Genomic DNA, 56,042 nt, shown 5'->3' with positions numbered 1-56,042 from the left:
ATCCCACCGTGCTCCTGGTCCACGCCCGGCAGGAAGCCGGGGACGTCCAGCAGGGTGACGATCGGGATGTTGAACGCGTCGCACATCTGCACGAAGCGGGCGGCCTTCTCCGACGCCTCGATGTCCAGCACACCGGCCAGGGACTGCGGCTGGTTGGCCACGATCCCCACGACCTGCCCGTCGAGGCGGGCCAGCGCGCAGATGATGTTCCGCGCCCAGCGCTCGTGGACCTCCAGGTAGTCCCCGTCGTCGACGAGCTCCTCGATCACCTTGTGCATGTCGTACGGACGATTGCCGTCCACCGGCACCAGGTCGAGCAGTTCCTCGCAGGTCCGGTCCGCCGGGTCCTGGGTCGGGATCCGGGGCGGGTTCTCGCGGTTGTTGGCGGGCAGCAGGGAGAGCAGGTACCGCACCTCGGCGATGCAGGTCTCCTCGTCGTCGTACGCGAAGTGCGCGACGCCGGAGGTCTCCGCGTGGACATCGGCGCCGCCGAGCCCGTTCTGGGTGATCTCCTCACCGGTGACGGCCTTGACCACGTCCGGACCCGTGATGAACATCTGCGAGGTCTCACGGACCATGAACACGAAGTCCGTCAGCGCCGGACTGTAGGCGGCGCCGCCGGCGCACGGCCCGAGCATCACCGAGATCTGCGGGATCACACCCGACGCCCTGGTGTTGCGCTGGAAGATCCCGCCGTACCCGGCCAGCGCCGAGACGCCCTCCTGGATACGCGCACCCGCACCGTCGTTCAGCGACACCAGCGGCGCACCCGCCGCGATCGCCATGTCCATGATCTTGTGGATCTTCGTGGCATGGGCCTCGCCCAGCGCACCACCGAAGATCCGGAAGTCATGCGCGTACACGAAGACCGTCCGGCCCTCCACCGTCCCCCACCCGGTGATCACACCATCGGTGTACGGCTTCTTCGCCTCCAGGCCGAACCCCTGCGCACGATGCCGCCGCAGCTGCTCCACCTCATTGAACGAACCCGCATCGAGCAGGAGCTCGATGCGCTCCCGGGCCGTCAGCTTCCCCTTGGCGTGCTGCGCCTCGGTCGCCTTCTCACTCGGCCCACTGCGCGCCAGCTCCCGCAACGCGTGCAGCTCGGCGGCGCGTCCACGAGCGTCCGTCGGCGCTACGACGCCTTCCGGCGGTTCCAACATGATCGCCACGGCAGATCCCTTCATCCGTCAGCGCTGAGCGCAGCCGGCCGCGGCGCGCACCTCCACATTAACAAACCGCTTAAGCGGTTTGTAAGTAGGGTGCATCGTTCTCCTCAGCGCCAACTGTGGGGGGACCGGTACTCCGACTCCCGCTCCCACCGGCGCCACCGGGCGACGGAGCGTCCCTGCTCCGACTCCTCCTGGGCCTCGCGCCGGGCGAGAAGCGACAGCAACATGAGCGCGAGGGCGGCCAGTTCCTCCTCCGTGGCCTCGCCCCGCTCCACCCGCAACACGGCCCCGACGTCCACCGAACCGCTCACAGCGTCCTCCTTGCGTTACGGCTACGGTCGGCCGCGACGCTCGTACGCCGCTCGAAGGCCGCTGGAGGTCCCCTTCCGCCGGGGTCCAGGGGCGCCGGGAGCACGAAAGCCGGGAGCCCCACGGCGCGTCGGACCGTGGGACTCCCGGCTGGTACGGCCACTGCGAGATCGGCGAACGGGTGGTGCCGTGCGCCCGGTGGGTGCTGCAAGCCGCTAAGTGGATCACGAGGCAGGGGGTCCCAGGAGTACGGGGATGGCGTTGTTGCCGTTCACCATGAACGACGCGACGGGCTCCAGCTCGTGCGGGGCCACGGCCAGCGTCATGCCGGGGAACCGCTCGAAGAGCGCCTTGAGCGCGATGGTGGTCTCCAGCCGGGCCAGCGGGGCACCGAGGCAGTAGTGGGGACCGTGCCCGAAGCCCATGTTGTCGCGCTCCCCCGCGCGCAGCACGTCGAACTCGGTGGCGTCCTCCCCGTAGGCCTCGGGGTCGGCGACGGCCGCGGAGAAGGAGAGGATGATCGGGTCGCCCTGTGCGATGCGCACCCCGTCCAGGTCGATGTCCTCGACCGCGTAGCGCAGCGGCATGAAGGCGGCGGGAGGGCGGGAGCCGAGCGTCTCGTTGACCACGTCGTCCCAGCTGACCCGGCCCGAGAGCACCATCTCCAGCTGGTCCGGGTGGTTCAGCAGGTTGACGATGCAGTTGCCGATGAAGGTCATCATCGTCTCCTGGCCCGCGGCCAGCAGCAGTTGCAGGGTGTCCCGCAGCTCGTCCTCGGTCAGCTCGTCGTCCTGCTCGTGCACGGCGAGCAGCGCGGAGGTGAGGTCGTCGCCGGGCTCGGCCCGCTTCTCCGCCACCAGCCGGGTCAGCACCCCCACGATGTCGGAGACGGCCTCGGCCATCTGCTCGGCGGTGGAGCTGGTGCTGAAGCCGACGTCCATCGCGTGCACGAGCATCTTCTCGGACTGCTCGGTCACGCCTATCAGCCCGCAGATCACCCGGATCGGCAGCAGCTGGGAGAAGACGGGCCGCAGGTCGACGGGCTGCCCGGCGGGCACCAGGGCGAGCTCGTCGACCAGTTGCCCGGTGATCCGCTCGACCTGGGGGCGCAGCGACTCTATGCGCCGCGCGGTGAAGGCCCCGGTGACCAGGCGCCGCAGCCGCGCCCGGCGCTTTCCGTACGCGGTGAGCATGTTGTCCAGGGCGACCCAGGCGATGAGCGGCCACTCCTGGGTGATCCTGCCCTCGCGGAACGCGGGCCAGTGCAGCCGGGCGTCCTTGGAGACCCGGGGGTCCGACAGCAGTTGCTTGACGTACTTCTGGCGGACGACGGCCCACGCCTGGATACCGCCGGGCAGTTCCACCCGGGCCGCCGGACCCTGCCGGCGGAGCATCGCGGCCTCACCCAGCTGGTCACGTCCTCTGACATCGAGGGCGTACGGGCATCCAGTCATTTCCATCGGTGCACTCCTTCAGTTGGCTGAGCATCACTGGTGGTGCGGTGCTTCGCGTGTCCAACTCAGGTGAGTGCAGGGGAAGCGGTACGCGTGCTTCCCCTACCCCCCGGTGATGGGGCACCTCTCGGTGCCCCGGACAGGTGTGTCGGATCGGTGTCGGATCGATGTCGCGGACCGGTGTCCCGGGTCAGACCGAGACGGCCTGGTCCGCGCCTTCCCGTTCTTCCCGGTACGCCTTGACGATCTCGTACGTCTGCTTCCCCCGCTGGGGGGAGAAGTCCAGCCGCACGAGGACCGCGGGCGTGGCGACCGCGGTGATCAGGTACTCGTAGAGCTCGGCGACGCGCTCCATCATGTCCGCCCGCTCCGTCATGATGTTCGACAACATCTGCGTCCCGGTGAACGCTCCGACGAACGCCTTGGAAAGACTCTCCAGGTCGACGTGCGGAAGGATCTCCCCGCCGGCCTGGGCGGCCCGGAACAGCTCGTAGCTCTGGTCCATCCAGGCCTTCATGGGGATGCGCCGGTCGAGGCCGTCCTTGGACGCCCCCTGGTCGACCGTGAGGCGCACGCTCCCCTGGACCAGCGGGTCGCCCGTGTCCCTCTGCAGCAGGCAGGCGAGGAGCAGCGCCTGGTCGATCGCCTGCTGGAGCTTCAGGTCCTGCTCGGGGAGCGGCGGGAAGACGTTGGCCTGTTCGGCCAGCACCCCCTGGGCGAGCTCCTCCTTCGACGCGAAGTGGAAGTAGAGCGCGCCCTTGGTCAGGCCGGACCTCTTGAGGATCTCCGAGATGGTCGCCGCGTCGTACCCGACCTCGGCGAAGACCTCGGCCGCGGCCACGAGGATGGCCCGTCGGGTTCGGATGGCTCTCTCCTGCCGTGCCACGACTCACCACCTCCCACGGCTGTTGTCGATGAGCCGCTCGTCAGATGAAAGAAAACCGGAGGGTTCGTATCTTACCAGCACGTCGTTTCCTCACTCAGCCCCCGATCTCGATGGATCTGCTGGGTGACAGGGCCGTCACACGCCGGTCCTTCACCTCGACTTCGTCAAGAATAAAACCTCCTAGCCGGTTTTTCAATGTCTCCTCGCGGTCTTTAAGTGAAGGTCTTTCGCAGCCCTGAGCAGCAGCACATCCTGCGGGAAGCCTTGTTTGTCCGTTTCGTGCCCGCCGATCCCTAGTGATCAACTTCCGTCCGGTCTTGAAAATCAAACCGGTGGGTACGTATCTTTAGGGCCCAGCGCTTCCCAGCCAACCGGACCAGCGTTCATGCGGAGAGACCATGACCCTGCTGACGTTCCAGAAGGAAGCCCCGAGCACCGATGGGGCCAGCGACATACCCGAAAGATCCGGTGCAGCCAGTACGAACCTGACGGCACTGCCCCCGCTGGTGGTCACCACGAGTGACCAGTCGGGCCAGACCACCGGCGAACTGACCCAACTGCTTTTCGGGCACGACGACCGTGCACGCGTCCACGGGGACTGGCGGTCGCTGCTGTCGACCGAGGCTTTCCAGTACCGGGCGAACCTCGCCCCCGCGGCACGTACCGCCCTCTCCTACAACCGGCTCAGCCAGGTGAACGCGTTCGTGAGCGACCCGCTCGCCCTCGCGGACGACCCCCACCGGCTGGCCAGCCTCCACGAGTGGACCGGCGTCGTCGACGGAGCGCTCGGCACCCTGGCGGGCATCCACTACAACCTCTTCCTGGGCAGCATCGTCGACCACGACCTCGGCGAGGGGCGCGACCTTTCCGAGTTCACCTCGATGCGGCGTACAGGAACGTTTCTCTGCACGGAGCTGGCCCACGGCAACGACGCCGTCGCCCTGCGCACCACCGCCGAACTGGACCGGGAGACGAACGAGTTCGTCCTCAACACCCCCAGCGTCGGCGCCCAGAAGTTCATGCCCAACACCAGCCTCACGGGCGGCCCCAAGACCGCACTCGTGGCGGCCCGCCTGCTGATCGACGGCCAGGACGAGGGAGTCTTCCTCTTCCTCACCCCGCTCAGCGACGAATCCGGGCTCCGCCCCGGCATCCGGGTCCGCCGGCTCCCCGAGCGCACCGGCAGCCCGGTGGACCACTGCCTGACCTCCTTCGACCACGTCCGGCTGCCGCGCGAGGCGATGCTGGAGGGCGACCACGGCCGCCTGGACGCCGAAGGCGTGTTGACCAGCACGCTCGGCAACCGGCGCAAGCGGTTCCTGCGCTCCATCAGCCGCGTCACCACCGGCAAGCTGTGCATGAGCGCGGCGGGCACCGGCGTCACCCGCGCCGCCCTCGCCCTCTCGGTGCGCTACGCGCACCACCGCCACATCAGCGGCACCAAGGCCGACCAGCGCGTCCCGCTCTCCGCGCACCGCAGCCACCACGGCCGCCTGCTCAGCGCCACCGCCACCGCGTACGCCATGACCTTCCTGCACCGCGCCGTCACCGACCGCTGGGTCGACGTCATCCGGGACCCCTCCGTGACCAAGGAGGACCTGCAGGACGCCGAGCGCATGGTCGCCGTCGCCAAGGGCTGGATCACCTGGCAGGCCCGGAACATCACCATCGAGTGCCGCGAACGCTGCGGCGCCCACGGCCTGTTCGGCGCCAACGGCCTGGCCGACTTCCCGCTCAACCTCGAAGGCGCCATCACCGCGGAGGGCGACAACCAGGTCATCTGGCTCAAGGCCGCCAGCGAGATGCTCTTCCAGCACACCGTCGAACGCTCCGGACGCCCCGCGCTGCCCCTCGACGACGAGTCACTGACCGACGTGCGGTTCCTGCGCGAACTCCTCGCCGAAGCCCAGTCCATCTGGCAGAACCGCGCCCGCACCGCCCTGCGCAACGGACCGGCCGGAGACCCGCTCGCCCGGTGGAACGCCGCCTCCTCCTCCGCCCTGCGCATGGTCGGCGCCTACGCGCCCCTGAAGGCCGCCGACGCCTTCCTGGACGCCATCGACCGGGCCGCCGACCCGCGCACCCGCGCCCGGCTCACCCAGCTGTGCCGACTGTTCCTCCTGGAGCAACTGGCCGACCACACCGGCGACCTGCTGGCCGCCGGGCACCTCACGGCCCGTCACGTCGTGGAGCTCCCGCAGGCGGTCGACACCGTCACCGCCGAACTGGCCCCGCACATGCTGGACCTGGTCGAGGCGTTCGACCTGCCCGAGGAGTTCCTCGCCTCGGTCCCGCTCGCCAACAGTACGCACCTCGACGACTTCCTGCGCATGGTCGAGGACAGCGAGGGCGACCACCTCTCGTCCGCCTGCTGAGCCGCCCGGCACCACCGGGTCACCGGTCACGACCAGGATCGATGGGGACCGCTCCCCCGTCGCTCCACCCGGCGCCCCGTGCACGCCCCGGAGTCGCACCCGGCCCGCCCGGCCGCTCGACTCCAGCCGGCCCCGACGGCTCCGGTGCTCACCCGGCACCCGGCCGACGGCACCGCTCACGTACGCACGGCACCTCCGTACACGCCCGCGTGTGCGCGCGACACGCACGAGCCCGTGACGGCACAGGCCGGTGAAGGCCCGGGGTGACCCCCCGGTCTTCACCGCGCTCCCGTCCCGCACCTGCCGCGAGGGGATCCGCCCGCCCACCGTCCCAGCCAGGTCCGGACCGGACGATCTCCCTCTGTCTCGGCGTCTGCCCCAGAAGTCACGGGCGAAACGGTGGCCCCGTTCAACTCGTACGAATTTCTTTTCGCGGGCTGCTCCGTACGGGACGAACGCCCCGGCCGGCACCCCGCACCCGGCTCCGCTCACCGGCCCACGCACATCTCCTCCGGCAGCGCCCGGGCCGCCAGGACCGCCAGCCGCTCCGTACGCGCCTCGCGTACGCGCGCGGAGGAAGCGGTCCCGGAAGGGGCCTCCCGCAGCAGCCGCAGCCCGGCGAGCCGCTCCGTCAGGAGCTGCTCCGCCGCACGCACGCGCGCCTGCTCGGCCACCTCGTCCGCCCGGTCCTCGCCGGAGCGCCGCATCCGCCCGCGCACCGTCTCGATCCGGTGCGCCCGGCGGGCCTCCTCCTCGGCCTCGGGACCCGCGCCCAGCACGGCCAGGGCCTCCCGGCGCGCGTTCCCCACGGCCTCCTCGGCCGTCCAGCGCAGCAGCAGCGACAGCGTGTGCGCGCTCGCGCCCGCCTCCCGCGCGTCCGTACCGACCCGCTCCAGCTCGGCCCTCAGCTCCGCCTCGGCGCCGCGCACCAGCTCCACCGCGCGCGCGCCCGCGACGCCGCCCACCGCGCCGCGTACCACGGCCGTCAGCTCCGCGGCCCGTACGACCGCGTGCTCACGCGCGCGCAGGGAGGCGCAGGGCTCGCACACCCCGCCCGGGCGGGGCTCCCCGCACTCCCCGCACGGTGCCACCGAAGGGGCGGCGACGACGAGGGGCGTACGGGCCACGGGAACGGCCTTCTCCCGCGCCAGGGCCTGCCGGGCGCCCCGCTCGCTCACCCGCTCCCGCAGCCGCCGCTCGACCTCACCGCGGCGCTCCTCGGGCGCGGCGGACGGCAGTTCGGCGGCGACCTGGGAAGCCACCGCGGCGCGCTCGGCGCGCCGGTCACCGACCAGCACCGAGCAGGCGTCGCAGGCCGCGCCGGTGTCCATCCGCACGCCGCCGTCGCACCGGACGTCGTAGCACCCGGCGCGCCGGGGAAGCGCCTTGCCGATCAGCCAGCCGACGGGGTCGAGCACCACGGCGGGGCCCTGTTCGGCCACCCGGGTCTCCAGCCGTGCCCGCAGGGCCTGCTCGGCCCCCGACTCGCCCAGGACGCCCGCCAGGGCGGCCAGTTCGTCCCGTACGGCCTTCGAGACCCGGGCCCTGGCGCCGGAGCGGGAGACCCGGCCCCAGACGTCGGAGACCGGGGCCAGCAGCCGCCCCAGGGCGGAGGACATCACGGCGGCGGGAGGAGTTGGGCTGTTCCGCTCGCGCTCCTCACGGGCCTGCCCGCACTTCGGCCGACGGCGGTCACCCACCACGGCTTCGCCGGAAACCCCCAAGAGAGCAGCGGATTCTGAGGCGGGATCAGCAACCGAAGAGTGGAGGGCGTGGAGGGATGCAGAAGCGGGGTGTTCTGCGATCCCGCCGGTCGGACCGGCCCCGCCACGGGATTCCCCCGTGGTCGCGGGCTTGATCAGCCGGATCCTGGGCACGCTCTCCCCGAGTGCACTTGCGTGGCGCTGGTTCTCCCCTGTGCCGGACCCCCGGTGAGCTGCGGCGACGGCCGGAATCATGAGCTTGGCCTTGCCGAAGAGACCCGATCCGGTCTTCTTCCGCGGGGCCTCGATGACCCCCCACTCGGCGAGACGGGAGACCACCTTGGTGCCGCCGGAGGTCGTGCAGCCCAGCATCCGCGCCACGGTCGCCCCGGCACGTCCCCTGCGGTCCGCGACGGAGCCGCCGACCAGGCGGACCCGGCCGTCGGCGCGGGCCTCCAGGGTCAGCAGCAGCAGCGCGAGGCGGTCGGTGGCCGCGCCCCGGCCCTGGCGGTCCGCGAGCATCCCCGGGGCGGTGGTGGCCCAGCCGGGACCGAACAGCGCCTCCACGAGGCGCAGCAGGGTCGCCAGCTCCTTGCGGGTGAGGGCGAGCGGGTTGGCCGGGTCGCGACGGGCGCGCCAGAGCGGCAGCACTACGCAGTCCAGACCGGTGACCTTCCCGTCCTTGCCGGTCACGGCACGGGACTTGACCGCTCCGGCGTCGCGCAGCCGGGGCAGCACCACATGGGCGACGGTGGACTCCGAGAGGCCCAGCCAGCGGCCCAGCTCGGCGGCCCAGATCGCGGTGCGGCGGGTGGCCGCCTGCGCCTTGGCCATCAGGACGAGCGCGCCCAGGCGGGCGGAGTCCGGCAGCGCGGCGAGGCTCTTGTGGTCGAGCAGGGCGCGGACGGCGGCGGCGAGCCGACGGCGCATGGCGCGCCCGAGGCGCAGGGGATGGTCTGCTGCGCCTGACGTATTGACGGTACGTACGGATCCGGACAGATCCAGTGACGTTTGGACGCTGTTCTGGGCGATTTCGTGGGGTACGGGTGATCGTTTGATGCCACTTTGCGGCAGCACGAAATCAGCCCCTGTGGTACCGGCTATGATCTGCTCCTACTGGTTGAGCGTTCCGCTTGCGCTCCTACGGAGAAGGCGCCCCGCTTACTGCTCCTGCTGGGCGGCGATCTCTACGGCGCGGGTTGGGCGTTCGGCCTGTGAGGATGGAAGGCCTGATCAGTTCTGCTCGTCTCCTGCTGGTTACAGGAGGCAAGGCCGGGGTTGGCCTTGGACAGCAGCTCTGTACAGGGCGTGTGGTATCGCAGCTTGAGGTTGCCGGGCGTGGCTGAGTTCTCAAGCTCGATGGGTATTCAGTTGGGGGTTATCTCCGACTACCGCTCCTTCCTTTGAGTGGCGCCCCTACGGGGGCGCCACTGGTCTTGGCACCGGTCCGGGGCAGTGGATGCTCCGGACCGGAGCCCACTCCCCCCAGAACCGCCTCCAGGTGGCGTCACGCCGCCGGCTTGGGAGCCGTGGGACGCCGCCGGCGGCGGTTGGGTGTCCCCGCTATGGCGTCCGGCAGCTCGGCGACCCACAGCCCCACGGGGATGCGGATGGCGACGCGGCTGTTGAGGTGCTCGAGGTCGAACGCTGCACGCTCCGCCGGAGTCGTCACGAGGTGCACGGAGTCCTCGAGGACCCACAGGGCCGTGTCCGGCGTCGTGTTGGGGTCGTAGACGGCCTGGCGGGCCGCTTCCACGGCCGTTGACTGCCAGAGCTCCAGATCCTGCCGCGCACTGCGCGGACGCCGGTTACCCGGCCACACGATCTGCGAGACGAACGCGTACACGCGCAGGGCGACCACGGCGTCCTCGAAATGGGGTTCGTAGAGGATGCCCTGGTCCCGGGCCTTCCACGCCCACGACTCACTCAGGCCCGCCGCCATCGCGACGGCATTGGCGCTGAGCTGCTTGCTCATCCCTGACATCGGCCATCTCCAAGACACGTGTGTTGATCCTGTGGCACACGGTAGCGCATCCAGCCCGGCTCGCACCGCCTGACACTAGATAACGGGTGTGTCGTCTTGGAGGTTACGGCGGCCCAATTCAGGGCTTTTTGAGGCCCCGTCAGGCTTTGTGAGCCGAATCGTTCCGCCAATCGTCCTAGTGACACAGAGATAGACGGTCAGTTCGTAAGTGAGTTAGCAAGCTAGTAAGCAAGCTAGACAGCTAGTTACAGCGCAACACTCATCGTTAGATCCATGCGTATAACCCCAGGTACGCACAAGGGTGGGGCCGACGCGCACCGCGTCGGCCCCACCCTTGTGAACGTTCGTGAACCCTTGTGACCGTGAAGTGGAGGCTCAGATTCCTCCGCCGGAGACGTCTTAACTCGTTCTGCGGCGTCTCTGCGGACGCTGCAGGGGACCCTCTTCGTCGAGCGCCTGGAGGAACCGCTCCAGCGCCGCGGAGATGACATAAAGCCCACGACGGCCGTAATCGGCCTCCTGGAGCGCCTGGTTGAGGCTCGACATCAGGATGTGCGCCTGCTCCCCCACCCGGTACGTCGACTGCTTGCCGGGCTCGACGAAACCCATCCGTTCGTCGAGGAAGCCTTGAGCGAGGGCGATCTGCTCGTCCACCTCGCGCGGCACGTAGCGCAACGCGGCGTCGAGGTAGTGGCCCTGACCCAGCATCGCGTTGCCCGACGAGCGCCGGTCGTTCTTGAGCCGCTCCTTGAGGACCGAGAGGACCTCCGGGTCGATCCGGAAGCCGTGGCTGCGCCACTTCTCCGAGTGGATCTTGGCGTCGGCGAAGCTCTCGTGCAGCGCGTAGTGCGACCAGGGGCTGGCCCCGGCCGGCGGGTGCAGCAGCACCTCGCCCGCGTCGCGCGGCGGCGGGGCCTGCTCCTCGGGGGCGTTCGGATAGGAGATGCGTACGGGAGCGGACCGGGCCGGAGCCTTCGGCGCGGCGGGCGCCACGGGCGCGGCCGGAGCGACCGGGCGCGGTTCGACGGGCGCGGGCGCCGGGGCGGCGGGGGCGACCGGAGCCGCGACGGCCGCCGGGGCGGGTGCCGGGGCGGGCTTCGCCTCGCGCGTCTGGGGCGGAACGGCGGGTTCCGTCACAGGAGCCGCTTCGCTCTCGTTGGCTCCTGGAGAAGCGAATGGCGCAGAAGGCACGAAGGCCTCGGGCGTCACGATGGCCGCGGGCGCGACGAAGGCCCCCCGGGCCTCTCCCCTCTCCGTGGTCCCCCTGGACTCAGCGCTGTCGTAGTTCTCCTTGCTCCCCTTCTGTTCCTTGGCGTCCCTGGCGGGAGCCTGCGGAGCCTGCTGGGGAGCGGAGGCGCTGTCGGGCGACGCCCCGCCACCGAGGAAGGAGCGCCCCGCCACCGTGTCGGCGCCTTCGAGGAGTCCCTTGACGAGTGCGGAGCCGCCCGCTTTGAAGTGGTTGGGTGCCTTCTTCTTGGGCTTCCCCCCGTTGCCGTTAGTCAACGGAGGCCTCCAGGTCGATCAGCTCCGGCGTCTGCCACTTCTCGACCGGCTGCTGCATGCGCTCGATGATCTGCACCATCAGCTGGCCGTAGGCCTTGCCGGGCGCGTGACTCGCGTAGCGCACGGCGGCGGGCACGCCGTAGGCGAAGGAGTCCGAGATCCGGTTGTCGATCCGGATGTCGGTGGTGAAGGGGTGGAGGTCCGCCTCGAGCATGCCGTTGCGGATGTTGATCTCCTGGCCCTTCCACTTGGAGGGCGGGTTGGAACGGTTGAGCACGGCGCCCAGGTACTGGGGGTCGCACTCGCCGCCGGTGCGGTCCTTGACGTACCGGACCGTCCCCCGGGTGGCCGCGGCTCCCTTGAGGGCCGGGTACTCCGGGATGCACACGGTCACGACGTAGTCCGCCGCGGCCAGCGCGGTGGCGGAGAGGGAGGAGACGGCCGGAGGGGTGTCGATGACGACGAAGTCGAAGTCGTCCGCCATCTCCAGGAGCATGCGCCGCAGGACGGGCGTCGACTGGTAGCCCTTCTTGTGGATCAGGTCCTGGGCCGCGGTCATCGTCGACTCCTCGCACGCGAGGAGGTGGATGGAGCCGGCGTCCTCCCACTCGGACAGGAGTTCGCTGCGGTCGTACCAGACGTGGGAGAGGTCCATCCGCATGCCCTGCAGCCGGGCCTGGAGCACCCAGCCGAGAGAACGGGCGAGCTGGTCCTCCCCCGCGAGGTTGACCCCGAGCGCGGTACCAGCCTGTGCCTGCGGATCGAGATCGACGACGAGGACGCGCGCCCCGGCCAGGGCGAATCCCGCGCCGAGATTGACGGTGGTGCTGGTCTTGCCGACCCCTCCCTTCTGGGTCGCGACGGCGATGACCTTCATCGCTTCCTCCGCCTCTCTGGGGCTCTCACGCGTGCGTGCGCTGGTACGTACATGGAGATTTGGCCGCGTGACACCAGTGGGCGATGTCGTCGCGAGAGGAAGAAGTACCAGGTGGGAGGCCACTTTTCGGTGTCCTGGGCCCTGCCTGGTCGCTCTCCTTGCTGACATCGGGTCTAGTGACACGCGATCTGTCGCGCCTGACGATAACAGGAATGAGATCTGCGCAGGGGGAGACGCGCCGGGCTCGTCATCACGTCTGCTGGATCGTACGGCAGATTGATCGACAGCCAGTCAGCGCGTCAGTACGTCCGTACGTCAGCGTGTACGTCAGCGTGTACGTCAGCGCGTCAGCGGGTCAGTTCGTCAGCGGGTTCGTCAGTCCGTTCGTACGTCAGCTCGTCCGTCGGTACGTCCGTCAGCGGGATCGTCAGCGAGTTCGTCAGCGGGTTCGTCGGTCCGTACGTCAGTAAGTCAGTCAGTACGCAAGCGGGTCAGTACGTCAGCGGGTTCGTCAGCTCGTTCGTCGGTCCGTACGTAAGCGAGATCGTCAGCGGGATGGCTCGTCAGGTAGCTCGTAAGCAAGCGCGTAAGGCAGTTAGCTAGAGGGATGGTTCGTCACCTAGCTAGTAAGAGAGCTAGATAGATGAATAGCTAGTTAGCTCGCAACAGCGCTGCAAGCAACCACACAGAGAAACATGCAGTGAACGTGAGAGACATCGTTATATCCATCAGGATTTAAAGGCCACTAGTCATCGTCATGGAGGTCTAAAGTCCCAACGTTGCAGTCATCGTTATATCGAAGACCCGACTGACGCGCCTCCGAGCCCGCGAACATCGGTACACACAAACCACTATCCATCGTTATATCCGTGGACCGTGGCTCCTGGTGGGGCTTCCTGGGGGTGCGGAGGGGGCTATCACGCCGTGATAACCCCCTCCGCGTCAAGAAAACGAGATAGCTAACGTGTTGGTGCATCAAGTGAGCCTGGACGTTAGTAGAGTGACGCACTATGACTTCCCCTACTTCCAAGAGCGCCGACCGCGAGAAGGTCGTCTCCAAGCTCCCGTCCTGGCTCCGCCAAGAGCTCAAGGTGCGCGCCGCTCAGCACGGCGTGGACATCCAGGACGCCGTGGAGAGCGGCATCAACTCCTGGCGCGGCCTCGGCTCCAACCTCTCCCCCGTGGACACCTCCGGCGCCGAGTCGTTCGCGACGTTCCTTCCGGCCGCCCAGTGGACCGAGTTCCGCGGGGACTGCAAGGACCGGGGCGTCTCCCTCATCCAGGGCCTCGCCCAGTCCGTCCAGCTCTGGCTCGACAGCCACCCGGCTCCCTCGGTGAAGCGTCCGGCGACCGTCCGACGCATCGTCGTGTGCAATCAGAAGGGCGGCGTCGGCAAGACCGCCATCACCGCCGGCACCGGAGAAGCCCTCGCTGAGAACCCTTCCAAGCTCGTACCCGTCCGCGTCTCCAAGCACTTCGCCGCTCTCCTGGACTCTGACGGAAGCGACCCGCTGACCCTGGAGGACCTGCCCGGTCTGGGACAGCGCGTCCTGCTCGTCGACTTCGACCCCCAGGGCCACCTGACGAAGCAGCTCGGCCACCAGCCGCTCCCCATGGACGGCGACTCCCTGACGAGCCACATGGCCGGAGACGGCAAGGGCGACCTCCGCGAGCTCATCGTCTCCATCGAGGAGGAGAGCTTCGGCGGCCGCCTCCACCTCCTCCCCTCCTGCACCGACGCGTTCCTCCTCGACGTGCGCCTCGCCTCGGTGCGCGCGCGTGAGGCCGCCCTGGAGCGCGCGCTCGCCCCGATCGAGAGCGACTACGACGTCATCCTGATCGACTGCCCGCCCAGCCTCGGCCTCAGCATGGACGCCGCCGTCTACTACGGCCGCCGTCGCCCCGACGAGATCCCCGGCAACTCCGGTGTCCTCATCGTCGTCCAGGCCGAGGACAGCAGCGCGGACGCGTACGACCTCCTCACCACCCAGATCGAGGACATGCGCGGAGACCTCAGCCTGGAGCTCGACTACCTCGGCATCGTCGTCAACCACTACGACGCGCGCCGCGGCTTCATCGCCACCTCCTCGCTGCAGTCCTGGGTCGACATAAAGGATCCGCGGGTCGTCGGCGTCATCGGAGACCTCAAGGAGCAGAAGGAAGCCGTCCGCATGAAGCGGCCGCTCCTTTCGTACGCACCGCGCTGCGACCAGTCCGTCGGCATGCGCGCCCTGGCTCGGGAGATCAGCAAGTGAGCAGCAAGGCCAAGAACCTCGGCACCGGCTCCTTCGGCCAGGCCCGAGCAGTCAGCGCGCGGCGGGCCGCGATCGGCGCGGCCACGAGCGCGCCGACCGTCGGCGTACCCGACCCCACCGAACTGACGCTGGACCAGATCAGCCAGAACCCCGACAACCCGCGGCAGGAGCTGCGCGAGCTGGAGGGCCTGGCCGCCAGCATCAGCGAGATCGGTCTGGTCAACGCGATCACCGTGGCGACCATGGACGCCTATCTCGCGGAGCGCCCCGACCGCGCCGACGAGGTCGACGAGGGCGCCCGCTACATCGTGATCGACGGCCACCGCCGCCTGGAGGCGGCCCGCCGAGCCGGTGTGGAGAGCGTCCGGGTCAGCCTGGACAACCGTCTGGTCGCCTCGGACGAGTCGCTCCTGGAGGCGGCGTTCGTCGCGAACGTCCACCGCGACGACATGAACCCGCTGGAGGAGGCCCAGGCGCTGCGGAAGCTCGTCGAGTTCTACGGCTCGCAGAACAAGGCGGCCAAGCGCCTGGGCATGGCCCAGTCCACGATCTCGTCGAAGCTCTCGGTCCTGGACCTGGACCCGCAGCTCCAGTCCGACCTCCTGGACGGCAGCCGCAAGGTCGAGCACGTACGCAACCTCGCCAAGTACGACGCCGAGCAGCAGCGCGAACTGGCGGACCAGCGGGCGGCGGCAGCGGAGGAGCGGCGCCGGGTGCGCAAGGACGTGGAGGCGGAGCTATCACGCCGTGATAACCCCGAGCCCGCGGCCGTGGCCGACCCGGACCTATCACGGCGTGATACCCCGGAGCCCGGGGCGGACCTATCACGGCGTGATAACCCCACCGAGGCGGCCGACCTATCACGCCGTGATAACCCCGCAGACGCGGGCGACCTATCACGCCGTGATAACCCGGCGGCGGACGAAGGGGTATCACGCCGTGATAACCCCGCCCCGGCCCGCAAGCCGGCTGCGGCCGCAGCTCCGGTAGCCGCCCCCGCGTCCGCTCCCGTACCGGTCGAGGACGTTCCGCGTCCCCGACCTGAGGCCGCGGTCGTGTCGACGGCCGGCGGTGAGATGCCGTGGGGGAGCGGTGACGCCCTGGCTCAGCTCATCATCGACCGGATGACGCAGGCGGAGATCCGTCGTCTGACGGTCCGGCTCATCGAGCACAACACCGAACTGCAGGAAGCCCGGGAGAAGCCCGGCGCTTCCCTCGGGTGATCTCCCTGGAGGTGCGGGCGGCGCCTTGAGGAATCGCCCGCACCTCCGAGCCCATTGCGAGCAGGGCTCATCTCCATCTCAAGCGGTCGTCGAGCGCGATCCCCCAGTGTGGCCGAACGGACCTGTGGACACGGCCATGTGTCCGTCCCGTCAACGGTGACCCCTGGGGGAGACCCATGACCGCCCGCAGCTGCTTCTCCGTACCGGAACTCATCCGCGCCCAAGTCGAGGACCGTCCGACGGGTCCGGCCCTTCGCACCGCCCAGGGCGTCGTCGTGACGTACGCCGAGCTGTGGGAGCGCGCCGAGGACATCGCCCGGGAACTCGGCGCCATGGAAGTGCGTCCCGGTGACACCGTCGCCGTTCGGATGCCCATCGGCCCGGATGCCGTCGTGGCCCTTCTGGGCAGCTGGCTCGCCGGAGCGGCCTTCCTCCCGCTGGACCTGGACACGACGACGGACCGCACCCGACGGTTCCTGGATCACGCTCGGGCGATCGCCCTCATCGACGTCGATGCCGGCCTGATTCCCCTGGAGCCCAGCGAGTGGACGGAGTCGGGGGCCTACCCCGCCTGCGTTCTCCCGGGCGGCGTCCTGATCGGGCACGCGGCCCTGGCCGAACACATCGATGCCATCGTGGATCTCCTCGCCCTGACCGACCGTGATACGGCCCTTCAGCTCGCCCCGTTGAGCGAGGGGGTTGCGCAGGAGGAGATCTGGCCGGTGCTCGCAGCAGGCGGAACGCTCACCTTCGCCGACACCGTCACGCCGGAGGGCGCTGAGTTGGCAGACCTGATCCAGAAGCGCGGGGTGACGGTCCTCCAGCTCCCAGCCACGGAGTGGCAGAAGCTGAGCGCTGGGGGACCGGGTGAAGCGGGTGACCTATCACGCCGTGATAACTCGGTGGCCGGGGTGGACCTATCACGGCGTGATACCCCCGGGCTCGATGCGGACCTATCACGGCGTGATAACCCCACCGGGGCGGTAGACCTATCACGGCGTGATACCCCTGCCGTCGCGGCGGACCTATCACGGCGTGATACCCCTCCCGACCCGGGCGACCTATCACGCCGTGATAACTCGACGGCGGACGACGGGGTATCACGCCGTGATAACCCCGTCCGGCCCCCAGACCCATCACGCCGTGATACCCCGGAGCCAGCGGATGACCTATCACGCCGTGATAACCCTGACCCCGGCTCTGACCTATCACGCCGTGATAGCTCCCCCCTCGCCGAAGTCGGCCCCTCCGACGCCCTAGACGCTCTCGACCTCCTCGTCGTCCGAGGCGGCGCCCTCACCCCGGACGACGTCCGCGCCCATCGGTCCGGGCCCCTCCGACACGTCACCCTCGTCCACGCGCACGGCAGCCCCGAGACGCTGTTCACCTCGGCCGCCCTGCTGCTGCCGCCCCGGGCGCCGTTGCCCGAGGGCGAGGTGCTGCCTCTCGGTGGTGCTGTCGGCGCGCGGCGGCTGTACGTGCTCGACGAGCAGCGCCGACCCGTGCTGCCCGGGGAGCCGGGGGAGGTCTGGGTCGCCGGTCCTGTGCTGGCTGAGGGGTATCTGCATGACCGGACCCGTACCGACGAGCGTTTCGTGCCCGAGCCGTTCGGCGCTCAGACGCTGACCTATCACGGCGTGATAACCCAGGACCGGATGTACCGCACCGGAGACCGTGCCCGACAGCGGCCCGATGGGCTCCTGGAGCTCCTGGAGACCGCGCCGGTCTCGGACTCCGTATCCATCACCGTCCCCACGGTGCCCCTCCTGCCGGGGCAGGCGCGCTGGATGTACGACGTCGAGGTGCCCGAGCCCGACCACTCCTGCCGCAATGCGCTCTTCACCACGGCCGACGGGATCGGTGTCGAGCGACTGGAACGGGTCGCTGACGTCCTGCTGCGGCGACACCCCGCCCTCGGCAGTCGGCTCAGGAGTGACCGCTCTCTGGAGTTCATCGAGCCGGACTCCAGCGACGCCGTGCGCGTCCTCGACTTCTCCGGCGTCGCGCCGGACGAGCGGGTGTGGCAGCTGGAGGAGGCCCTGGCCGCGGCCCAGCGTTCCTTGTCCCTCTCTCAAGGGCACGTCTTCCGGATCACGTACGTCGAGCTGGGCGACGGGACCGCGCGTCTGCTCCTCACCGTGCATGAGCTCGTCATCGACCAGATCTCGTTGTCGCTGCTCGTCGAAGAGCTGGAGGTCCTGCTCGACGAGGGAACTGAGGAGACCGCGAAGCCCCCGGCGCCGGCACCGGCCACGCCCGTCGACCTCTCCGGCGCGTTGCGCGACTGGCTCGCCACCGCCGATGCCCGGGCCGACGCGGTCCGTTGGGCCGCGGCCGTCAGGGGCTTCGCGGAGATCCGTCCGGCGGCGGAGGGGGACGACCGGATCCTCAGCCTGCGTACGCATCGCTTCCGGCTGCCCGCCGAGGAGACCCGGCTCGTCGTCGACGACCTCGGCGCCCGGGGGATCACCCCGCAGGACTTCGTCCTCGGCTCCCTGGTCGGCGGGCTCGCCGCCTGGACGGGGGAGAGTACGCACGGCGTTGACGTCGTCGTCGATGGGCGGGACGTCAGGGTCGGCGGCCTCGACCTGTCCCTGAGCGTGGGGCATGTCCAGTCCACCTTCCCCGCCGTACTGAGCTGGGTGGGGGAGGGGCTGCTCGCCTTGCGTGGAGTCCTCGACGAGTTGGCCGGGCTACCGGCCCAGCGCTTCGGGTTCGACGCGCTGCGCTTCTCGTCCCCGTACGAGAACGAGCGCACCGCTCTCACCGTCTGCCCGCGGCCGGCCGTACGCCTTGGGTTTCACGATGAGTTCCGCGATGAGTTCGTGGCGCGTTCTGCCCGGTCCGACAGGCTGCTGCGTCCCGCGGCCGAGAGCCTTGGAGCGCAGCGTTCGCCCGCCCAGCGCGAGCGGCATCTGCTCCTGGCGGAGGGCGCGCTCGTGGACGGGGAGCTGCAGTTCGGCATCACGTACTCCCAGGGCCATTGGTCCTACGCGCACATCACCGCGCTCGTCGCGCATGTCGAGCGGGTGATGGGTGAGGTGCTGAGCCCGGCACCTGCGGCCGTGGGCGCCTCTGGAACGGGGGCGACAGGAGTGGGGTTCGGTCCCTATAGATAGTCCTATACATAGAGGGTTGGACTGCCCATCCCTCTGTCGACGAGGACGGAACCCATGACCGAACACAGCCCCGAGCACAGCTCCGCACCCACTTCAGACGACTTCGCCTTCGGCGGTCTGCACCACGTTCAGCTGGCGATCCCGCCGGGCGCGGAGGAGTTGTGCCGTCAGTTCTGGGGCGGGGTGCTCGGCATGGCCGAACTGGAGAAGCCACCCGTCCTCGCCGCGCGGGGCGGCTGCTGGTTCCGTGGTGGCGGACTCGAAGTACACCTCGGTGTGGAGGAGGACTTCGCCCCGGCACGCAAAGCGCATCCGGGCATTCTTGTCCGTTCCCTTCCGATGTTGGCCGCGCGCTTGGAGGCGGGTGGTCATGAAGTGACGTGGGATGACAACTTCCCGGGGATGCACCGCATCTACGCCTTCGACAAGCTCGGCAACCGACTGGAGTTCCTGGAGCCGAAGGAGAGCACTCCAAACCCCTGAATCGGACTTTTCGCAAGAAAAGCGACCCACAGAATGGGGCCTCTGGCGGCCGATCTTCGGGGCCCCGGTATGACCTGATGGTCGATCACCTGGGAGGCCGTCAGAGGGCCGTACACGGCTTTTTGGCTCCTCGTGAAGGGCTGTCAATAGCCTGAAGGGGTGGTCCGGCACCTCGGCGGGGTGGCTGCTCGTGTTACCCCGCAGACGCGATCCGCCAGGTGCCGTGTCGTACGTCGAGCGTCACGGTGAGGTCGGCCTGCCGCGGGAACGAGACGCCCAGGTGCCAGGGGTCCGGCAGGACGGCCAGCGCGATGGTGACCAGATCCTGGGTGACGTTGCCCAGGGCTCCGATCCAGTGGGGTGCGGTGGCGATCAACTGCTCGGGCAGCCAAGGCCCGGGTTCGGGAACGCGTGAGAGCGGTTCCTCGGTGATTCCGGCGAGGGCGGAGCCGGCCAGCAGGCTCAGCAGCCGCGCGAGGAGCGCGGTCGGCAGGGCGGGGTCCTGGGTCTCCAGGAACACGTAGCAGTCGTCATGGCCCGAGAACCAGACCCGGGAGTCTCCCAGGTGGCTCAGGACCGGCTGATCGACGTCGGCCGTGCCGAGCACGAGGGCGAGCTCGTCGAGCTGATCCGGGGTCACGTCGGCGGGAACGTCGATCAGCGTCAGTTCGTACGGCGACCAGGTGCCGTCGAGGAGACGGGGCAGCAGGTCGCGGTCCAGGACCAGGAGCTCCTCCGCGAGTCCGTGCGTGCCGGACGCCCAGGATCCGAGGGTGTGGACCCTGCACGGCACGCCGAGGTCGGCGGCGATCAGCGCGGGACGCAGCGTGTGCCAGTCCTCGTCCAGGTACGAGTTGGTCTCCAGCGACACCACGGCGACCGCTTCGTTCGCCACGGCCACGAACAGGTCGACCAGCTCGCCCGCCTGCGCCGCGCCGGCGCTGACCCGCCACAGCCCCTCGGCCTCGCGGACGCTGAAGCTCAGGGGGAACGGCAGGCCCTCCGGACCGACACTGTTCACGCTGAAGGCGCCCTGCTGCCCGACCTCGATCACTGCCCCACCCCGGAGAACCCGCCGGACGCCACTGCCCGGCCCGCGACCACCCATCATCGCCGGTCAACGGGGTGGTCCTGCCACGGTCGGCCACTGCAAGGCTCGGCCGCCCTCAGCCCGAGTAGTGCGAGGTCTTCGTTGCCCAGTCCACCAGGTGGCGGCTCAGGGCGTCCACCGTGGGGTGGTCCCAGGCCGCCGTCTGTTCCAGGGCGACCCCGTAGCGGTCCTCCACGTCACCGCACAGCTCGATCGCCGCCAGTGAGTCGAGGCCCTGTTCGGAGAACGGCAGGGCGGGGTCGAGGTCGCGGGCGGGGCGGCCCAGGCGGGCGGCGAGACGGGAGACGAGCCAGAGCCTGACCTCCGCCTCGTCGGGCAGGGGGGTGGACGTCGTCATGAGCGCCTCCTCGGGCGGCGGGGGTCGGGGGAGGGGCCGGTGGGCTCAGCCCGCCAGCGGGGTGTCGTACACGTCGAAGGTGCGGTTGGCCTCGAAGCGGGTGCGCAGCTCGGCGACGATCTCCCCCTCGGCGGTGCGCGGCAGCAGCGGGACCTCGCGGCCGAGCCGGGTCACGATCCGGCGCAACGCGGCGGTCAGCCAGGCCGGTTGCGCCAGGAAGCCGCGGCCGTGCGCGCGGGTCTGCTGCCACACGCCCAGGCAGGCCGCGCCCGCCAGGAGCAGGGAGTAGCGGGTGGCCACCGCGTACGCGTCGGGGTGCGGCGGCGTCCCGGGGCCGGCCGGCAGCCGGGCGCCGACCCGGGTCAGGCTGTGCAGTTCCTCGACGAGCGCGCCGGCCAGCGCGGCCAGCGGGCGGCCGTACGGTTCCAGGCCGGTCAGGCGCAGCGTGGCGTCCGCCGAGGCGACCAGGTGCGCGGCGAGCGGGTCGCCCGCGTCCGCCTCCCCCCGGACGGGCCTCCAGTCGAACGGCCCCAGCCCTGTGTACGGGTTGAACAGGTGCTCCGGAGCCGGTGCCCCGTCGTGCCCGAGCCGTCCGAACGGGAACGCCTGGCGCAACGGGGGTACGGTGACGAGCCCCAGGTCGCGCAGCTGCTTGCCGAACATCCCGTACCGCCCCGCGCGCACATCGGCCGCCGGGCCGAACAGCGTGGCGAGTTCCCCGGTCGCCTCGGACAGCAGCCGGGGCACGGTCGTGCGGGCCGCCGCCAGGAGCGGGCCGCAGTGCGCGGGCAGCACGTGCAGGGCCCGGGTCGCCGCCAGGCTCAGGCAGTCGGCGACGAGCAGGTCCAGGAAGGCGGCGGCGAACAGGCCCCGGTGGTGCGGCACGTCGAGCAGCGAACGCCCCAGCAACTGGTGGTCGCGCGCGAAGCCGACGGCGGTCCGCAGCGCCCCGTCCGCACTGCCCACGGCCATCGACGGCAGCACGGCGGACGCCAGCCGCAGGGTGTGTGCCGCCAGGTCGTCGCCCACGTACGCCGACGCCTCGACCTCGTGGGCGTCGAGGACCAGGGAGCCGTCGGCCGCCAGGGCCGGCAGCTCCGCCGCACGCAGCAGGAACACACCGGGCCGCGCGAACACCACCAGCGCGTCCGCGTCCGCCGCCCCCGGACCCACCCGCGCCGGGCCGTCCAGGACGTGACCGCCGCGGTGGGCGCGGGACACCGGCGCGTCGACCGCGAGGCCCGCGCCGTCGGCCCGTACCCCGGTGGCCGCCGCACGGCCGCCCGCGAGCAGCACCCAGGCGAGCAGGCTGCGCTGCTCCTCGCCGCCCGCGGCCCACACCGGCGCCGTCGCGAACAGGTGCGAGGCGCCCTGGACCAGGCCGAGCGCACCGTCCCGCCGCACCACGGTGCGCAGCACCCGGGCCAGCGAGTCGGCCTGCACGAAGCGCCCGCCCAGGTCGGCGGGGACGAACTCGGCGCCCAGGCGGTAGTCGGAGAGCACCTGTCGTGCCGCCGTCGGCACCCCGCCCTCCTCGGCGGCCTGGAGCAGCTTGGTGTCGCCCACCGGGTTGGCCGGATCGAAGCGGTCGCCGAAGCGCGTCTCGAGGTCGGCGACGCGGGCGCGCACGGCACGCTCCTCCGACACCGGTTCGGAGCGGGTCATCGGGCGGCTCCTTCCGTCGCGGCCGATGGCAGGAGGGTGGCGGGCGATCCCAGGTCGGCCAGGGTGCGCACGCGGTCGGCCAGCGCGTCGTGCGCCGGGCCCCCGGGGTCGTGGGAGAGCGGTTCCCGACCGGTACCGTCCAGCCGGAGCCAGAGCCGGCGGAGGGCGGGTTCCAGCCACTGGGCGCCCGGCCAGCGCGCGTCGAGTCCGGGCGCGTGGCGCCACACGCCCAGGCACGCGGCGGCGGCCAGGCAGACGGCGAGGCGCCGGGCGGGGGCCGCGGTGGTGGCGGACAGCAGGGCGAGGGTCTGCACGGTGGGCGGCAGCGCGGCCCGCACCTGTTCGGAGCGCTCCGCGAAGGAGCGCGCGATCCGCGCGGCCCCGGCCAGGGCCGGATCGGTGGCGGTCGCCGCCGCGAGGTCCGCGGCCAGTCCCGGCAGGTCGGCGAGGAGCGAACTGCCCTGCCGCGACTGGAGCGTGAGCCGGTCGAGCCGGGCCCCGGGGAGCGGGGTGCCGGCCGCGTACACGGCGGGGTCGGGGGCGCCCGCGCCAGTGGCCAGGTGGCGGAACTGGGCGGCGAGCGCGTGCAGATGGGCCGCGGAGCCGCCCCCGAGGAGGCGCACGGCCGCGTGGTCGCGGGCGGCCTTGCGGAAGAGGAAGTGGTCGGTGGGGTTGCTGAGGTCGGTGGGGTCGGTGGGGTCGGTGGCGGCCGTGGCCTCAGGCACGGCCGCGCCCGTGGCTCCGGGCGGTGCCGTGTCGCCGGCCTCGGCGGCCGTGGCGCCCGGTGCCGACGTGCGACCCGCACCGCCGGGCCCCGAGTCGCCTGCTCCGCCGTGCCCTACGTCACCCGCCCCGCCGTGCCCCGCCTCCCCGAACACCGCGTCGAGCCGGGCGAACACGTCCGCGACCAGCTCCGGCACCAGCAGGGAGGCCGCCGCCGACATCACGCTCAGCTCCTCCGGCAGGACGTGGACGCCGCGGGCCGTGACCGTGGCCAGTGCGTCGGCGGCCAGCAGGTCGGCCGCCGCCTCGCCCAGCACCCGTCGCGCCAGCGGGTTCCCGGGGGCGTGCGCCAGAGCGAGGGACACCGCCTGGGTGCCCGCGCCCAGGGAGAGGGCGGGGGCGACGGCGCGGGCGAGCTGGAGGGCCTTGAGGACGATCTCGCCGCCCTGGCCCTCCGTACCGACCGTGCTGTCGTCGGGGCAGACCGCGTCGGTGAAGGCGACGCCGCTCAGGTCGGCGCCGCGCAGGCCCTGGGTGTGGATCTTGGGGAGCGGCTCGCAGGTGCCGTCGCTGAGCGCGTGCCGGTCCACGACCAGGACGCTGTGGGCGCGCGGGCCGTTGTCGACGCCGGTGCGGGCGAGCAGGCAGACGAGGCGTGCCCGGGTGGCGCCGAGCAGGGGCGCCTTCTCGCCGTTGAGGAGCAGTCCTCCGGTGACCGGCCAGGCGGTGATCTCGGTGGCCAGGTCGTCGCCGTCGTGGAAGCGCTCGGTCAGGCCCAGGCTGACGGCGTGCCCGGCCCCGATGTGCGCGGCCGTCCGACGGGCCGCCGCGTCGTCGCCGCCGACCCAGACCGCGGTGGTGCCGAGGAAGGTGCCGAAGTGGGCGGCGGCCGTGGTCAGGTCGCGGGCGGCCACGGCGCGCACCAGGGCGCCGAGCGTCGCGTGGTCGTCCAGCCGGCCGCCGTACGCCACGGGCACGTAGTGGTGGGCGAGTCCCCACTGGTCGAGGGCCTCGACGGCCTCCGCGGGGTAGGACTCCGCCGCGTCGGCGGCGGCCACTCGGGCGCGGGAGAACGGCGATGAGGCGTCGAAGGGGTCGCCGAGCAGCCTCTCCAGGCGCGCGACCGGGTCGCCGGGCGGCTCGGGCCCCGTCGCGCCCGGCGTCCGCCGCCCGCTCGTCGTGTCCGGCATGACTACCCCCTCGGGTGTTGGGCACCGGTTCCGGGGCACGGCGACCGGAGCCGGTGACCGCGGTCGGTCGGGTGGCCGTCCACAGCGGCCGCAGCGGTGTGTACGGCGGTCCCTCTCCGGGAGGTCGCACCAACGCCGACGGTAGCCCGCACGCGTGCGCGAACGATCGAGGACCGCTCGAATCCCGGTGGAGCGCAAGGGAGTTGGGCCGCGGGCCGACCCGCTCCCCACCGCGCGACGACCGCCCCACCACCGCGACTCCACCACCACGACTCCACCGGCGCGGGCACCCGGCGCCGGTCCCGGGAGTTCATGCGCGGTACGTTGCGCGCGACGGGCCGGCCACGGGTGGACGGCCCTGGGGGAGGGGGACTTCATGGGCGTACGGGGACGAGGGGCGTGGGGGAGCGGCGCGGCGGCGGTCGCCCTGCTCGCGGCCGGGTGCGCGGCGGGCGGGCCCGCGTTCGACGAGGACGGCTTCGACCGGCCGCGGCCCACCGTCGTCGCGTCGTCCGCGGGGCAGGACCAGGAGGAGTCCCTGGACGTCGCGCCCCGGATCCCCGAGGGCGAGACCGTGCTGGCCATCGAGAACGTACAGGGCGGACGGGAGCTGGAGTTCCTGGGCGGCGTGCGCGAGGGCGCGCTCGGCTTCGCCGTCTCGTGCCGGGGCACGGGTACCGTGACGGTCTCGTACGACCCCGCCGGGCTGTCCTTCCCGCTCACCTGCGAACAGGCGCGCACCAACTCGGTCTACAACCGCTTCGAGACGGTACGCGCGCGCAAGGAGGCGTCCGTCAGGGTCGACGCACCCTCGACGCTGCGCTGGTCCATGAGCGTCGGGCAGTAGCCCCGGGCCCTGGAAGGCGCGGACCCACGAGAACGGCCGCGTGACGGGCCCTGGAGCCCCGTCACGCGGCCGTTCTCCGCAGACCGGTGAGGTCAGCAGTTGATCGTGCCCCTGCGCAGGGCGTGGCCACCGGTGTTGGAGTCGTCCGACCAGTACACGGGCTTGGTGCCCGACACGCACTCAGAGGCACCCGCGAGCGAGAAGCCCTCGTTGTTGATGTCCGGCATCCCCGAGGGGCGGTTGTACGAGGCGGCGGGCGCGAACACGCCGTTCGCACCGACCTTCAGGGTCAGGTGACGGCCCCCGCAGGTGTCGTCGCACACCGCCCACAGGCGCGAGGCCTGCGGCTCCCACTGGACCTCCATCACCCCGGCGAGACCGGTGTCGACCGAGGCCACCCGGGTCGCCGTGCCGGAGTCCTGGAGCACGTAGCCGTACACCTTGCCGGTGCCCTCCACGCCCACGAAGAAGACGCCGCCCGCGTGCGCGCCGTACCGGCTCGGGTCGTACACCGCGCCCGTCGACTCGTCCTTGAAGGCCGCGCCCGTCAGCGACGCGTCCGGCACCCAGGTGACGCCCTCGAAGCCCGCGTTGGAGCCCACCGACGGCAGGCCCGGGGTCAGGTTCCACTCACGGGTGGCCGTCAGGCTGCTGCCCGTACCGCCCACGTCGTAGCGCAGGATGGACAGGCGGCTGGTGCCGGAGGCGTCGCCGTTGCGCTCGCTGGCCACGAACACGCCGCCGGACGCGCCGGCCGAGGTGAGCGTGACGCCCTCGCTGTCCGGGGCGCCGGAACCGCCGGGGAAGCGCAGGGTCTTGCCCTTGGTCCAGCCGTTGGCGGTGTCCGGGGTCCAGCCGCCCGAGCCGTTGGGGACCAGGCGCCACAGCTTGCCGCTGTTCTGCGCGCCCCAGAGCACCGAGGTGCCCTCCTGGTACAGGCCGCTGAGGTCGGAGCCGAAGACGTTGGAGGCGTCGGCCGTGGCGACCGAGCTGCCGCCGGGCCAGGCGACGGGGCCGGTGCCGCCGCCCGGGGTGCCCCCGCCGCAGGAGTTGGCCGCGCCGAGGGTGAGCGCGGCCTTGCCGAAGGAGCCCGTGCCGTCGGGGCAGCGCGACCAGGACGGGTCCGAGTGGCTGCTCCAGCTGTAGCTGTCGACCAGGGTGGAGCCGTCGGCCAGGTATAGGCGGGCCTTGTCCGAGGAGCCGAGGCCGAACGAGCCGTGCACGTCGAAGGCGCGGAAGCCGCCCGCGGCCAGCGTGGTGCCGGACGGGATCTTGAACTTGGAGCCGTTGTCGTCGTCCTTGAGGATCCAGCCGGAGACGTCGACGGAGGACGAACCGGTGTTGTAGAGCTCGATCGAGTCCTCGACGCTGCCGGTGGTCACCACCTCGTTGATGCGGACGTCGCTGTTCGCCGCGTAGGCGGGCGCCGCGGCGAGCGGAGCGCCCGCGGCCAGGGCGGCGCCGGCTGTGGCGGCGGCCAGGACGCGCAGGCGGGAGCGCCAACGGGGGGTGCGGGATGCGGTCACGTGGGTCCGTCCTCGGGGTCTGGGAGTGGGGGGAGGCGGCAGCGGGACGAGGTTCGCGACACGGGCCGAACGAGTCTCCTCCGGGAGGTGAGTGGGCTGTGAACGGTGGACGAACGCGCGGCTCGGGGGAGAGAGCGGGTCGAGGCGGTGGCGGACCCCCCGCCACTGCGGCGGCCAAAAACAGTTGCCCGGCGCACCACGCCGTCCCCACAATCGGCGCATGACCTCGCACAAGCTCATCGCCCCGCTGCCCCTGGCCCCCGCCGTCCGACCGGCGCGCGGCCAGCAGCAGCCCGGCGACCGACGGAGGCCGATCCTCGCTCACGCGTGAGCGCCGCCGTCGTCGCGGGGCTCCTCGCGGGGTACGGCATCGCCGTCCCCGTCGGAGCGGTCGCGGCCTACCTGGTGGCCCTCACGGCCCGTACGGGCCTGCGCGTCGGAGCCGGAGCGGCCCTTGGGGTCGCCACCGCCGACGGTCTCTACGCCCTGCTCGCCGTCCTCGGCGGCACGGGCCTCGCCGGACTCATCGCCCCCTACTCCACGCCCCTGCGCTGGGTGTCCGCCGTCGTGCTCGTCGCCCTGGCGGTGCGCGGTGCCACCAGCGCCGTACGCCAGTACCGCGCGCACGGGGCGGGCGGCCCCCCGCCCCGTACCACCGACCCCACCCACCCCGGGCGGGCCTTCACGACCCTGCTCGGCATCACCCTGCTCAACCCCATGACCGTCGTGTACTTCGCGGCACTGGTCCTGGGCGGCCAGGACTCGGTCACCCCCGACACCTCCTCCCGCGCCGTCTTCGTGGCCGCCGCGTTCGCGGCGTCCGCGAGCTGGCAGCTGCTCATCGCGGGCGGCGGTGCCCTGCTCGGGCGCGCCCTGACGGGCCCCCGGGCCCGGCTGGCCACGGCCCTGGCGGCCAGCGCGCTGATCACGTTCCTCGCCGCACGGCTGCTGGCCACGGGCTCTTGAGGAGGGAGCCCTCTTGAGGGGGGAGCCTTCCTGAGGAGGGGGCGGACGCGCGGGTGCTCAGCGGTCCCTGAGGAGATGGATGCGCAGCTGCTCAGCGGTCCCTGAGCACCCGTACGTACGACGTGGCGGGCTCCCCGGCCAGCTCCGTCTCGCTCACCGGTACGAACCCGGTGCGGGTCAGGACGGTGCGCGACCCGATGTTGCGCACCGTCGCCGCGGCGGTCAGCCGGGTCAGTCCGTACTCCTCCGTGGCGCGTACGCATATCTCGTGCACCGCGGCCGTGGCCACGCCCCTGCCCGCGGCCTTCTCGGCGACCCGGAAGCCCAGTTCGGCCGTGCCGTCCTCCACGTCCACCAGGTTGAACCGCCCCAGGACCTGCCCGTCGCCTTCCACCAGGACGTGGAACAGGCAGGTCCCCGCTTCCTGTTCGGCCAGCAGCGCGGCGTGGCGCGCGTCGAAGCCGGTGAAGTAGTCGTCACCCCGGTCGGAGATCGTCCGGGCGAAGTACGCGCGGTTCTCGGCCTCGAAGGCGAGCAGGGCGTCGGCGTGGTCGGCGCGCAGGAGCTGGAGCTCAGTCATGGCCCCACGCTATCGCCCCTGGTCAAGACCCCAATCGGGGTGCCCGGAGGGGCGCTTGACGGACGCTCCGGCCGACCGGGTCCGGCGGCCGGCAGCGGAATCCGGACCTCCGGCGGCCGGGCGCGCGACGGCGGCGGCGCGGAGCACGGCCGCGTACGAGCGCCCCTCGGGAACCCCCGTGCGCGGCGACGCGGTCACGCCACATCCGCCACAGCACGGACGGGTGTGACTGGTGCTTGGCCCGATCGGGTGGCACTCTGGCCTTCACCCCCCACACGACACGAGGTAAGGACGGCATGAACCATCGCGTCCGCGACCCGGAAGCCGAGCGCTCCGCCGTGCGCGCCGCAGCCGCACGGCTGCTGGCGGGCACCCCCGAGCGCGCCACCCCCGGCCGCCTCAACGCCAGCGCGCTCATCATCGAGTCGGGCGTCCGCCGGGACGTCGTCTACGCGTTCCACCGCGACCTGGTGGAGGAGTTCAGGGCGGACGCGCAGAGGTTGCGGCAGACCGCCTGACCGTCCGCTCCCCCTCGGTCCGCCGCGTGGCGCGCATGGGTGAGTGTTGTCGCCCCTGAGCGGGAAACGCGGCGGCGGCCGGGTGAGGCGCCACGCTGCCGCGTGTCCCTTTCGGCAGGTCACGGCGTTGGTCAGGGCGTGAGCAAGAACAGCACCAGCCCGATACTGTCCGCCCCCGCCGCGCCCCCCAAGAACGACGGCATCCGCTGGGTCACCACCCGCGGCACCATCCTCGCCCTCGGTCTCGAGGGCGCCATCACGCGCGCCACCGCCGGGCCCCTGCGGGCCCTGGTCGCCGCCGCGGCCGACCATGGGTACAAGACGCTGATCGTCGACCTGTCCGCGGTCACCGCGGAGGACGGCGCGCTGAACCGGATCATCGAGTTCTGGCGACGGCGGGGCCGCATCCGGCTGACCGGGCGCCCGGAGGTGGTGTGCGGCTGACCCCGGGACGCCACTGACGGCCTCGGCCCGGGAACCGGGCGAGGAGCCGGGCTCCGGGCCCGCCCGCCCCGGCTCCGTCAGGCGAGGCGCTCCTAGCAGTCGTACATAAGGCCAACACGCCAACACGCCAACACGCCAACACGCCAAAAATAAACCTCGATGAAATGGGCCGTGGGGTCGCGAGTGTCGAATTCTCCTTGCCGCGCGACGCCTTGGTGTCCCGTGTGAATTCGAGGACCGAGGGGGTCGAGGGGATATGCTGAGCCCGCAGCATCCCGAAAAAGAAGCGGGTCCGACGCGCCATTGCGTCGGACCCGCTTCTTTTTCGACCCGTCACCGGCCCCGCTGCCGCATCGCCACGGGACCGTCACCGGACCGCCTCGAACCGCCCCTGACCACGCTCGGGCCGGGGCGCCGGGAGGTGTCAGCCGCCGAGCGGCAGACCGCCCATCATCGGGCCCGCGGCCGTCTTGGCGCCCTGGCCGACGTTGGTGTTGGTCACCGAGTCGTTGGTGGCCTTGACCTTGTCCGCGGCCCGGGAGACGGCGCCGACGACGGCGTCGACGTTGATGTTCGGCTTCTTCACGACGTTCTTGGTGACGGTGTCGCTGTTCACCAGGTTGTCGGAGGCGGCGCGGGCGTCACCCTTGTTGGTGGCCGGGGCGTTGTCGACGTCGTCGGCGAAGGCGGGGGAAGCCACACCCATGGCCATGACGGTACCGGCGACGACAGCGGCGGCCTTCGTGTACTTCATCTCAGCATCCCTTTCCGGAGACGGCGCGGAGACGGTCACGACCTTCGTGCCGCCCGAGCGTCTTGCTGGCCGCTCGGAGCGCCGCTCTCGGTACTCGTAACGAAACCGCACCAATTCCGGAACTGGGAATTGGAAGGCTTTCCTGTGCAATCACTCAATTGCCGCAGTGGTGGGCTGAATTGCCGTGATGACCGTGGGACACGTCTGATGATTCGCCGGGTGATTAGTCATCAGGAATGCCTGGGCGGTGGGGCGTGGGGAGGGCATTGCGGGGGCGGGTGGGGCGCGTCGGGCGGGGGTGGTCGCGGGCCCGGTCGTGCGTCCGGGGAAGTGGGAGTGGCCGTTCCGGCGGCGAGTGCGTCCGGGGCGGTGCTTGTGCGCCTGTTCTGCGGGTACGTTCGCGGCATGCGCCTGCGCACGCGTGCGCGCATGAGGCCGTACATCCTCCATCCTCCAGCAACTTCTACAGTGTTGTAGATTTCAAGTCCCCGGGAACACCGGCACTCCGACTCCGAGGAAAGGGCAGAGAAGATGGGCGTGAGCCTCGCCAAGGGCGGCAACGTATCGCTCAGCAAGGAGGCCCCGGGGCTGACCGCCGTCGCGGTCGGCCTGGGCTGGGACGTACGGACCACGACCGGCTCCGACTACGACCTGGACGCGTCGGCCCTGCTGCTGAACGACTCCGGCAAGGTCGCCTCCGACCAGCACTTCGTCTTCTACAACAACCTCACGAGCCCGGACCGTTCGGTCGAGCACACCGGTGACAACCTCACCGGCGAGGGCGACGGCGACGACGAGGTCATCAACGTCAACCTGTCCGGCGTGCCGGCGGAGATCGCGAAGATCGTCTTCCCGGTGTCCATCCACGACGCCCAGGCCCGCGGCCAGAGCTTCGGCCAGGTGCGCAACGCGTACATCCGCGTCGTCAACCAGGCCGACCAGCGTGAACTCGCGCGCTACGACCTGTCCGAGGACGCCGCCACCGAGACCGCGATGGTCTTCGGCGAGCTGTACCGGCACGGTGCCGAGTGGAAGTTCCGCGCGGTGGGGCAGGGGTACGCGTCGGGGCTCGCCGGGATCGCGGCGGACTTCGGCGTCAACGTCTGAGCGCCCGGCGCCCGGGGGCCCGGCCCCAGTCCCGGTCCTGGCCCCGGTCCCGGCCTCACCCCCAGTCCAGTCGCAGTCGCAGCCGAACTCGAAAGAGGCAGACGCACACATGTCCGTGAACCTGGCCAAGGGCCAGCAGATCAGCCTGAGCAAGTCGGACGGCGGCGCCCTGAGCGTCGTACGCATGGGACTCGGCTGGAAGGCCGCCGCCCGCAAGGGCTTCTTCGCGCGGATGACGGCCCGCGAGATCGACCTCGACGCCTCGGCGGTGCTCTTCGCGTCGAAGCAGCCCGTGGACGTCGTCTTCTTCCAGCACCTGGTCAGCGACGACGGGTCCGTCCGGCACACCGGCGACAACCTGGTCGGCGGCGCGGGCCAGGGCGGGGACGACGAGTCGATCCTGGTCGACCTGCAGCGCGTCCCGGTCCACGTCGACCAGATCGTCTTCACGGTGAACTCCTTCACCGGACAGACCTTCGCCGAGGTCGAGAACGCCTTCTGCCGCCTGGTGGAGGAGACCACCGGGCAGGAGCTGGCGCGCTACACCCTGACGGGCGGCGGACAGCACACCGCGCAGATCATGGCCAAGGTCTACCGCAGCGGTGGCGGGTGGCAGATGGCCGCCATCGGCGACCCGGTCAGCGGCCGCACGTTCCAGGACCTCATGCCGGCGATCACCCGCCACCTGTAGGCCTTGCCCGGAGGCCATACCTGGAGGCGTGGCGGTACGGGCGTCACCTGGAGGTCCGGCGGTACGGGAAGAGGCCGTCGGGCCCCGGGCGGGGGCGGGCCGGAGCGTCGTGCACGGGGCTCCGCGCCGTCCCCCGGTTCCGGGGCCCGCGCGGTCGAAATCCGCCCGCCGCTTCGTGCGGGCGGCCCCGGCGGGCCATAATCGACCCATGGCCTCCTCCACCGTCGCATCCGCGCCGTCGTCCCTCGACGTGCTGCGGGCCCGCTACGCCCGGCGGCTGCCCGGGCGGCTGGACGACCTCGCCGGACCCGTCCGGGGCAGTGTGGAGCTGCCGCTGCACGTGGTGTGGTCCGGGCGGCGTGCGTACGAGCTGGAGGGTGCCCGCTCCAGGATGAGCCTGTACCGCACCGTGCTCGCCGAGGGGCAGCGCGAGGACCTGGAGGCCTTCCTGAACCGGGAGCTCCTGGTCAGCCAGTGGCCCGTGCTCCGCACCCTGGTGAGCCGCCCGCTGCGCGAGGCCTGGGAAGAGGCGTTCCCGCAGCTCGGGCCGCGGTCCGGCGGCGCCCGGGGCGCCTGAGCCGGGTGAACCTCAACGACCTCCACCGCCGGCTCCTCGCCGACGTCCTCGCCATCGGGTCCCCGTACCCGCTGGTCATCACCGGCGGCTACGCCGTCCAGGCGCACGGCCTGGTCAACCGGCTCAGCCAGGACCTCGACGTGGCCACGGAGAACCCCGCCCCCATGCGCGAGATCGTCGGCAGCGTCGGCGACGGCCTGGTGCGGCGCGGCTGGGAGGTCCGGCAGATCGAGGCCGACCACCTCTCCGCACGGCTCGTGGTGACGGACCCCGCCACCGGGGACGAGTGCGAGGTGGACATCCTCAAGGAGGTCTTCTGCGCCTCTCCCACGCCCACCCCGGACGGCTGGCCGGTCCTGTCGCTCGACGACGTGATCGGGACCAAGGTCCGCGCGCTGTCCGACCGGGGCGCGGTCCGCGACCTGATCGACGTCCACGCGGCCTCCCGGCAGCGCGGCACCGCCGAGCTGGAAGCCCTCGGCAGGCGCCACGCGCGCTTCGAGTTCAGCCTGGCCGACCTGCGCGACCGGCTCGCGGGCGCCGAGTGGTGGGACGAGCAGGACTACCTCGACTACGGCCTGACCACGGAGCAGACCGAGGCGCTGCGCGCCTGGGCGCTGGCCTGGGCCACCGACATCGACGCCCGGCTCGCGGCGGAGGACGTCCCCGGGGACGACTAGGACCCGGAGAGCGTGGGAAAAACGGCTGGGCCCGGGGCTTGTCGCCCCGGGCCCACCCGCTGTCAGCCGGCCGTACCGCTTCCCGTACTCCTCGCCCGTACCGCTTCCCGTACCGTCAGGCCGTCGTCACCAGCGTCGGTGCCGTCGCACCCGCCACCGGCTCCGGGGTCGGCTCCGCCTCGGTGGCGCTGCTCGAAGCCAGCTCGTGGGCGACCATGCCGACCATCGGCCCGGCCGCCAGCGCGCCGGCGATCCAGATGGCGGCCGCGATCGTCACGGCCATGATCACGGAGCCGAGGGCGACCATCGTGTCCACCGGGAGCGTGTACGCGCCGACGACCCGCACCACGCACTCGATGAACAGGGCCGCGCCCCACACCAGCGAGAAGCGGCGCTCGGCGCGCCGGAAGCGCTCGTCACCGGCCAGCAGGCGGTCCCAGGCCGCCGTCCGCGCGGCCGAGCCCCTGGTGATCCAGGGCTTGAGCGCGGTGGTCATCAGGGGGCGGCCCGAGAGCGTCGAGAGGATGATGCCGAGGCCGACGACACTGCTGATCCCGCTGTCCTTGGCGAGCATCAGCCGCGGGTCACCGCTCACGGCCGAGAGCGCGATGCTGACGACGTTGACGATCAGGATGAGCGCGGCGAACCGGTTCAGCCTGCGGTCCCGCACGACGCTCCACAGCGTGCGCAGGGCGGGGATGACGCTGCTCAGCGCCAGGGCGCCGAACGTTTCCATGCCCGCTGCCTTGAGCAGGTAGTACGCCGCCATCGGGACACCGGCGTCCAGGATGAGGGGCATGAGGCTCTGGAGCAGGGGGTTGCGGGTGCGGCTGCTGCTGTTCATGGGACGCTCCTCCGTTGCTCTTCCGTCGCTGTGCTCGCCGTTCGGCTGACGTGAAGAGCTTCTCGGAGAAGGGCAGTTGAGCTGCAGGGCCGCGCGTCCTGAGTACGCCGTGACATTTGTCAGGGCGGGCGCGTGACAGCGGCCCGGGGGAGCGGACCGCCGGTCGCGTTCAGGAGGCCGTTCCCGGCTCCCGCACCCTCCTGCGCCTGTTCAGGAGCACCGCCGTGCCCGCGCCCGCCAGCAGGACCACGCCGCCGCCCACCGCCAGTGGCCAGAGCGCCGTGCCGGCGTCCGCCGTCGCCGAGGCGCGGGAGGCGTCCGGACCCGCGGCGCCGTCGCGGGACGCCTCGCCCTCGCGCGGGGGCAGCTTGCCGACCGGGGCGGCCTTCGCCGCGCTCGCCGCGAAGCCCCAGTCCAGGAGCGACGCCGCCTCCGTGTAGACCTCGTTGCGCTGGCCGTTCTGCGGGTTCATCACCGCCACCACCAGCGTGCGGTCGCCCTTGCGGGCCGCCACGGCGAGCGTGTTGCCCGCGTTCGTCGTGTAGCCGTTCTTGCCGCCCAGCAGTCCGGGGTAGCGCGGCACCCCCTGCGTACCCGCCAGCATCCGGTTCGTGTTCTGCACGGCGAATGGCTTCGACGGCTTCCCCTTCGTGGCCGGTGCGCCCGGGAACTGCGTCGTCGCCGTGGCCGTGTAGCCCGCGAACGCCGCGTCCTTCAGGCCCGAGCGCAGGAAGACCGCCAGGTCGTGCGCCGACGACACCTGGCCCGGCGCGTCGTACCCGTCAGGGCTGACCACCTTCGTGTCCTTCGCCCCCAGCCGCGCCGCCTTCGCCTGCATGTCGGTGACCGTCTTCGCCCAGCCGCCGTTCATGCCGCACAGCACGTGCACCGCGTCGTTGCCCGACGCCAGGAACACGCCGCGCCACAGGTCCGCGACCGTGTACGTCTGGCCCGGCACGATGCCCACCAGACTGCTCCCCGCGCCGACTTGGGCCAGTTCGGCGTCGCTGACCTTGTGCGCCGCCGTCGCGGGCAGCGCCGGGAGCACGGCGTCGGCGAACAGCATCTTGAGCGTGCTCGCGGGCGGCAGCGGCCGGTGCGCGTCGTGCGCCGCGAGCACCTCCCCGCTGTCCGCGTCCGCCACGATCCAGGCCCGCGCCGAGAGCGTGGCGGGCAGCGCGGGCCCGCCCGCCGCCGCGTGCGTGCCCGGCCGCGCGAGCACGTCCCCGCCGGTGGTACCGGTCGTCCCCGGTGAGTTCGCCGTGGACGTCGCGTGCGCCGTGGCCGGTCGGGCCGTGGCCGGTGCCGCGCCCGCCAGCATCACCGTCGCCAGCGTCGCCGTGCCCACCGTCCCCGCCATCGCCGCCGCCGTCGTGCGGCGTATGCGTCCGTGCGTCGTGCCCGTGCCCCTGGTCAATGCGTCCCCCTGTGGTGTCCCGCGTGGCCGGTTGAGTCCCGCGTCCCCGTGCGCGCCCTGGTCCGGGCGTGTTCGACCGCTGACAACGACATCCGTACGCCGCTGCCCGGTTCCCCCTTCGCGCCGCCGTCGGGCCCCCGCCCGAGTGCTGCGTACACGCATCGTAGGAGCAGTGATCCACGACCGGAAGAGCGGTCGCGTTCCCCCGCTCGGCGCACCCTTCACGGCGCCCCCGGCAGCCACCCGCGCTGCACCGCGTGCACCCCCGCCTCGAAGCGGCTGCGGGCCCCCAGACTGCTCAGCAGCTCCGCCGCGATCCTGCGGGCCGTACGCGGAGAGACCCCCAGGCGCTTCGCGATCGCCTCGTCCGTCAGCCCCTGCGCGAGCAGCCGCAGCGTCTCCGCGTGCTGGGGCGACAGACCGCGCGCGTCGCGGGTCTGCGCGGCGCCGAGCGGGGCCGCCGCCGCCCACACGTTCTCGAACAGGGCGCACAGCGCGGTCACCGTGCCGGGGCCCTCCTGGAGCACCGCGCCGGCCGCCGCCTCCGCGGGGTCGACCGGGAGCACCGCGACCCGGCGGTCGGCGATGATCATGCGGATCGGCAGGACGGGCGCGGTGCGGACCTGGCCGCCGTGCTGGTGCAGCCAGTCCACGTGGCGCAGGGTCGGCTGGTGGTTGCGGACGCTGTCCAGGTAGACCGTGCGCATCGCCACGCCCCGCCGCAGCATCGCCGCGTTGGGCTCCCGGCTGGCGTGCAGGTCCTCCTCGGTGTGCGCGCCGCCCGGGGCGAACGTCATGATCTCGTGCTGGACCGACGCCGCCAGGTCGCTCAGCCGGTCCCGGATGGCCCCCACGCCGAGCAGCAACTCCGAGCCGCCGTCCTCGACGCGCCCCCGCGGCGCCGAGTACTCGGCCACCAGCCGGGCCGCCGCGGCCCTGGAGGCCTCCACGCGCTGCTGGTGCGCGGCGAGTTCGGCCTGCTGGCGGGAGAGCAGCACCTCCATCGCGATCTCCGGGCTCACCGCGCGGAAGCCCACCTCCTGGTACTTCGCGGGCAGCACGAGCGCCAGCGCGCTCAGCCGGTCGAGACAGGCGCGGAGAGCGCTCTCGGACAGGCCGAGCCGGGCGACGAGCGCGGCGACCCCGTCGCCGGGGTGCTCCAGCATCGCCCGGTAGACCCGTTCGTCGGTCTCGTCGAGTCCCAACTCCTGCAGCATCGGGATCCTCCCCCTGTCGTGCGCCGTGCGTCGTGCGCTGAGCGTGGTGCGTGGTGCGTGGTCCGTCGTGCGTCGAGCGCCGTGCGGTGAAGCCGTGCGTCGAGCGTGCGGTGACGCGGGCCCGGAAGGCACCCGGTCCCGAGGCCGGTTCCTGCACTGGCCTAATGCGTCCCCTGTGAGAGAGGGCGTTCCGGGCCGGATGGATACGACGATGAGGGCATGCGTCTCGTACATGTCCGAATCCGTTGCCCCGAAGGCGAGTTGTTGCCAACGAACGCGGCCCAGTTGATCGGCCGGAGTGCCCGGGAGGAGGACGGGGTCGAGCACGTCGCGGTCCACTCCGACGCCGAGAACGGGCCGGTCGTGGGCCTGTTCCTGGCCGGCCCCGGGGCCGTGGAGGCCGAGCGCGTGGCCGAGGGGGTGTGCCGCAGGGCACTGGCCGAGCACGACGAACTGGCCGGTTTCGTACTGACCCTGTGCCGGATCGCGCCGGTACTCGCGTTCGAAGGGGAAACGCGTGTGCCCAACGGTGCTGGACGGCTTAGGTCAGTGCATGATCCGTCCACCGAGAACCTCTTCCACCCTTTCTGAGGGCTCAGCATCATGGAAACCGAAGTCGGGAGTCCCACCGGCTCCCGGTGAAATGCAGGAAGGAAGAACCGTGAACGTTTCCCGTTTCGTCCGTACCACCACATCCGTCATCGCCGCCACTCTCCTCGCCCTGGGCACCGCGGCGGGCATCAGCTCCCAGATGACGGGAAGTGACGGCCGGACGCAGTGGGCGGACGGGCCCGTCCCGAACCAGACCACCACCGCCGGGAATTCCGGCCACGGTGACACGGCGGACGTCACCTGGGGGAACTGACCGATCATCGCTGACCGAAGGGGGATACTTTCGTGAAGCACGTGGACAACACCGTGATCAGAGCACCACGGAAAGTCCGGAACGGCGGCGTTCCCAGCAATGGAATACAGAACGCCGTGGCGCAAAACAGCGTTACAGCAAGCGGCGGTACGTCGAATTCCGTGCCTCGGCGCGACGGTACGCAGAATTCCGTACAGCCCCCCGGTGCCGCTGACGGCGGCCCGGCCCCGCGGAGCGCGCCGGCCGGCGCCCCGCTCGTCTCGGTGCACTCCGACGACGACCTCGTCAAGGAGGGCGCCCAGGCCTACCTGGCCGCCCTCGACGAGGTCCGCGTCGTCGGCGACCCGCGTGAACAGGCCGCCGCGGACGTGCTCCTCGTCCTGGCGGGACGGGTCACCGAAGCCACCCTGATGTGTCTGCGCGCGGCCCTGACCGTGAATCACAACCCGCAGGTCAGAGTGGTCCTGGTGGCCGAGTCGATCACCGAGTCGCAGCTGCTGCGCGCCGTCGAGTGGGGCCTGAGCAGCCTGCTGCTGCGGCCCGACGCCGGCTACCGGCGGATCGTCACGGCGATCACCGCGTGCCGTACGGAGTCCGTCCTGCCCGGCGCCGCGATGCGCGCGCTGGCCGCCCACCTCAGACGGGTCCGCACCGAGTCGGTGTCCGGGCACGGCTTCACCCAGCGGGACATCGAGGTCCTGCGGATGCTCGCCGACGGTGCGGGCACCGCGGAGATCGCGGACCGCCTCCGCTATTCGGAGCGCACCATCAAGAACATCATCAATTCCATGATGGTCCGGCAGTCGCTGCGCAATCGTACGCACGCGGTGTCCAGCGCGCTCCGCGCCGGCCTGCTCTGATCATTTCCACCCGTCAGTCGAGTACCACGAAGAACAAGGGCCCGGGGCCCGGACGGATTCCGCCGTCCATGCTCCGGGCCCTTTTCGCATGCGCTGATCTGCGTACTTCCCCGAGCGCTGCCCAAAAGCCCCCTCCTGGCTTCCCTTCCGCCCCTTTCCATGGGAACTCCTGAGGAACTCCGGCAGAGTTGTCGTCAGCCGGGGAAAGCCCGGGAGGAAGAAACCTCCGTGAAACTCCACGGAAACTCCTGAAGGAGAAAACCATGGGTGAGAACACCACCGCCGCCGAGCTCGTCGTCGAGGCCGTCGAGGTCGACATGATCGAAGAGACCGACGCGTACGAGGTCATGCTCCTGCAGGGCTCGGCCTACTGAGTCACCGCCCGGCACTGAAGGCACGGCACGCAACGCCGCCCGGTCTCCGTCCCCTTGGGAGGCCGGGCGGCGGCCCGCGGAGCCCGAGGAGAGGCAGAGAACCATGACAGTACGACTCAACCCAGCGGTCAGGATCACTCCTCCCTCGGCCGTGACCGGCGACCACTGGCTGGTGGAGCACCTGCTGCGCCGCCGCCGCTACCGGATGTCCCGCACGGCCGTCGCCGCCCTGGTCGCCGCCGCCCGCCCCGCCGAACCGGAGGAGCTCGCCGAACTCCTGGCCGGCAGCCGGGCGCTGACCCGCCCCGTCGCGCACTGGCTGGAGCTGATCGGCACGCTGCGCGAGCGCGAACTGCTCGTGGACAGCGCCGAGGCTGCCGCCGACCCCGAGCTCGGCTGGCTCACCGACGTGCGCCGCGACTGGAGCCGGTACGGCTGGCACGAGGCCGCCGAGTACCACACCCTGTGCTTCGACTACCCCTGCGTCGACTACTCCGAGGCCATCGGGATCCTCGCCGACCGCGACCGGATGCGCGACTACCAGTCGTACGAGCCCGACACCGACCGCTACAAGCTCGACTACGCCGACCGCCCCGGCACCGAACTGCCCGCGCTCACCGCCGACCTGATCCCCGCCACCGCCCACGACGTCTGGGCCGGGCGCACCGACGCCGCCCCCGTGGACCGGGACGCGCTGGAGAAGGTCGTCGCCGCCGCCTTCGGCATGACCGGGCGCATCATCCCCAGGACCGACTCCGCCCCGCTGCTGCGCCGCAGCAGCCCGTCCGGCGGCGGCCGGCACCCCTCCGAGGCGTACGTGGTCGTGCGCGACGTCCCCGGGCTCGAACCCGGCTGGTACCACGTCACGATGCTGCCGTTCAGCCTGCGCCGCGTCGAAGGGCCGCCGACCGACGACGCCTCGGTGGCCGGGCTGTTCCCCAACACCCTCGGCCGCTTCCCGCTGGACGCGAAGGCCCTGGTCGTGCTGACCACCGTCTTCGAGCGCAACATGTACCGCTACCGCGAGCCGCGCACCTACCGCACCGTCCACATGGACGCCGGGCACCTCGCCGCGACCACCCGCATCGCCGCCCGCTCGCTCGGCCTGACCGCCGCGATCTTCTACTGCGACGCGGCCCGCGAGATCGAGGACGCGCTCGGCGTCGACGGGCTCGCCGAGGGCTACCAGCTGACCGTCGCCCTCGCCGACGGGCAGCAGGACGCCGAACTGCGCATCCCGGCCGCCCTGGGGGCCGCCACCGGCGCAGCCGGTACGGCCGCCACCGGTGCCGCCACGACCCGTACCGGAGGAGCCCGATGACCACGTCCCCCACCGAGCAGGACGCCACCCGGGCACCGGCCGCACCCGCGCCCTCCCCGCACTGGCCCGCCGGGCACGCCATCCGCCCCTCGGTCGACCCCGACAGCGCCTCCGTCGAGCTCACCGACACGGTCACCGGACGCCGCTTCCGCTGGCGCCCCGAAGCCCTCGCCGAGCACATCCTGGCCCACGGCACCGCGCCCCTCCCGCCCGACGGCGACGCCGCCCCCGGCGCCGACCGCGACCACCTCACCGAGGGCTGGCGGCACTGGCAGCGGCGCGGCTGGCACCCCTCCGACCAGGCGTACGTCGCCTCCCGCCGGTGGAGCTACGCCGACACCGACGACCCCGGCGACCGCATCCGCACCCGCACCCTCGAGCACTACCTCGCCACCGACGGCGAACCGCCCGCCGAACAGCTCCCCGACGGCCCCGTCGTCGCCCTCGGCGCACCCCGGCCGCCGGGCGCGCAGCCCCTGTCCGCGCTGCTGGCCCGTCGCCGCAGCGGTCGCGCGTACACCCCGAAGCCGGTGGCCCTCGACGTCCTCTCCGGCCTGCTGTGGCACGGCCTGGCCGACGTCCGTGCCCGCCGCGCCCGCACCACCGCCGAGGAGCCGCTCTCCTACCTGGACAGCTACGGCTCCGCCTGGGACTTCCACCTGTGCGCGTACGGAGTGGAGGGCCTCGACCCCGGCACGTACCGCTACGACATCGGACGCCACGAACTGCGCGCCATCCGCCCCGGCGACCACCGCGCCGCCATGACCGACGTGCTCCAGGGCATGCACTCGCCCGTCACCGCCGCCTGGACGCTCGGCCTCGTCGCCGACTACCCGCGCTACCAGTGGCGCTACCGCCACGAGCACGGACTGCGGCGGCTGTGGATGGAGGCGGGCGCGATCGGCCAGGAACTCGTCGTCCTGGGCGGCTCCTACGGCCTGGGCACCCTGGTCACCCCGGCCCAGAAGGACCGGCCGTACCTGGACCTGCACGAGCTCGACGACCGCCGGTACGCCTGCGTGTACACGCTCACCATGGGCGGCTCGCTCGGGCTGCGCGGCATCGACTTCAACGGCACCACGGTCACCCACGTGCCGCCGACGGACGACCCGGGAACCCCGTGATGGCGGCGACCACACCACCCGCGGCCCGGCCCGTGTCGTCCACCGCGGCCACCGCCGACACCGTCCGTCACGAAGTACGTCACGAGGACCGTCACGAGCTCCGCCGCGAACTCCTCGCCGCCGAGCGCCACATCTCCCCGAAGCTCGCCCCCGACGGAGCCTCCGTCGCCTACCTCCGCACCGCCGACGACGGCCCCGAGCTGTGGCTGCACGCGGTCGGCGCCGGCCCCCGGCGCCTGTCGGCCCACCCCGGCGCCACCCTCGCCGACCCGCGCTGGAGCGCCGATGGGCGGTTCGTGCTCTACCGGTACGCGCCCCGCGGCAGCGAGCAGTGGCGGATCGCCGCCGTGCGCGCGGACAACGGGGACCGCGTCGAACTCCCCGCGCCGGGACCCGTACGCGAGGTGTGGACCGGCCGGGACGGCGCGCACGTCGCGTACAGCCTGCACAACCCGGCCACCCGGCGCCCCGAGCTCTACCGCGCCGACCTGTCCGAGGCGCGCCCCGCGCCCCGGCTGCTGGCCCACTCCAGCGCGTTCCACCGCTGGCTCGTCGACCGGGACCTCAACGCCCGCGGCGGCATCCAGCTCCTGCGCGACGGCTCCGCGCGCCTGTTCGCCGGGCCGGGCGCCGACTCGGCACGGCCGCTGCTCACGCTCGACCCCGACGACGCGCCCGGACTGTCCGTCGAGGGCTTCGACGCCGAGGGCACCACGCTGTACGTCCTGGCCGGACTCGGCGCAGGGACGCGGCGGCTGATCGCGCTGGACTGCGCGAGCGGACGCGTCACCGTCGAGTTCGCCCACCCCGAACTCGACGTCGAGAGCTACCCGATCGCCGGGCAGGGCGTCTGGTTCGACCCGCTCACCGGTCGGCCCGACCTGTGCGCCGTCATGGGGCGCCGGATCGCACTGCACCCGCTGCCCGCCATGGCACCCGCCCGCCGCGCCGCCGTCGCCCGGCTGGCCGCCGAGGGGGAGGACGCCGCCGTCGTCATCGACCGCAGCGCCGACGACAGGGCCTGGCTGACGGTACGCGTACGGACGGACGGGCCCATCCACTACGAGCTGTTCACCCCGGACGGCGGCCCGGACGGCACGCCGGAGGCCACACCGGACGCGAGCCCTGGCACGAGCCCCGGCGCGCCCCCGGGCGGCACATCGGACGCAAGCCGCGACGCGAGCCCCGCCCCCACCACCTGGCCCACCTCCTCACGCCCCCTCTTCGTCAACCGCCCCGGCCTCACCGGCCGCCCCCTCGCCCTCCTGGAGGACTTCGCCTTCACCGCGAGCGACGGGCAGCCGGTCACCGGTTACGCCATGCGTCCCCTCGGCGGCACGGGCCCCGCGCCCACCGTCGTCATCGTCCACGGCGGCCCGTCCGGACGCGACTACTGGCGCTTCCACGCCGAGGCCCAGTACCTCGCCGCCCTCGGCTACGCCTCCCTGCACGTCAACTACCGCGGCTCGCGCGGCTTCGGCACCGCCTTCCGGCTCGCCGGGAACGGCGAGTGGGGCGCGCGCATGCAGCAGGACCTGTACGACGCCGTGGCCGCCGCGGTCGACACGGGCGTCGCCGACCCCGGCCGCATCGCCTTCTTCGGCGGCTCCTACGGCGGCTACGCCGCGCTGCTCGCCGCCTGCACCCGCCCCGACCTGGTGCGCTGCGCGATCGCGGTCAGCCCGCCGTGCGACCTGGTGGAGTTCGCCGAGGCCCCGCCGCGCTACTGGGGGCCGCTCGCCGCCCAGTTGCGCCGCCAGATCCTCGGGCCCGGCACTCCGCCCGCCGTCGGCCCGCGCGAACTGCGGCGCCGCTCGCCCCTGCACACCGCCGGCGCCGACCGGGCCCCGCTGCTGATCGCGCACGGCGCCCGGGACCCCCGGGTCCCCGTCGCCACCGTCGACCGCTTCGTCGAGCACGCCACCGCCTCCGCCCCGGCGCCGGTGCGCTACCTGCGCTTCGAGGACGAGGGCCACCACGTCGTCGCCAACGCCAACCGGCACGTCCTGTTCACCGAGACCGAGACCTTCCTGGAGGCCCACCTTGTCCGCCGACAGCCCCCGCGCTGAGCGCACCAGCAGGGCCCCGCGCACCGAGGGCCCGCCGATCCGGCGCCGGTACACCCGCACCGACCCGCGCGGCCACTTCCCGCACGTCACCGGACTGCCCGGCCTCGCGCACAGCAGGCTCGGCGTCTTCTGGCGGCCCCTCATCGACATGACCCACAGCGACCACGCGCCGCTGCGCCTCCAGGGCGTGCGCACCCTCTCCCAGTGGCTCGCCGCGCCCGCGCCCCGCCCCACCTGCTGGTTCGCCATCATCGGGGTGCCCGGGCTGCGCGCCCAGGTGGTCCGGCACGCCGGACTCGACGCGTACGAGTGCACGACCCCGGCCGGACTCGCCGAGGAGCTGCGCACCCCGCAGTGGACCCGGCTGGTCGAACTGACCGGGCACTTCGCCGACCTCGACGACGCGACCCGCGCCCTGGTCATCTTCCAGCTCGCCCAGCTCTCCTTCTGCGCCCACGCCAGTGACCTCGCGGGCGAGCTGGTTCCCAACGGCGAGGAGGCGCACGACCGTTACGTGTACGAGGCCGCGCGCGTCACCGCCCGGGTGCCCGGCCGCGCCCCGCGCGCGCTGGACGCCTTCGACGCGCTCGCCGCCACCACGCCCGACCCGCGCCTCGCCCTGGCCGCCTGCTCGCAGGGCATCGGCCACTCCATCCGCAGCGGCGCGGGCACCGAGAGGGCCGTCGGGTTCGAGCGGCACGGCGAGCGGATCACCGGCCCGGGCGCGGCGGGCGGCCGTGCGCTCGGCGACGACTGGCACACCCATCTCGTACGCAGCCGCTACCACCGGGCGCTCGCCCTGCTGCGGCTCGCCCAGCGCCGCCCCGACGCGATGCGCGCCGAGGTCGACGCCGCGCTGGTCCACAGCGACGCGCTGTACGCCGCCGGACCCACCGGCACCGACCGGCTGGTCGCCGACGAGAACCGGCGGATCATCCTGGAGTCCCAGATCAAGGCCGCCGCCCGGGCCCGCGGCGACGAGAGCAACGACCGGCTGCGCGAACTGAGCGAGGCCCTCTACGCGATGGACCCCAACTGCGTCGAGGCCCTCCTCATCGTCGGCGACGGCCACGCCACCGCGGGCGACCACGCGACCGCCGCCGAGTGGTACACCCGCGCCGGACGGCTCGCCACCGGCGCGGGCGCGATCGGCTGGTACCGGGCCGCCCAGTGCCACGACCGGATCGGCGACGTCAGCGGCGCCCTGCACGCCATGGGCCGCTGCCTGGAGCTGGACGCCACGGCGGTCGAGCCGCGCGCCTACCTGGAGGCGGCCAACTCCCGCTCGCTGGAGGCCGGTTCGACTGCCGCCCGGGCCGCTTCCGCTCCCGTGAGGGCCGCCTGACATGACGACCGCCGACCCGGCCACCGCCCAGGCCGCCGCGCCCGACCAGGAGACCCGCTCCGCCGCGCGCCAGATCGTCGCGCTGGGGCTGCCGCTGCTGCTCGGCGCGCTGTCCTCGACCGCCTCCGGCATCGTCGACACCGCCATGATGGGGCGGTACGGGGCGCCCGAACTCGCCGCCGTCTCCGGCACCGCCGCGATCTTCGACGTGTTCGCCAACCTGGTGCTCGCGTCCGTGATCGGCTACCAGATCCTGGCCCCCCGCTTCGCGGGCCGCCAGGACCCGCCCGGCCTGCGCCGCGCCCTCGCCGCCTCGGCGCGCTACTGCGGGGTCCTCGCGCTGGCGCTGACCGTGCTGTGCATGGCGGGCGGCCGGTGGCTGACCGGCCTGGTGGCCGGGGGAGACCCCCAGCTCCCGGCCATCGGCGCCCAGTACCTGGTCGCACGGGCCCCGACCCTGCTGCTGCTCGTGCCGTTCACCCTGCTCGCGGCCAGCTTCAACGCGTACAAGAAGACCCGGTACGCGGCCGTGGCGGGCGTCGTCGTCAACGTCGTCAACCTGCTCCTGGACGTGCTCCTCATCCACGGCGTCGGACCCTTCCCCCGCTGGGGCGCCTTCGGCAACGGGCTGGCCACCACCCTCGCCTGGCTCGCCGGCGTCGCCGTGCTCCTCGTCCTCGCCCGCCGCTCCGGCCTGCGCGCGAAGATGGCGGGACCGGCGGCCGAGGGCCTCGACCCGGTCGACTTCGAGACGTCCGTACCGCGCCTGGCCTGGCCCGCCCTGGTCTCCTCCGGCCTCGACTACGCCAGCATGGCCGTCTTCTTCGCGATGATGGGCGGCATCGGCACCGCCGCCCTCGGCGGCGGCCGGATCGCCTTCGAGCTGATGGTCCTGGTCTTCGGCGTCGGCACCGCCTTCGCCGCCGCCCAGCGCCTGCTGATCGGACGGTCCCTGGGCGCGGGGGAGCGGGGCGCCGCACGCGTCCTGTGGCGGCAGGGGCAGTACGTGCTCCTCGCCCCCGGCGTCGTCATCGGCCTCGCCCTCGCGCTCCTGCCCCGGCTCACCGCCGGACTGTTCACCTCCTTCGCGCCGGTCGTCGACGCGGCCGCCGAGGCGATCGTCCTGATCGGCGTCTGCGTACCCCTGATGGCCTGGACCCTCGGCAACGTCAGCCTGATCCGCGCGCTCGGCCACACCCGCGTGGAGATGTACACCAACCTGGCCGCCGCCGTGGCCGTGCAGCTCCCGGTCGGCTGGCTGCTCGCCGACACCGCCGGGCTCGGCCTGACCGGCGCGTTCCTCGGCGTCCTCGCCTACTGGGCGGCGCGCGCCGTCGGCACCGAGGCGGCGGCGCGCAGGCTGACGCGGCCCGCACCCGTCACCACCACCTGACCCATCCCGCATCTCCGGATCTCCCAGTGAGGAACTGACATGAGCGATCTGCCCCTCTCCGTCCCGGCGCGCGTCACCAAGGCCCAGGCGATCGCCGACCGCGGCCGGTTCAAGATGTCCAGCGAGCCCCGGGTGGGCGCCCTGCTGCGCAGCCTCGTCGCCACCAAGCCCGGCGGCCGGGTCATCGAGGTCGGCGGCGGCGTCGGCGTCGGCGCGGGCTGGCTGCTCGACGGCATGGACGCCGCCGCCCGGCTCACCACCATCGAGAAGCACGAGAACTTCGCCCGGGTGCTCGCGCACGTCGTCGCCGACGACCCGCGCGCCGAGGTCGTGGTCGCCGACGCGACCGAGTGGCTGACCGCCTACGACGGGCCGGACTTCGACTTCGCGTTCATCGACACCACGGTCACCAAGTTCGAGCGCCGCGACACCCTGTTCGCGCACCTCGCGGACGGCGCGCTGGTCGTCGCCGACGACCTGCTGCCCCAGGACAGCTGGGACGCCTCGCACCCGCCGCGCGTGGAGCTGTTCCGCAAGGAGATCATGCAGGAGCCGCACCTGGTCCCGACGCTGGTGGACTGGGCGTCCGGGCTCGTGATCGCGGCCCACCGCAAGAACGCGTGACGCCGTGGCCGCCGCACTGAGGGCCGCGACGGCCCGGCAGACCGGCCCGGGGGGCGCGGTCCGGGGCGCGGGCCCCGGGCCCGTCCCGGCGCCCGCCGACGGGGAGGCGCCCGCGGCCGGGGAGCAACTGCGCCGGGCGCTGCGGGAGCACGCGGCCGGGGTCACCGTCATCACGGTGCCGGGCCCGGCCGGCTTCACCGCGACCTCGTTCACGTCGGTGTCGCTGGAACCCGCCCTGGTGACGTTCTTCGTCGGCCTCACCGCCTCCACGGCGGCGGCCGTCGCCCGCGCCGACCACTTCGCCGTGCACCTGCTCGGCGCCGGGGACGCGGACCTCGCCGCGCGGTTCGCGGCGCGGGCCGCCCTGCGCTTCCACGGCGTCGACTGGACGCCGTCCCCCGAGGGCGTGCCGCTGCTGCGGGGCGTGGGCCGGCTCACCGCGCGCACCGTGCTGCGCCAGCGCGTCGGCGACCACCTCCAGGTCGTCGGCGCCCTCCAGGACGCGGCGCCGCTCCCGGGCCACCAGCCGCTGATCCACCACAACGGCGGGTACGCGACGGCGGCGCCGCTGCCGGGGGAGGCCCGGTGAACGCGCCGAAGGCACCGGCCGCACCCGCCCCGGCCCCCGCGCCGCTGCCGGTCCGCCCCGCCTACACCCGCACCGACCCCCGGGGCGCCCTGCCCCGGCGCACCGGACTGCCCGGCATCGGGGCCAACCGCCTCACCCCCTTCTGGCGCCCGCTCATCGACCTGCTGCCCAGCCCGCACAGCCCGCTGCGGCTGCGGGCGATCCCGCTGGTGGCGGCCAGGCTGGCCGAACCGCGCGCGGCGCACCGGCCCTCGCGCTTCTCCCGCATCGGCGTGCCGGGCCAGCGCCACCAGGTGCTGCGGCACGCGGGCCTCGACGCCTACGACTGCCGCACCCCGGCCGGCCTCGCCCCGCACCTGCGCACCCCGCACTGGCAGAACCTCGTCGACACGGCGGAGGACTTCGCGGACCTGGCGCCCCCCAGCCGCGCCCTGCTCCTGTTCCACCTGGCCCAGCTCACCTACTGCCACTACGCGATCGGCCTGGCCGGAGCGGTACGCCCCACCGGCGACCCCGACCACGACCGGTACGCGTACGAGGTCGCCCGGGTGCACGCCCGCACCCCGGGCCACCTGCCGGGCGCGCTCGCCCTGCTCGACACCCTGTCGACCACCACCCCCGACCGCTCGCTGGCCCTCGCCGCCTGCTTCCAGGGCATCGGCCACTCGCTGCGGGGCGGGGACGCGGCGCGGGCGGAGACGTACCTGACGCGGGGCCGCGCCCTGGCGGCGGGCCTGGCGCCGGACACCTGGGACGCGCACCTGGGGCTGAGCAGGTTCCACCGCGCGGCGGCCCTCCTGCACCCCCGGGACACCCACGACCTGGCACGGGCGCGGGAACACCACGAAGCGCTGTGCGCCCCGGCGGCGGAGCAGGACGAGGAGACGGCGCTGCTCGTGGCGGAGAACGCGCGCTACCTCCTGGAACTGCGCATCCGCACCACGCCGTCCGCCGCCCTGGAACTCGCCGACGCCCTGCTCGCCCTGGACCCGGACTGCGTCGAGGCCCTGCTCACTGCGGGCGACGCGCACGCCCGCACGGGCGACCTGCGCCGCGCGGCCCACCTCTACGCCCACGCGGGCCGGCTCGGCACGGGTGCGGGCGCGATGGGCTGGTACCGGGCGGCCCAGTGCCACGCGCTCCTCGGCGACACGACGGACGCGGCCCACGCGATGGGCCACTGCCTGGAACTGGACGCCACGGCACGGGAGCCGGGGGAGTACGTGGCGGGGCTGGTCGGGGGGTGAGGCAGGGGCCGGACGGTCCGCGCGGGCTGTGAAGTGCGCCACCAGGTCCCGGGCCCGGGCGCGGGCCCGGGCGCTGAACTGGGGCCGGGGCGACCCGGTCTGAACGGTTGTCGGCTGCCGTGGCCCGGCGGCACCGGTCGGCCCGGTTTGACCGGAGGAGTCCGGCGGTGGCTCGGCCGGTGTCGTCCACCCCGGCTCCTTCTGCGACACCCCGGGCGTGCCCGGCTTCACGAAGAAGGGCACGCCGATGGTCTGCGGCCCCGCCAAGGACGGCAGGAACCGCTGGAAGAAGGGCTGACGGCGGGCTTCGGCTTCCGGGTGGGCCTACCCGGGCTCAGGGTGAGCGTCTCGACGCGTGGCGTGCGGACGTCGATCGGGCCCCGGGCGGCGCGGCTCCACGTCGGCGGCGGCACGCGCGCGTCCAGCGGCCTGGGTCCCTTCTACGCCTCGTCGACTCGGCCGGGCTTCCCCGCTGAGGGCGGACGGGAGCCCGCGGGGGTCCGGCGCCGGGGTGCCGGGCCACGACGCCCGCCGATCGAGGCTGATCACCTCGCTCGACACCGGGCGACCCTGGCTGATCATCCTGTGCGCCGACCACGGAGACGCCTACGGCGACGACGGGTTCCACGGCAGAGGAATCGCCCACCCCGTTGTGATGAACGTGCCCTACGCGGTCTGGCTGCGGTAGCCGCCGCCGCTACGCTCGCGCGTCATGACCGATCCGAACGCCCAGCGCGGGCGAGGCCCGGCCCGCGACGCAGCCGTGGTGGTGGCCCGCGATCACGATGGCCAGATCGCGCTGCTGAGCGCCTACTTCCCCCGTCACGACGGCGAGTTCCTGTTCCTGCCCGGCGGACGCCGCGAGGACGACGAGAGCCCGCAGGAGTGTGCAGAGCGTGAGCTGCGCGAGGAGGCCGGGATCACGGCCGCGCGCTGGCGGCGCCTGGGCGCCTACGCGATCACGTTGGAATCCACCGCCCGCATCCACCTCTACGAGGCCCAGGACCTCACCCTGGGACCACAGGAACTCACCCCGACCGAGCAGGACTTCAAGCTGTCCTGGTGGTCCATGGGCGATGCCCTCGCCGCCGCCGACCAGGGCCGGTTCCTCCTCCCCGCCGGGCCTCTCGCCCTGCTCCTCGCCGACCGCACCACCTGAGCCGGGGTGGCGCGCGGCGCAGTCGTGGTCCGTGTGCTCCGGCACCTTTCGTAGGGGAGGGGTGGGGCTACCGGCGCGCTCCCACGCGGTGAGCGGTTCGTGACTGAGGCGACCGACGGCTTTCACACTGATGCCGCTCTCCGGGCCCACGTGGACCAGCAGTCCGGAGGTGCGGGTCCCCGGGGCCCAGGCCCCGCTGACCCCGGGTCCCGTGCTCCGCCGCCCCCGTGGTCGCAGAGTGACAATTCCGATCTTGTTGCGTCGTGATGCGCCGTGAACTGTCGAAACGTTTACCCATCGTCTGACAGTCGAAGGGGCCCACCGCCCCCGTACCCGCCGGGGCGTCAACACGGGCGTCCACCCTTCCGTGAACACGATCATGTTTTCGATGATCGGCAAGGAGGGTGCCGCAGATCAGCGCCCTGCCAGCCGCGTTCTCTCGAACGGGTCGTACGCGGTCCCAACTCGCCCTGCGTGCGTTCGGGTTACATGGGGAATGGAACGCGCTTTCTGCCGTCTAGAGTCTGCTCCCGTGACACAAGGGATGAGCGGGGAGAGCGAGGAGCGCGGGATGGACGAGCGGACGGCCGACGTGGTGATCCTCGGAGCGGGGCCCGCCGGACTCGTGCTGGCCAACCTCCTGCGGCGCGACGGCGTCGACTGCGTCGTCCTGGAGCGCGCCGACCGCGAGCACGTGCAGACCCGCGCCCGGGCCGGGTTCCTCGCCGCCAACTCCGTACGCGTCCTCGACCGGCACGGGCTGTCCGCCGGGCTCCACGAGCGCGGGCACACCCACCACACCTGCGAGTTCCGCACCGAGGAGGGCCGCTTCCGGCTCGACTACAGCGGGCTCGGCCTCGGCGAACAGCACACCGTCTACCCTCAGCAGCACCTGGTCACCGACCTGTTGGCGCAGTTCCTCGACTCCGGCGGACAGGTGCGGTTCGGCGCCGAGGCCCTCGCCGTCCACGACGCCGACGGCGAACGCCCCTCCGTGTCCGTACGCGAGGGCGACGGCACCACCACCCGGTGGCGCGCACGGTACGTCGCCGGGTGCGACGGCCGCCACGGCGCCGCCCGTACCGCGCTGCCGCCCACCACCCGCTACCAGCACCGCGACCACCAGGTCAGCTGGCTCGGGCTGCTCGTCGAGGCGCCGCCCAGCCTCGACGCCGTCGGGTACGCCGTCCACCCGCGCGGCTTCGCCGGCCACATGGCCCGCACCGCCACCACCACCCGCTACTACCTCCAGTGCGAGCGCGGCACCCCCGCCGACGCCTGGTCCGAGGAACGGATCTGGGAGGAACTCGACCTGCGGATGGGAGCCCAGAAGTACGGCCCCCTGCACCGGGGCCCGGTCATCCAGCGCACCGTCGTCGACCTCCAGTCCGACCTGCTGGAACCGCTGCGCCACGGCTCCCTGCTGCTCGCCGGCGACGCGGCCAGCCTGCTCAGCCCGTCCGCCGCCAAGGGCGCCAACCTCGCGATCCTGGAGGCCGAACTCCTCGCCGGCGCCCTGGCCGACGACCTCCTGCGCGCCGACCCGCGCGGCCTGGACACCTACTCCGAGCGCTGCCTGCCGTACATCCACCGGGCCCAGGCCTTCTCCCGCTGGATGATCGACCTGCTGCACGGCCCCGAAGGCCGCGACCCGGCCCCCGCACCGCCCCGGGGCTGGCCGCGCGCCGACCTCGCCTCACTGCGCGACTCCCGCGCCGAACAGGACTGGTTCGCCGAACACTACGTAGGAGTCTGACCCGCCGGGCGATCCCGGACGGGTGCCCCGTCCCCTCTCCCGCTTCCCCTCCCCGCCCCGTCCGTGCGTTCCGCCAACGGACGGTGCCCGCACGCCCCGCGCCGGGTCCCCGCGACCGCGTGCCCCGGCGCCGCACGTCTCCACCGCCCCACCCTTCGCACCCCACCCTCTGCACCGACATGCACGAATGAGGCCCCACGCGATGATGAAGACGCTGTCCACCGACGCCTGTTCCCTGCGCGCCACGGTCGACTTTGTCAGGGAGCAGGACACCGCCACCCTGCTCCGCCAGCTGCTGCCCGGACTCGCGGGGCCCGAACTGCGGTCCGTCGCGGAGCACTGCCGGTTCGCGCACGCCGCGCTCCTCGTCTTCCCCGCGGACGAGCCCGCGCTGCACGCCCTGCTCGACGAGTGCGGACTCGTCACCGACGTGCCGCCGCAGCCCAGCGTCGTCGTACGCGAACGCCTCGCGCTGCGCCACCGGCTGCGCGCCGCCGAACTCGACGTCCGCATCCTGCGGCCCCGCGTCACCGGCGCCGACGGCACGCCGTGCGCGGTGGAGGTGTTCGCCGTCAGCGGTCCGTCCGGTGCCGACCTCGAAGCCCTCGCCGCGCACGAGCGGGAGCGCCAGCACGAGGCGCACGTCGCCTTCGAGGTCGTACGCCCCGACCCGCTGGCCCTGCGCGGCCTGTGCACCGCCTTCGTCCGGTACGGCGCCGCCCCCGACGGCGGCGGCTACAACCCGCACGAGAACGGCACCGTCTTCTACTTCGCCGTCCACGACTCCGCCCGCTCCGACTACCGGCGCGTGGAGCTGTACGTCCCCGGCGACCACCGCGACGCCCTGGCCGACCACCTCGCCGCACACCGCCGCCAGCAGCCTGCAGAAACGCTGCTGCGCCTGATGACCGGGGCGTGGACCACCCAGGCCGTCGCCGCGTTCGCCCGGCTCGGCGTGCCCGACGCGATGGACACCACCAAGGGCACCCACGCCGACGAACTGGCGCTCGGCACCGGCCTGGTGCCGCGCAACCTGGCCACCCTGCTGCGCTACCTCACGATGCTCGGCCTGGTGCGCGAGGGCGCCGACGGCTTCCGCCTCACCGAGCAGGGCGCCCTGCTGCGCACCGACGCGGACGGGTCGATGCGTCCGCTCGCCCTGATGTACGGAGGCCCGTTCTACGAGTCCTTCGCCGGGCTCGACCACACCGTGCGCACCGGCGAGGTCGCCTTCGACCACGTCTTCGGCACCAACCACTTCGACCACTTCGCCCAGGACCCCGAACTCGCCCCGCTCTTCGACCGGTCCATGGCCGCGGGGGCCCGGATGTTCGACCCGGTCCCGCTCCACCCGGCCCTCAGGGAGGCGGCCGGGAGCGCCTCCGGCGGCACGGTCGTCGACATCGCGGGTGGCAACGGCGAACTCCTCGGCCGGATCCTCGCCGAACACCCCGGCCTGCACGGCGTCCTCCTGGAGCGCGCCCACGTGGTCGAGGCGGCCCGCGAGAACCTCGGCCGGGCCGGCGTCGGCGAGCGCTGCGCGTTCCGCGTCGGGGACTTCGCCGACGTGCCCGGGGACGGCGACGTGTACGTGCTGTCGCGCGTCCTGCACGACTGGGACGACGCCCGGTGCCGCGAGATCCTGGGCCACTGCGCCCGGGCGATGCCCGCGCACGCCGAGCTGCTCGTCATCGAGCGGGTGCTGCCCGCCGACGGCTCCACCTCCCTGGCCACCGCCTGGGACCTGCACATGATGTGCAACGTCGGCGGCATGGAGCGCGGGGCCGACCACTACGCGGAGCTGTTCCGCGACGCGGGCCTCACCCTCGTGGACGTCTCCCCGCTGCCCCTGGACGGGAGCGTGCTGCGGGTGCGGAAGGCGTAGTAGGGATCAGTAGTACGGATCGAAGTACAGATCAGTAGTACGGATCACGGCGTACGAGGCCGGGGGAGCGGGTGGTCGGGGGCGTCCCCCCGGCCGCTACTTGCTCCCCGGCCCCCACAGCTTCCCGAACGCCTTCGTCAGGCCGCCCAGCGGCGACGCGTCCGGCCGCTCCGAGCCCCCGGGCAGCGGTGCCGCCGGGGCCGCGTCGCCGCCGCCGGCCTCGGCCAGGGCCGCCTGGGCGGCGTCGGCGGCGTCCTTGTACAGGTCCCGGGACTTCGTCATCGCGTCCAGGGCCTCCGCGTACCGGGAGACCATCTGCTGCGCGTGGACCAGCTCCTCGTCCGGGGTCAGCAGGTGCCAGCCCTGGCGCAGCCGGGTCAGCGCCGCCTCCGCCTCCGGGCCCAGCGGGCGCGGCAGCGCGGCCAGCTCCTTGATCGCGGAGGTCAGCTCGACCGGCTCCGAGCCGTCGAGGAAGACGCTGCGCAGCGTGAAGCGCTCGGCCTCGTAGCCCTGCTGTCCCGGGACGACCGGCAGTACGACGGCGCCGCCGCGCGGCAGCCGTACGTCGAACTCGCGCTTCACCGCGAAGTCCGCGATCTGCGCCTGCTGCGGCGAGGCGCGGTGCTCGACCACCCGGTGGCGCAGGCCCGGCGGCAGGAAGCGGGTCAGGGTCCACTGGCCGACCGCGTCCGGCGTCATCGCCTCGTGCACGACCACGTGCAGGAACCAGCTGTCGCGGGCGCAGTCGCGCAGGTGGCGCCGGAGCTCGTCGTCGTCCTCGGGCAGCATGTTCGCCGCCCGCAGCCAGACGTCCCCGGTCGCGTCGTGGTCCCACAGGACCGTCTCGGTGTCCGGCCAGAACACGGTGGCGGGCGAGGCCCACTCCAGGTCCCAGGCGCGCTCGGCCTCGGCGACCAGGGTCCAGCTGACCGCGTCGTCGGACTTGCGGCGGCCCCCGGGGTCGTACGTGGTCAGCTGGCCGCGCACGGTGATGCCCTCGGTCGGCTGCCAGCGCGCCTCGAAGACGCGGCGGGCGCTGGGGCCGGGATCGGCGGACTCGTCGCGCGGGTGCAGCACCGTCGAGCGGGCCGCCTCGGCGGGCTCCAGCTCCAGGAAGTCGTCGACCACCCCGGCCGCCTTGAGGGCGATCAGGTTGCGCCGCACGTCCCGCTCGGGCTCGGGACCCAGGTGCCGCCCGCGCGCCAGCCAGGCGGTGTCGGGGACGGGGTTCGCGGAAGTGGTGTTCTTGGCCATGGAGTCGATCTGTGCGGGGGCGGGGGCCTGACCAGTATGGTTGCGTGGCCCTGTCAAGGGAAGCGCCGTCTGCGCGACGCGGGTCGCGGGTGCGGGCGGTCTGGGTCGGTGCGTCGACTCACGGAGTACTCAACTCACCGTACCCACATCTGGTTCGAGCCACCGGCGACGGCGGCGGTGGCCAGTTCGCGCGCGGTGCGCACGGCCTGCTCCTCGGCCCAGGCGAGCGTGTTCTTCGGGCCCGGCATCATCTCCTGGAGCAGGAAGAGCGCCTGACCGTGGGCGGCGGCGGCCACCCGGACCAGCAGGTCGAACGCCGAGCCAGGCTCGCCCGTGATCCGGTTCGCCACCGGCAGCAGGTCCTCGGTGAGCGAGCCGCCCGCCGTCGCGAGCCCGGGGTGGCGGCCCTTGTCGAGACCGGCCAGGAAGGTGATCTCGAAGAGCGCCCGCTCCTCGGCCGCGAAGCGTACGTACGCCCCGGCGAAGGCCGTGAGCTGGGCGATCGGGTCGCCGTGACCGGCCAGCGCTGCCCGGTAGCGGCGCCGCTGCTCCTCGTACCCCCGTACCGCGAGCGAGGCGAGCAGCGCGTCGCGGTCGGCGAAGTGCTTGTAGGGGGCCGCCACGCTCACCCCGGCCCGGCGGCACGCCTCGGCGAGCGTGAAGCCGTACGGTCCGCGCTCGCCGACGAGCTCCAGAGCGGCCTGCTGCAGTGCGTTGCGCAGGTCGCCGTGGTGGGTGCCGGTCCGGCGGCGGACAGGGGGGTCGCTGGTCACGTCCGCGAGGTTAACACTGCTAACCACCACCGACGACTTCCGGCCACATCCCTTCACAGCTTCCTTCAGGGCTTCCTCCATGGCGTTCACGGGAGGCCCACACGGAAGAACCCGGCCGCTGCGTGCGCTGCGGCCGGGTTCTCGTCGGGTGTGGGGTCAGTGCTCACCGCTTGTTGCCGGGCTTGGGGAGCGGGCGGGGGCGGGGCTGCTGGTTGCGGGGCTGGGGCGGCTGGAACGTCTTGCGGTTCATGTGGGCGAAGGCGTTGCCGCGCTGGCTGTTGTGGTGGCGAGCTCGCATACCGGACTCCTCGTCAGGCTCGGCGAAGGGCCACTTTCGTGACCACTTCTTGTGCAGTGGTTAAACCGTAGTACTTCACTTGCAGTGGCGCAAGGGGGAATGTCGAAGTCGTCCAGCGGCGGCGCGACGGGGCCGTCGAGCCGGACAGGGGTCTCCGGAATCCAGTCGTCCCACCGGTTCCGCCGCGCATATCGTGAGCGCGGCCCGCCCACCGCGCGTGACCTTCACGACAAAGCCGCAGGCCAGCGCATCAACACCGCCATCCCGTGGCAGGAGCGCACGAACAGCCGACCCGTACCGACCCGCAGTGCGCACGTGACACCCGCCAGAGCAGGACCAGCCGGACACGCCGGAACAGCAGGAACGGAGAGCCCTCACCGATGAGCACCACCGCCGACCCCCAGGCCCTCGCCGACCACCTCGAACAGGCCCGCAGGGACTACGCCGAACTCCGCGCCCAGGGACTCCACCTGGACCTCACCCGCGGCAAGCCGTCGGCCCGCCAGCTCGACCTCTCCACGCCCCTGCTCTCCCTCCCCGGCGCCCACCACACCTCCGCCGACGGCACC

At 72.5% G+C, this 56,042-nt stretch carries 50 protein-coding genes (1 of these 50 only partly in view); 29 read left to right on the top strand and 21 right to left on the bottom strand.

Translation table 11 applies throughout. The features are described from left to right. The 4 genes from ABT160_RS16595 to ABT160_RS16580 all read right to left on the bottom strand — a co-directional run. The coding region (locus ABT160_RS16595) for an acyl-CoA carboxylase subunit beta (RefSeq protein ID WP_351648120.1) at positions 1 to 1,163 on the bottom strand (1,163 nt) is incomplete at its 3' end. Between the two features lie 113 nt (positions 1,164 to 1,276). Continuing rightward, a complete protein-coding gene (locus ABT160_RS16590) occupies positions 1,277 to 1,483 on the bottom strand; it encodes an acyl-CoA carboxylase epsilon subunit (RefSeq protein WP_351648109.1) in 207 nt (68 codons plus the stop codon). A gap of 222 nt (positions 1,484 to 1,705) precedes the next feature. Further along, positions 1,706 to 2,941 carry a cytochrome P450 family protein gene (locus tag ABT160_RS16585; protein ID WP_351648107.1) on the bottom strand — a complete coding sequence of 412 codons (1,236 nt, stop codon included), beginning with the start codon at positions 2,939 to 2,941 and terminating at the stop codon, positions 1,706 to 1,708. Positions 2,942 to 3,125: 184 nt separating this feature from the next. Then, positions 3,126 to 3,821 carry a ScbR family autoregulator-binding transcription factor gene (locus ABT160_RS16580; RefSeq protein ID WP_351648105.1) on the bottom strand — a complete coding sequence of 232 codons (696 nt, stop codon included), beginning with the start codon at positions 3,819 to 3,821 and terminating at the stop codon, positions 3,126 to 3,128. A 398-nt stretch (positions 3,822 to 4,219) separates the two neighbouring features. On the opposite strand from ABT160_RS16580, the gene ABT160_RS16575 reads away from it, so the two are divergent. Further along, the gene (locus ABT160_RS16575) at positions 4,220 to 6,196 is read left to right on the top strand and encodes an acyl-CoA dehydrogenase family protein (RefSeq protein ID WP_351648102.1); all 1,977 of its coding nucleotides are present in this window, start codon (positions 4,220 to 4,222) and stop codon (positions 6,194 to 6,196) included. 488 nt (positions 6,197 to 6,684) lie between these two features. Here the strand turns inward: ABT160_RS16575 and ABT160_RS16570 are convergent, their stop codons facing one another. The 4 genes from ABT160_RS16570 to ABT160_RS16555 all read right to left on the bottom strand — a co-directional run bounded on the left by ABT160_RS16570 (position 6,685) and on the right by ABT160_RS16555 (position 12,263). Continuing rightward, on the bottom strand, positions 6,685 to 8,829 hold the full coding sequence (locus ABT160_RS16570; protein WP_351648101.1) for a coiled-coil domain-containing protein: 2,145 nt from the start codon (positions 8,827 to 8,829) through the stop codon (positions 6,685 to 6,687). Between the two features lie 577 nt (positions 8,830 to 9,406). Next, positions 9,407 to 9,874, bottom strand: coding sequence for a hypothetical protein (locus ABT160_RS16565; protein ID WP_351648099.1), 468 nt, complete (start codon positions 9,872 to 9,874; stop codon positions 9,407 to 9,409). 408 nt (positions 9,875 to 10,282) lie between these two features. Then, the gene (locus ABT160_RS16560) at positions 10,283 to 11,386 is read right to left on the bottom strand and encodes a hypothetical protein (RefSeq protein WP_351648097.1); all 1,104 of its coding nucleotides are present in this window, start codon (positions 11,384 to 11,386) and stop codon (positions 10,283 to 10,285) included. After that, positions 11,379 to 12,263, bottom strand: coding sequence for a ParA family protein (locus ABT160_RS16555; RefSeq protein WP_351648095.1), 885 nt, complete (start codon positions 12,261 to 12,263; stop codon positions 11,379 to 11,381). Before ABT160_RS16555 ends, ABT160_RS16560 begins: the two co-directional genes overlap by 8 nt. 1,010 nt (positions 12,264 to 13,273) lie before the next feature. Here ABT160_RS16555 and ABT160_RS16550 point away from each other — a divergent pair. From ABT160_RS16550 to ABT160_RS16535, 4 genes are all read left to right on the top strand, one after another. Continuing rightward, a complete protein-coding gene (locus tag ABT160_RS16550) occupies positions 13,274 to 14,518 on the top strand; it encodes a ParA family protein (RefSeq protein ID WP_351648093.1) in 1,245 nt (414 codons plus the stop codon). Next, positions 14,515 to 15,741 (top strand): ParB/RepB/Spo0J family partition protein, encoded by a 1,227-nt coding sequence (locus tag ABT160_RS16545; RefSeq protein WP_351648091.1) that lies wholly within the window; start codon positions 14,515 to 14,517, stop codon positions 15,739 to 15,741. Before ABT160_RS16550 ends, ABT160_RS16545 begins: the two co-directional genes overlap by 4 nt. 176 nt (positions 15,742 to 15,917) lie before the next feature. Then, entirely contained in the window at positions 15,918 to 18,860 is a 2,943-nt protein-coding gene (locus tag ABT160_RS16540; RefSeq protein ID WP_351648089.1) for an AMP-binding protein, read from the top strand. Between the two features lie 54 nt (positions 18,861 to 18,914). Beyond that, complete coding sequence (locus ABT160_RS16535; protein ID WP_351648087.1) at positions 18,915 to 19,343, top strand: VOC family protein; 429 nt, start codon at positions 18,915 to 18,917, stop codon at positions 19,341 to 19,343. Between the two features lie 193 nt (positions 19,344 to 19,536). On the opposite strand, the gene ABT160_RS16530 is transcribed toward ABT160_RS16535, so the two are convergent. The 4 genes from ABT160_RS16530 to ABT160_RS16515 all read right to left on the bottom strand — a co-directional run bounded on the left by ABT160_RS16530 (position 19,537) and on the right by ABT160_RS16515 (position 24,369). After that, positions 19,537 to 20,397, bottom strand: a complete 861-nt coding sequence (locus tag ABT160_RS16530) for a hypothetical protein (protein ID WP_351648085.1) — start codon at positions 20,395 to 20,397, stop codon at positions 19,537 to 19,539. A gap of 112 nt (positions 20,398 to 20,509) precedes the next feature. After that, entirely contained in the window at positions 20,510 to 20,791 is a 282-nt protein-coding gene (locus tag ABT160_RS16525) for an acyl carrier protein (RefSeq protein ID WP_351648083.1), read from the bottom strand. 45 nt (positions 20,792 to 20,836) lie between these two features. Further along, positions 20,837 to 22,456, bottom strand: coding sequence for an acyl-CoA dehydrogenase (locus ABT160_RS16520; protein ID WP_351648081.1), 1,620 nt, complete (start codon positions 22,454 to 22,456; stop codon positions 20,837 to 20,839). Beyond that, positions 22,453 to 24,369, bottom strand: coding sequence for an acyl-CoA dehydrogenase family protein (locus tag ABT160_RS16515; protein ID WP_351648079.1), 1,917 nt, complete (start codon positions 24,367 to 24,369; stop codon positions 22,453 to 22,455). Before ABT160_RS16515 ends, ABT160_RS16520 begins: the two co-directional genes overlap by 4 nt. A gap of 376 nt (positions 24,370 to 24,745) precedes the next feature. On the opposite strand from ABT160_RS16515, the gene ABT160_RS16510 reads away from it, so the two are divergent. Beyond that, positions 24,746 to 25,216, top strand: a complete 471-nt coding sequence (locus ABT160_RS16510) for a hypothetical protein (RefSeq protein ID WP_351648078.1) — start codon at positions 24,746 to 24,748, stop codon at positions 25,214 to 25,216. A 92-nt stretch (positions 25,217 to 25,308) separates the two neighbouring features. Here ABT160_RS16510 and ABT160_RS16505 read toward each other — a convergent pair whose 3' ends face one another. Continuing rightward, the gene (locus tag ABT160_RS16505) at positions 25,309 to 26,742 is read right to left on the bottom strand and encodes a lamin tail domain-containing protein (protein ID WP_502984236.1); all 1,434 of its coding nucleotides are present in this window, start codon (positions 26,740 to 26,742) and stop codon (positions 25,309 to 25,311) included. Between the two features lie 327 nt (positions 26,743 to 27,069). On the opposite strand from ABT160_RS16505, the gene ABT160_RS16500 reads away from it, so the two are divergent. Next, the gene (locus ABT160_RS16500) at positions 27,070 to 27,708 is read left to right on the top strand and encodes a LysE family transporter (protein ID WP_351648076.1); all 639 of its coding nucleotides are present in this window, start codon (positions 27,070 to 27,072) and stop codon (positions 27,706 to 27,708) included. A gap of 91 nt (positions 27,709 to 27,799) precedes the next feature. Here ABT160_RS16500 and ABT160_RS16495 read toward each other — a convergent pair whose 3' ends face one another. Next, complete coding sequence (locus tag ABT160_RS16495; protein WP_351648074.1) at positions 27,800 to 28,288, bottom strand: GNAT family N-acetyltransferase; 489 nt, start codon at positions 28,286 to 28,288, stop codon at positions 27,800 to 27,802. A 296-nt stretch (positions 28,289 to 28,584) separates the two neighbouring features. On the opposite strand from ABT160_RS16495, the gene ABT160_RS16490 reads away from it, so the two are divergent. Together ABT160_RS16490 and ABT160_RS16485 are read left to right on the top strand one after the other, a co-directional pair. Further along, positions 28,585 to 28,806: a hypothetical protein gene (locus ABT160_RS16490; protein ID WP_351648072.1), complete on the top strand. Its 222-nt coding sequence runs from the start codon at positions 28,585 to 28,587 to the stop codon at positions 28,804 to 28,806. A 138-nt stretch (positions 28,807 to 28,944) separates the two neighbouring features. After that, a complete protein-coding gene (locus ABT160_RS16485; RefSeq protein ID WP_351648070.1) occupies positions 28,945 to 29,250 on the top strand; it encodes an STAS domain-containing protein in 306 nt (101 codons plus the stop codon). Between the two features lie 424 nt (positions 29,251 to 29,674). On the opposite strand, the gene ABT160_RS16480 is transcribed toward ABT160_RS16485, so the two are convergent. Then, positions 29,675 to 30,004, bottom strand: coding sequence for a hypothetical protein (locus ABT160_RS16480; protein ID WP_351648069.1), 330 nt, complete (start codon positions 30,002 to 30,004; stop codon positions 29,675 to 29,677). A gap of 531 nt (positions 30,005 to 30,535) precedes the next feature. Here ABT160_RS16480 and ABT160_RS16475 point away from each other — a divergent pair. The 4 genes from ABT160_RS16475 (at position 30,536) to ABT160_RS16460 (ending at position 33,059) form a co-directional block, all read left to right on the top strand. Next, the gene (locus tag ABT160_RS16475; RefSeq protein WP_351648067.1) at positions 30,536 to 31,111 is read left to right on the top strand and encodes a TerD family protein; all 576 of its coding nucleotides are present in this window, start codon (positions 30,536 to 30,538) and stop codon (positions 31,109 to 31,111) included. 109 nt (positions 31,112 to 31,220) lie between these two features. Then, the gene (locus tag ABT160_RS16470) at positions 31,221 to 31,802 is read left to right on the top strand and encodes a TerD family protein (protein ID WP_351648065.1); all 582 of its coding nucleotides are present in this window, start codon (positions 31,221 to 31,223) and stop codon (positions 31,800 to 31,802) included. 208 nt (positions 31,803 to 32,010) lie between these two features. Beyond that, the gene (locus ABT160_RS16465; RefSeq protein WP_351648063.1) at positions 32,011 to 32,379 is read left to right on the top strand and encodes a hypothetical protein; all 369 of its coding nucleotides are present in this window, start codon (positions 32,011 to 32,013) and stop codon (positions 32,377 to 32,379) included. A 5-nt stretch (positions 32,380 to 32,384) separates the two neighbouring features. Beyond that, a complete protein-coding gene (locus tag ABT160_RS16460; RefSeq protein ID WP_351648061.1) occupies positions 32,385 to 33,059 on the top strand; it encodes a nucleotidyl transferase AbiEii/AbiGii toxin family protein in 675 nt (224 codons plus the stop codon). Between the two features lie 115 nt (positions 33,060 to 33,174). On the opposite strand, the gene ABT160_RS16455 is transcribed toward ABT160_RS16460, so the two are convergent. The 3 genes from ABT160_RS16455 to ABT160_RS16445 all read right to left on the bottom strand — a co-directional run bounded on the left by ABT160_RS16455 (position 33,175) and on the right by ABT160_RS16445 (position 36,537). After that, entirely contained in the window at positions 33,175 to 33,903 is a 729-nt protein-coding gene (locus tag ABT160_RS16455; RefSeq protein WP_351648059.1) for a VC0807 family protein, read from the bottom strand. Positions 33,904 to 34,072: 169 nt separating this feature from the next. Continuing rightward, positions 34,073 to 35,320 (bottom strand): D-alanyl-D-alanine carboxypeptidase family protein, encoded by a 1,248-nt coding sequence (locus tag ABT160_RS16450; RefSeq protein WP_351648057.1) that lies wholly within the window; start codon positions 35,318 to 35,320, stop codon positions 34,073 to 34,075. A gap of 221 nt (positions 35,321 to 35,541) precedes the next feature. Further along, positions 35,542 to 36,537 carry a helix-turn-helix domain-containing protein gene (locus tag ABT160_RS16445; protein ID WP_351648055.1) on the bottom strand — a complete coding sequence of 332 codons (996 nt, stop codon included), beginning with the start codon at positions 36,535 to 36,537 and terminating at the stop codon, positions 35,542 to 35,544. Positions 36,538 to 36,756: 219 nt separating this feature from the next. Here ABT160_RS16445 and ABT160_RS16440 point away from each other — a divergent pair, with 219 nt between their 5' ends. From ABT160_RS16440 to ABT160_RS16370, 15 genes are all read left to right on the top strand, one after another. Then, positions 36,757 to 37,128: a hypothetical protein gene (locus ABT160_RS16440; protein ID WP_351648053.1), complete on the top strand. Its 372-nt coding sequence runs from the start codon at positions 36,757 to 36,759 to the stop codon at positions 37,126 to 37,128. Between the two features lie 70 nt (positions 37,129 to 37,198). After that, positions 37,199 to 37,402, top strand: coding sequence for a hypothetical protein (locus ABT160_RS16435; protein ID WP_351648051.1), 204 nt, complete (start codon positions 37,199 to 37,201; stop codon positions 37,400 to 37,402). Between the two features lie 263 nt (positions 37,403 to 37,665). Beyond that, positions 37,666 to 38,262: a helix-turn-helix transcriptional regulator gene (locus ABT160_RS16430; protein ID WP_351648049.1), complete on the top strand. Its 597-nt coding sequence runs from the start codon at positions 37,666 to 37,668 to the stop codon at positions 38,260 to 38,262. A 477-nt stretch (positions 38,263 to 38,739) separates the two neighbouring features. Then, entirely contained in the window at positions 38,740 to 39,957 is a 1,218-nt protein-coding gene (locus tag ABT160_RS16425; RefSeq protein ID WP_351648047.1) for a SagB/ThcOx family dehydrogenase, read from the top strand. Further along, on the top strand, positions 39,954 to 41,081 hold the full coding sequence (locus tag ABT160_RS16420; protein WP_351648045.1) for a SagB/ThcOx family dehydrogenase: 1,128 nt from the start codon (positions 39,954 to 39,956) through the stop codon (positions 41,079 to 41,081). Before ABT160_RS16425 ends, ABT160_RS16420 begins: the two co-directional genes overlap by 4 nt. Next, positions 41,081 to 43,150: a S9 family peptidase gene (locus tag ABT160_RS16415; protein ID WP_351648043.1), complete on the top strand. Its 2,070-nt coding sequence runs from the start codon at positions 41,081 to 41,083 to the stop codon at positions 43,148 to 43,150. The genes ABT160_RS16420 and ABT160_RS16415 overlap by 1 nt, the downstream gene beginning before the upstream one ends. Then, positions 43,125 to 44,495 carry a tetratricopeptide repeat protein gene (locus tag ABT160_RS16410; RefSeq protein ID WP_351648041.1) on the top strand — a complete coding sequence of 457 codons (1,371 nt, stop codon included), beginning with the start codon at positions 43,125 to 43,127 and terminating at the stop codon, positions 44,493 to 44,495. The genes ABT160_RS16415 and ABT160_RS16410 overlap by 26 nt, the downstream gene beginning before the upstream one ends. 1 nt (position 44,496) lies before the next feature. Then, complete coding sequence (locus ABT160_RS16405) at positions 44,497 to 45,888, top strand: MATE family efflux transporter (protein WP_351648039.1); 1,392 nt, start codon at positions 44,497 to 44,499, stop codon at positions 45,886 to 45,888. Between the two features lie 39 nt (positions 45,889 to 45,927). Continuing rightward, positions 45,928 to 46,512: an O-methyltransferase gene (locus ABT160_RS16400; protein ID WP_351648037.1), complete on the top strand. Its 585-nt coding sequence runs from the start codon at positions 45,928 to 45,930 to the stop codon at positions 46,510 to 46,512. Between the two features lie 4 nt (positions 46,513 to 46,516). After that, positions 46,517 to 47,101, top strand: a complete 585-nt coding sequence (locus tag ABT160_RS16395; RefSeq protein ID WP_351648035.1) for a flavin reductase family protein — start codon at positions 46,517 to 46,519, stop codon at positions 47,099 to 47,101. Continuing rightward, positions 47,098 to 48,348 carry a tetratricopeptide repeat protein gene (locus ABT160_RS16390; protein WP_351648033.1) on the top strand — a complete coding sequence of 417 codons (1,251 nt, stop codon included), beginning with the start codon at positions 47,098 to 47,100 and terminating at the stop codon, positions 48,346 to 48,348. Before ABT160_RS16395 ends, ABT160_RS16390 begins: the two co-directional genes overlap by 4 nt. A 511-nt stretch (positions 48,349 to 48,859) precedes the next feature. Next, positions 48,860 to 49,036 (top strand): hypothetical protein, encoded by a 177-nt coding sequence (locus tag ABT160_RS16385; RefSeq protein ID WP_351648031.1) that lies wholly within the window; start codon positions 48,860 to 48,862, stop codon positions 49,034 to 49,036. A gap of 24 nt (positions 49,037 to 49,060) precedes the next feature. Next, positions 49,061 to 49,507, top strand: coding sequence for an NUDIX hydrolase (locus ABT160_RS16380; RefSeq protein ID WP_351648029.1), 447 nt, complete (start codon positions 49,061 to 49,063; stop codon positions 49,505 to 49,507). A gap of 571 nt (positions 49,508 to 50,078) precedes the next feature. Continuing rightward, entirely contained in the window at positions 50,079 to 51,263 is a 1,185-nt protein-coding gene (locus ABT160_RS16375) for a 4-hydroxybenzoate 3-monooxygenase (RefSeq protein ID WP_351648027.1), read from the top strand. A 202-nt stretch (positions 51,264 to 51,465) separates the two neighbouring features. Continuing rightward, positions 51,466 to 53,148: a methyltransferase gene (locus ABT160_RS16370; RefSeq protein ID WP_351648025.1), complete on the top strand. Its 1,683-nt coding sequence runs from the start codon at positions 51,466 to 51,468 to the stop codon at positions 53,146 to 53,148. Positions 53,149 to 53,244: 96 nt separating this feature from the next. Here the strand turns inward: ABT160_RS16370 and ABT160_RS16365 are convergent, their stop codons facing one another. The 3 genes from ABT160_RS16365 to ABT160_RS16355 all read right to left on the bottom strand — a co-directional run bounded on the left by ABT160_RS16365 (position 53,245) and on the right by ABT160_RS16355 (position 55,473). Then, positions 53,245 to 54,402, bottom strand: a complete 1,158-nt coding sequence (locus ABT160_RS16365; protein WP_351648023.1) for a hypothetical protein — start codon at positions 54,400 to 54,402, stop codon at positions 53,245 to 53,247. A gap of 134 nt (positions 54,403 to 54,536) precedes the next feature. Further along, positions 54,537 to 55,175 (bottom strand): TetR/AcrR family transcriptional regulator, encoded by a 639-nt coding sequence (locus ABT160_RS16360; RefSeq protein WP_351648021.1) that lies wholly within the window; start codon positions 55,173 to 55,175, stop codon positions 54,537 to 54,539. A gap of 163 nt (positions 55,176 to 55,338) precedes the next feature. Beyond that, positions 55,339 to 55,473, bottom strand: coding sequence for a hypothetical protein (locus tag ABT160_RS16355; protein ID WP_351648019.1), 135 nt, complete (start codon positions 55,471 to 55,473; stop codon positions 55,339 to 55,341). Between the two features lie 380 nt (positions 55,474 to 55,853). Here ABT160_RS16355 and ABT160_RS16350 point away from each other — a divergent pair, with 380 nt between their 5' ends. Further along, on the top strand, positions 55,854 to 56,042 hold the start of the coding sequence (locus ABT160_RS16350) for an aspartate aminotransferase type Ic (protein ID WP_351648017.1). 1,101 nt of this gene lie beyond the right edge of the window; 189 of the gene's 1,290 nt are visible here — the first part of the coding sequence; its start codon is at positions 55,854 to 55,856; the stop codon falls past the right edge of the window.

The organism is Streptomyces sp. NPDC001941, from assembly GCF_040296945.1.
In the GTDB taxonomy this organism is placed as follows: domain Bacteria; phylum Actinomycetota; class Actinomycetes; order Streptomycetales; family Streptomycetaceae; genus Streptomyces.
Note: the sequence above shows the minus strand (reverse complement) of the source record. Positions and strands in the feature narration are given on the sequence as shown.

What these genes read in the sequence shown, in the direction of transcription:
- ABT160_RS16400 (WP_351648037.1), top strand. Translation starts at nt 45,928, where the DNA reads ATGAGCGATCTGCCCCTCTCCGTCCCGGCGCGCGTCACCAAGGCCCAG.
- ABT160_RS16365 (WP_351648023.1), bottom strand. Translation starts at nt 54,402, where the DNA reads ATGGCCAAGAACACCACTTCCGCGAACCCCGTCCCCGACACCGCCTGG.
- ABT160_RS16480 (WP_351648069.1), bottom strand. Translation starts at nt 30,004, where the DNA reads ATGAAGTACACGAAGGCCGCCGCTGTCGTCGCCGGTACCGTCATGGCC.
- ABT160_RS16470 (WP_351648065.1), top strand. Translation starts at nt 31,221, where the DNA reads ATGTCCGTGAACCTGGCCAAGGGCCAGCAGATCAGCCTGAGCAAGTCG.
- ABT160_RS16575 (WP_351648102.1), top strand. Translation starts at nt 4,220, where the DNA reads ATGACCCTGCTGACGTTCCAGAAGGAAGCCCCGAGCACCGATGGGGCC.
- ABT160_RS16535 (WP_351648087.1), top strand. Translation starts at nt 18,915, where the DNA reads ATGACCGAACACAGCCCCGAGCACAGCTCCGCACCCACTTCAGACGAC.
- ABT160_RS16440 (WP_351648053.1), top strand. Translation starts at nt 36,757, where the DNA reads ATGCGTCTCGTACATGTCCGAATCCGTTGCCCCGAAGGCGAGTTGTTG.
- ABT160_RS16375 (WP_351648027.1), top strand. Translation starts at nt 50,079, where the DNA reads ATGGACGAGCGGACGGCCGACGTGGTGATCCTCGGAGCGGGGCCCGCC.
- ABT160_RS16495 (WP_351648074.1), bottom strand. Translation starts at nt 28,288, where the DNA reads ATGACTGAGCTCCAGCTCCTGCGCGCCGACCACGCCGACGCCCTGCTC.
- ABT160_RS16490 (WP_351648072.1), top strand. Translation starts at nt 28,585, where the DNA reads ATGAACCATCGCGTCCGCGACCCGGAAGCCGAGCGCTCCGCCGTGCGC.
- ABT160_RS16515 (WP_351648079.1), bottom strand. Translation starts at nt 24,369, where the DNA reads ATGCCGGACACGACGAGCGGGCGGCGGACGCCGGGCGCGACGGGGCCC.
- ABT160_RS16420 (WP_351648045.1), top strand. Translation starts at nt 39,954, where the DNA reads ATGACCACGTCCCCCACCGAGCAGGACGCCACCCGGGCACCGGCCGCA.
- ABT160_RS16565 (WP_351648099.1), bottom strand. Translation starts at nt 9,874, where the DNA reads ATGAGCAAGCAGCTCAGCGCCAATGCCGTCGCGATGGCGGCGGGCCTG.
- ABT160_RS16465 (WP_351648063.1), top strand. Translation starts at nt 32,011, where the DNA reads ATGGCCTCCTCCACCGTCGCATCCGCGCCGTCGTCCCTCGACGTGCTG.
- ABT160_RS16355 (WP_351648019.1), bottom strand. Translation starts at nt 55,473, where the DNA reads ATGCGAGCTCGCCACCACAACAGCCAGCGCGGCAACGCCTTCGCCCAC.
- ABT160_RS16520 (WP_351648081.1), bottom strand. Translation starts at nt 22,456, where the DNA reads ATGACCCGCTCCGAACCGGTGTCGGAGGAGCGTGCCGTGCGCGCCCGC.
- ABT160_RS16405 (WP_351648039.1), top strand. Translation starts at nt 44,497, where the DNA reads ATGACGACCGCCGACCCGGCCACCGCCCAGGCCGCCGCGCCCGACCAG.
- ABT160_RS16370 (WP_351648025.1), top strand. Translation starts at nt 51,466, where the DNA reads ATGATGAAGACGCTGTCCACCGACGCCTGTTCCCTGCGCGCCACGGTC.
- ABT160_RS16510 (WP_351648078.1), top strand. Translation starts at nt 24,746, where the DNA reads ATGGGCGTACGGGGACGAGGGGCGTGGGGGAGCGGCGCGGCGGCGGTC.
- ABT160_RS16445 (WP_351648055.1), bottom strand. Translation starts at nt 36,537, where the DNA reads ATGCTGCAGGAGTTGGGACTCGACGAGACCGACGAACGGGTCTACCGG.
- ABT160_RS16380 (WP_351648029.1), top strand. Translation starts at nt 49,061, where the DNA reads ATGACCGATCCGAACGCCCAGCGCGGGCGAGGCCCGGCCCGCGACGCA.
- ABT160_RS16585 (WP_351648107.1), bottom strand. Translation starts at nt 2,941, where the DNA reads ATGGAAATGACTGGATGCCCGTACGCCCTCGATGTCAGAGGACGTGAC.
- ABT160_RS16475 (WP_351648067.1), top strand. Translation starts at nt 30,536, where the DNA reads ATGGGCGTGAGCCTCGCCAAGGGCGGCAACGTATCGCTCAGCAAGGAG.
- ABT160_RS16555 (WP_351648095.1), bottom strand. Translation starts at nt 12,263, where the DNA reads ATGAAGGTCATCGCCGTCGCGACCCAGAAGGGAGGGGTCGGCAAGACC.
- ABT160_RS16525 (WP_351648083.1), bottom strand. Translation starts at nt 20,791, where the DNA reads ATGACGACGTCCACCCCCCTGCCCGACGAGGCGGAGGTCAGGCTCTGG.
- ABT160_RS16415 (WP_351648043.1), top strand. Translation starts at nt 41,081, where the DNA reads ATGGCGGCGACCACACCACCCGCGGCCCGGCCCGTGTCGTCCACCGCG.
- ABT160_RS16570 (WP_351648101.1), bottom strand. Translation starts at nt 8,829, where the DNA reads ATGCGCCGTCGGCTCGCCGCCGCCGTCCGCGCCCTGCTCGACCACAAG.
- ABT160_RS16425 (WP_351648047.1), top strand. Translation starts at nt 38,740, where the DNA reads ATGACAGTACGACTCAACCCAGCGGTCAGGATCACTCCTCCCTCGGCC.
- ABT160_RS16455 (WP_351648059.1), bottom strand. Translation starts at nt 33,903, where the DNA reads ATGAACAGCAGCAGCCGCACCCGCAACCCCCTGCTCCAGAGCCTCATG.
- ABT160_RS16550 (WP_351648093.1), top strand. Translation starts at nt 13,274, where the DNA reads ATGACTTCCCCTACTTCCAAGAGCGCCGACCGCGAGAAGGTCGTCTCC.
- ABT160_RS16540 (WP_351648089.1), top strand. Translation starts at nt 15,918, where the DNA reads ATGACCGCCCGCAGCTGCTTCTCCGTACCGGAACTCATCCGCGCCCAA.